This window comes from Clostridium sp. UBA5988 (assembly GCF_002435615.1).
Taxonomy (GTDB): Bacteria; Bacillota; Clostridia; order Clostridiales; family Clostridiaceae; genus Clostridium_J; species Clostridium_J sulfidigenes.
Genome location: NZ_DJBA01000018.1, coordinates 1 through 57,413, shown reverse-complemented (window position 1 = coordinate 57,413; position 57,413 = coordinate 1). Strand labels below are relative to the sequence as shown.

Here is a 57,413-nt window from a genome sequence, read left to right as displayed (position 1 = left end):
AAAATATATTATTTTTAAATTTAAGAAACTTTAAAAAGTATAAACTAAAGATTTGTGGTTAATCTAATATTACAAAGGGGTGATACCGTGACAAATATGAAAAGAACACAAAATAACAAAAAAGAAGATGGACATTTTAAGAAGAAAAATATAAATCATGATCCTCAAGTAGAAAGTGCAAAAACTGTATTTAATGGGCCTAAGGCTGAATACAATGGTCCTAAAGCAAAGGACCATGATCCAAAAGATTTTATAATTTAAAGTAAGAATTAAAAGGTATATCATAGTGATGAAAGTCATTAGGATATATCTTTTAAAAGTTTACAAATTACTCCCAATTTATATGTTATAATGTATAAGTAACAGTTTAAAAGTAAAAATTCCACATAATTTATCAAAAATCAAAAGGATATGAATGATATATGTAGAATAAAATTAATGGTGACTATATTTTAGTGATAAAATGTATAATTATGTATAATAGGGGGAAAGAAGAGTGAAAAGAAGTAAAAGTCGTATTAGAAAGCTACTATGTGCAATAACTGCAATGTTAACAATTACTATGGTATCTCCAGTTAGTAGATTAGCTGTAGCAGAAGATGGTGGCATAAGTAATACAGAAAGTCAATTACAAACAATACTAAGTGAAAATGAAGGGGCTAATGTACTTGTGAAAGATGGATTATCCATTGATATTGGACAAGCAATTGGCCATACTAGCCTTTTAGCAGAAGAAGAAGCTTCAATTCCTTTTAAATTAAGTTCTAGAGATGAAAGTATAGTCAAAGTAGACGAAAATGGAAAATTTGTGGGGGTAGCTACAGGGGAAACCTTTATAACCCTTGAAAGTGAAGGCGGTACTTATGTTTATGAAGTATTAGTAAAAGATCCAACTAAAGAAGTAGCAGCAGCTAGAACTTTAACTGCAACCACTGGAAAAACTATTACAGCTAATAGTAATTATAGAGTATTTATTGATGCAGGACATGGTGGAAAGGATTCTGGAGCTAGTGCGAACGGATTACAAGAAAAAGATTTAAACTTAAAGATAGCTCTTAAGGTACAAAGAATTCTTCAAGCACAAGGGATAGAAGTAGTAATGAGTAGAACTACAGATAAGTTTTTGGAGCTTAGAGAAATTAGTTCCTTTGCTAATAATTCAGGAGCTGATGCCTTTGCTTCAATTCATATAAATTCAGCAACTACAACTGCTGCCTATGGAATTGAAACTTTTTATTATCCTAATAGAATGGATTCAAAGCCCCTTGCAGATTCTGTACAAAAACAATTAATAAGTAGTACAGGAGCTTATGATAGAAAAGTAAAGACTGCTGATTTTCATGTGGTTAGAGAAACTAAAATGCCTTCAGTTTTAGCAGAATGTGGTTTTATAAGTAATAAAAGTGAAGCAATTAAAATGAGCACTAATGCTTATCAAGAATTATTAGCTAGTGGTATAAGTAAAGGTATTACTAATTATTTAGAAGCTAATGTAACCCTTTCTTCAACCCCAGGAGAGAGAATGTATGGAGCTACAAGATTTGAGACCTCTTATCTAGCAGCAAAAAAAGGATGGACAACTTCCGATACAGTAATAATAGCACCGGGAATGAGTTATCCAGATGCATTGTGTGCAGGACCATTGGCAGCAAAAAATAATGCACCGATATTACTAGCAAGAAATGAATCTTTAAGTAGTCAAAGTGAGTTAAAAAACTTACTCTCTAGCCTAAAGGTAAAAAAAGCCATTATAGTTGGGGGACCTACTGTCCTTTCAACATCCTTTGAAAATGGAATTAAAGCTATGTCTATATCTACAGAAAGATTAGGCGGTTTAGATAGATATGAGACCTCTGTAAAAATTGCGCAGGCAGTAGGAACTAACGGTGAAGTGGCCATTGCAACAGGTGCAGGATTTGCAGACAGCCTTTCTATATCAGCTGTGGCAGGGGTAAGAAAAATGCCTATACTTTTAACTGAAAAAAGTGTATTAACAGGTACAGTGAAAAATTATTTAGATAAGCAGTCTATTACTAGAAGTTATATAATAGGGGGAACCACTGTTATATCAGATAGTGTAGCTAAAAGTGTAAAGGGTCCAGAGAGAATCGGAGGAGCTGATAGATACGAAACTAATGAGAAGATTTTTAATAAATTTAAAGGTAGTCTAACTAGTAGTGAAATGTTTATGGCTCTAGGTACAAATTTCCCAGATGCACTTTCTATTTCAGCTTTAGCAGCACAAAAAAAATCTTTTGTACTATTAACAAATACAACTGATGTAGAAGCACCAGTGATGAATGTAGTTACAAAAAATAGAGATAGTATAAGTAAAATGTATATAGTAGGTGGACCACAATTTATAACAAGTACTATATTAAATAAATTAAGAATTAAATTATAAAAAAATTAATTTTTAAAAATGTCTTAACTAAGGGTTAAGGCATTTTTTTTATTAAAAATTAACAGGTGTACACAGGATTTATATGGGCAAACTAATATAAAGTTATTTTATTTAAAATATATTTTATAGAAGGGAGAAATGTTATGAGGAAAGTTATATATTTAATTTTAGTTTTATTATTAACTACTAATTTTCATGGAGCATTTGCTATAGATACACACAGTGATCCAGATTCCGTAGAGATATCTTTACCAAGAATGGTTAATAATATACTGAAAGATGAAGAAGGTGTCACAATAGAAAACCAGGAGAAGGTATATTCTAATAAGTATGTATCTGTAAATATCAATAAACCCATTGTAAATCTTGCTAAAAATAAAGAAGCAGAAGAACTTATAAATAATAAGATATCAAAAAGAATTAATGACTTTGAAGAATATATAACAAAGCTATCTATTAGAGACAATGAATATAATATAAAAGTTGGATTAGAACCAAAACCCTATGTAATTAATGTAAACAATAATGTGACTTATAATAAGAATAATATCCTTTCAATAACACTAAACCTATATAGTTATACAGGTGGAGCTCATGGATCTTCAGTAGATGAGTCCTTTAACTTTGATATAAATACAGGAAATAGAGGAGTCATTGAAGATTTCTTGGGTAATAATAGGAATTATAATAAAATTATTTTAGACAATGTAAAAGCTACTATAAATAAAAATCCTGAATTATATTTCAAAGAAGCTGTAGATAAACTAAATGTAATCCCTTATAATCAAAAGTTTTTTTTAACAGATAAAGACTTAGTTATATATTTTGATGAATATGAAATTGCTCCCTACGTAGCAGGAATTCCTAAATTTTATATACCCCTAAGTAAATTTCCTAAAGGTTTAAATAAAGTAAATATTCAAGTGGAAGCCCCAATAATAAAAACAATAAATTATGAAGAAAGTAGTGAAGATTTTAATCAGTACTTATGTTATCCTAAAATTGAAAATATGATAAACAAGGATATAGAGATGAAAATTAATAACTATATTAAAGATGAAGTTTTTAATTTTATAAAAGATATAAAATCATCAAACTCTCAAAATAAGGATTCTGATAAATATGTAAAGGGAGTTACCACCTACTACAAGAGCTTATTTAAAGATAAAAATAATACGATTTTCTATATAACCTATTCAGGAAATAACAGAAGGGATGAAAATATTTTGTTAATCAATAAAATATATGAGGTAAACTTGCAGAGTGGGGAAATTAAAGTAAAGAATCAGTAGATAATCATGTACTATATATTAATATTTAATGAGAGGATTTCAAAAAAATCATATATATTTAATTTGAAATTTAAATAAAAATGTTGTAACACATTGGATATATGACTAGTAATATAATAAGTGAAGCATTCAATTTCGGAGGAGAGTATGCAAAATAAAACTAGTCGTAACATAATAGGTCCTGATTTAAATGAATATAGGGGCGATGTAAATTATACTCTACTTGCAACACAAACCCCATATGCTTATTTACGTGGTTCTGGTTATGGTACTGGTAGATTTAGAATAGACAGAAAATTTATTGAGTATGTAAACGGATTAAGAAATGTGGGAGTAAAAACAGGTGCATATCACTATGCAGTACCTTCCACAGATTTAACTACCGCAGATGTTCAATGTGATGGATTTATAGACATATTACAACAAGCTTATGGACCAGGAAGATATGGAGATCTATTCCCTGTAATTGACATTGAAGCACCACTAGATAAATCTATATCTACAGATGCCTTACTAGATTGGGTAGATAGATTTAGAAAGAGATTTGAAAGAAAAACTAGAAGAAAAATGATGATATATACTGGAGCATTTTTTATTGATTTATATAACAACTTCTACCATACTAAGAAAGGCTTTATTCTAGCAGATATGCCACTTTGGATTGCTATGTATCCAGAATTACCATCTAATCCTCCATATCCAAGGGATCAAGGTGGATGGACTAGATGGAGAATGTGGCAATTTACTGAAACGGGAACTATGCCTGGAGTAAATCCACCAGTAGACTTAAACTATGGACCAGAAAATTTAGATTTATTAACGCAACCTAGAAATGTAAGAGATTTTAGAGCAGTAGCAACAGGCCAAGAAATAAGAATGAATTGGACTAAAAATACAGATATAGATTTAGGTGGATATAATATATTCATAAACTCCAACTATGTAACTACATTAGGCAGAGATGCTAACTCCTATGTTTTAAAACTAGCTAACAAACCAAGTCTAGGAGAAAAGTATATAATGTCTATTGAAGCCTTTGATACCGATGGAGATTTTTCACAACAGAGAGCTAGTGCTAATGTTACCTTTGGTAGAGAGATAGTATTAAATAATGAAAATTCCCAGGAATGTCAATGTAATAACAGATGGGATGTAGATGATTATACTGATGTAAAATCTGTAGAATTTAAGGATCCTGTAGATGGTTTAGCAAAAAGATTTATTAAACCTATTGAAAGAAAAGAAGATTTTGATATCTATGATGATTTTGTAGAAACTGATGATGAATTTGATGATATTTTATATATGAAGAGATTAGAAGCTGAAAGAGCATATAAAAAATATTATGATAATAGGGACTCTAGGGATAAATTTGGTCTTTCTGAAATTAATAGAGAGTGTAGAAGAGAGAACCCTTATAAAAAGCTAGATAAAAAATGTGAAAATCCTTGTCAAAGATGTAATAAAAACTATGAGGAGCATCACGAGGAATATGATAAGTGGAATGAAGAGCAGTATGATGATATTGAAAAACAAGTCCATGATGACAATGATATAATCGATAGAAATAATTTTAAAGAACACATAGACTATGAAGAAATAGATACAAAAGGTATAGAACAAGAAGAAAATCATATTTTATTAGAGGATGTTGAGAATAGTAAAAGATATGAAAAACCAGTATATGATGACATCCTAAGAGAAGAATATGAAGGAGATCGTCGTAGATTAGAAAATCGTGATCCAATAAGTTATAAGGTATGTGAGGAATGTGTGCAGCCTAAGAGCAACTGCATGAAGTGTGAATATTTACTTCAAAACATGTATCTAAATAATTGTGATTATGGACACAAACATCATAAAAAGAAATGCTATGATTATAAAGAATATGATGAATGTTATCCAAGTAAGAAGAAGAGCAAGAAGAAGAAAAAACATCATAAAAAACATCACAGATAATTAAAAAGTCCACTTTCTTATAAGGAAGGTGGACTTTAATACATATTATACTTCTTTTGGTGTATCCGTAATAGGTTCAGTTTTTATAGCATACTGAAAAGCACTTTCGTCACTATCTTCATATTGTTTTATGTCAGGGAAAGCTTCATAATCAATTTCACCATCTTCACCACAGTGACAAGCATTTAGATTTTCTTCATAGTCATCATCTAAAAAGCTACATTGACATAGGTCTGAATCTTCATCTCTATCTTCCTCTTCATTTAAATCACCCTTCATAAGAGCCTCACTTATAGACTTTATGCTCTTGTTTGAAACGGCATTTACAATTTTATCTACAACCACAACAGCACCTACAATAGCTAAAGTATTTGTTATTAATTTTTTAAAATTCATAATATCATTCCTTTCTTAAGATTCCCATTTAGTTTATGTATAATATGAGAAATTATATCTAAATATTTATTAAAATATTTTTTTAATATTTTTTATTGCATTATATTAGTTTTTTGTGCCTTTATTTTTTTCATAATAGACTCTAGATTAAACATATGACTTTGAAGTATGTTAAGATTCTTACCTAAAGCTATGCTTCTAGTTATTATTCCATCAAATAGCTCCGATTCCTTTTGAGTAAGAGAATCCTTAAACTTCCCTCGTTGTTCAAAGTTAAGTTCTTCAAATTCCACAACAATGTGATAACAATACTCTAATAAATTGCCATTAATATGATTAGCTCTATTTTTATAATTTCTTTTACAAACTAAAAATCCAATAATAATTATAATAATTAAAACAACAAATGAATACATGAGCACAAAGCCTCCTTTTTAGCACACATTAATAAGTATAGGCTAAGGATAAGTTCCTGTAAAGAAAATTATTCCTAATATATAAAATATTTAATATTAGAATAGTTGTAATAACATTTTTATAGCTACCGCAAGGGACATAGTAACAAAAATAGGTTTAATAACCTTTGAACCCTTATTAATAGCTAACTTTGTTCCAAGCTTAGCTCCTAATATCATAAATAAACAAACAGGTAAACCAATTAAGTAATTTATGTTACCACTAAAAGCAAAGGTAACAAGAGCAGCAATATTACTAACAAAATTTAAAACTCTAGCATTGGCTGAAGCTTTAAGAAAATTAAAACCTAAAATATTAATAAGACCAAAGATTAAAAAGGAGCCTGTACCAGGTCCAAAGAATCCGTCATAGAATCCTAGTGAAAAAGCAAAGATTATAGAAATAGTCATATTCCTTTTATTTAATCCCTTAAAATTATCCTTTTCCCCAATGGATTTAGAAAAGAATGTATAAACACCTATGGCAAGAACTAGCACAAGAACTAAAGGTTGAAGAAAACTTTCATCCAATAGAAGTACAGCCTTAACGCCTAAAATAGAGCCTATTAAAGTGAAGGGTGCTACTATTTTAAGAAACTTAAAATTGCAGTTACCTGACTTTATAAAATTAATAGAACTAGTAAGAGATGCCATAGAAGCTGTAAACTTGTTAGTTCCAAGGACCATGTGAGGAGGCAAACCAGCTATCATATAAGCAGGAACGCTTATTATCCCACCACCACCAGCAATGGAATCTACAAAGGCTGCGAGAAAACCTGCTAAGCATAAAAAAATAAAAGTAAGTGTATTCATAATTCCTCCAGAAATTTAATTTTTACAAGCTTCATATTAAAGAATATATTATATATTTATGAAGCATAATCTACTCTTATATTATAAGGGGAAAAGGAAGAAAAAGAAACAGAATTACTTTATTATTCATAAAAGTACCCCATAGGCCAGGAATAAAATTCCTTACCCAATGGGGCACAGTTTATTTGTTTTTACACATTAAATTTTCTTTCCATAATGGTTCAGCACGTTTAGCCCAAGTTTCACCATAGTCTATAGTTTTAGCTACTAAATCATCTACATTTTCAGGATCTACATACTCTGTAGACTTAGCCCCAGAAGCCTTAACCATCTTTGCAATCTTTGGAGCATTATCAAGAATTGGGCAAGGTCTAAATTGATTTTTATTAAAAGGTTGATTCTTTTGGTATTCTATAAACAGTGGCTGTCCTAGAGCCTCAATTAAAGGAACTTCCTTTATATTAGCACTGGAGTAGTGGCAGAATACACAAGGTTCCACATCTCCATTAGCATTAATATGGCAGTATCGTCTTCCACCAGCCACACAACCACCAACATATTCAGCATCATGCCAGAAATCCATATTAAAGATTGGTTTAGTACAGCGCCAACCCCTTATAGTACGATAAAGTTTTTCTCTTTGATCAGGATTAGCCATTAAGGAAGTATCTGTTTTGCAGCCTATAGGCATAAAAGTAAAATACCAAGAGAAATAAGCACCCATATCTATCATCATATCTATAAATTCTTCAGATAAAACGCTGTCACAGTTATTAGTTGTAAAGCAAGTTGAGAATCCAAATGGAACTCTATTTTCTTTCATAAGAGCCATAGCACGAGTAATATCCTTCCAAGAACCATTACCACGTCTTGCATCAGTAGCATCATCAAAACCTTCAACACTAATAGTAGGAACTATATTTCCAACTTCACATAGATCTTCACAGAAACCCTGGTCAATTAAGGTTCCATTAGTAAATATCATAAACACACAATCATTATGTTTCTTAGCTAGTTTTAAAATATCATTCTTTCTAACTAAAGGCTCACCACCAGTCATTATATAAAAGAAGATACCCAAATCCTTACCTTGAATAAGTAAACTATCTAATTCATCATAGCTTAAATTTAAAGCCTTGTTATAATCAGCAGCCCAACAACCAATACATTTCTTATTACAAGCAGTAGTAGGATCTATAAGTAAAGTAAAGGGAATTTCATATCCATATTCCTTAGATTTTTTTCTAGACTCACTCCAACCTCTAATAGAAGAATTAAGAAGAAAGTTACTAAACACAGTCTCTAAAATATGAGGATTCACTTCTTTGGCTAATTTAGTCATAAGCTCTACCCAGTTATTATCCTTCTCCTTTAAAAATCCTTCAACGGCATCATATTGAGGAGTATATAAATTATCTGTATCAAACTTCCTTAACCAATGAACAATTTTCTCAAAGTTTTTTTCAGGATTCTTCTTTAAGTATCCAAGTCCCTGCTTTAAAGCAGCCTTTTCAATTTTATATTTTACATTTAACATAAGCCATCCCCCATTTTAAATAATTTTAAAGTAAGAAAGTATCATTTTTACTCCCATAATAAGCAATATAACGCTACCACAGATATTAACTGCAACTCTGTACTTATCACCCACACGGTAGCCTACCCTAAGTCCAACAATAGATGAAATCCCTGTTATCACAAATATGATAAACATATCTATAATAATTTCAGTGCGCAGTAGAGCAAAGCCAATTCCTAATACTAAAGCATCCAAACTAGTTGCAAAGGCTAAGGAAAAAATATTTCTATAATTAAAACTTTCCCTTTGCTCATTGATGGATTTAATAGTCAGGGCATTTTTTATCATCTTCAGTCCTAAGAAAATGAAAATAATTGCAGAAAACCATTGATTGATGGATTTAAAAGTTTCAGAATAAATTGAGCTTACTGGAAACTTGGTAATCATCATTCCAATAGTAAGCATAATAGCTTGTATTCCTCCAAATGCAAGGCCAACAATAAAATCCATACGCTTTTTAAGATAAGGTTGAGTTGCACCTGTACATACTGTCACTGTAAATGCATCTAAAGACAATCCTATTGATACTATGATTACTTCCAGAACACTCATAAGCATCTTCCTTTCATAATCTGTTTTCTTAAATTATAGTCAATATAGATTTTTATGTAAAAATACACTTTGCCATAAATGTATATCAAAAAAAACAAAAAGCAACTTATGTAGTTGCTTTAAAACAAATCTATTTAATTGTTTTATATAAGATTAGTAAGATATTTTGTTAAAGCCCATAACTTTTTATAATGGCTTGAACACAATATCTTCTAAGGAGTTAGAAAGTAGTAAATAATATTTTTCAGCTAACTCATGAGCAGGAACTTGTACACCTTTTTTAAGCCAAGTAATTAAAAAATAGGTCAAACCTCTAGAGTAATAATTAGCAATTTCAGAAGCGGTGAGAATTCCTTCAAAATTCATATTTTCTATATCTAGCACAGAGAACAATTCTTCAAACATCTTAAGAAGAAATTTATATATTATACTCTCAAAGGAATTTTGTCCTTCTATTTTAATAGCTTTAATATAAAACTCTTTGTTATTTTCTATCCTAGTAAGAACAAAAAGAATTGTCTCATTAAACATTTTATTATCTATAAGAAGGGTTGCACCTTCAAATATATCCTTATAGCAAATCCATTCAAGCAGTTCATACTTATCAGCAAAGTGGTTGTAAAAGGAAGGTCTTATTAACTTTGCTTCATCAGTAATCATTTTTATAGTTATCTTATCAAAGGAATGTTGAGTCATTAACTTTTTAAAGCTATCAACTATCAGTGCTTTAGTATTTTCTTTTTTAGATCTCACAGTATAACCTCACCCCTTTAAAGATATTCTAAAAGTTAACTCAAAGTTTTCCACAGTTTTAACCATTATATCAACTTCCTATATTTTATGTCAATTAAACCACATATATGCCATAATACTAAGAGTTGCCACACTCAGTGCAAGGAGAAGCTTTAAAATTCCTAGGGATATACCATAAAAGCCTAGATAAAATCTGGGGGATAATATATAATAAACTAGGTAATTTCAAATAAACATATACCTATTTACCTAGGAAACAATATATCTAGAAAACTATGAACCTATATAAATATGAAACTATAGAAATATTAAAATAGTTAAATAGGGAACAATAAAACAATATACCTATATAAATTTTTAACTAGGAAACTATATAACTAGTTAACTATTTGTTCTGTTTATGCGGGTTTCAGAGGTTTTGGTGATTTTCAGAGTCATATTTGGAACCCCAAAATAGAGGGTAAAATAACTTTAATAAAACTTTAAAATATACCTAATAGATGAAATTATTTTTAAATAAAAAATTAAAATTAACATAGAATTTTATTAGATAAGGAGATAAACATGAGAAAGAGAAAAGAATATGAATTTATCATAGAGGGTACAGAATTTCCAGGAAAGGGAGTTGCCTTCCATGAAGGAGAAAAAGTAGCTATAAAAAGTGCATTGCCCGGGCAAAAGGTTAGAGCAAGAGTAACTAAAAAAAATTCCAATGGAGTAGAAGCTAAACTTCTTGAAGTTTTAGAAGATGTAGATTACAAGGTAAAGCCAGCCTGCGATATCTTTGGAATTTGTGGAGGATGTAGTCAAGGAGACTTATCACTAGACACTCAACTTAAATTTAAAGAAGAACAAGTAAAGGTACTTTTAGATAACAAGGGTATAACAGATTATGAGTACCTAGGAATAGAAAGCAGCCCACTTCACTATGAATACAGAAATAAAATGGAATTCACCTTTGGAGACTTTGAAAAAGGTGGAGAACTAACCCTAGGAATGCATGCTAAAGGAAAAAGCTTTGCCATAGTATCAGTACATAACTGTCAAATAGTAGACGAAGACTTCAGAGCTATAATAAATGCAACCATAAAGCACTTCAGAGGAGAAAACCTTCCTTATTATAGAATCTTAAAACATGAAGGTTTTTTAAGAAATCTAGTAGTAAGAAAGGCTATAAACACAGGAGAAATATTAGTTAACATAGTTACAACTACCCAAGTAGAATATGACTTCACAGCCTTTGTAGATGCTTTAAAAGGATTAAATCTAAAAGGAGAGCTCACAGGAATAATCCATACCTTAAATGACTCTCTATCAGATGTAGTGCAAGCAGACTCTGTAGAAATACTACATGGAAAAGACTATATAATAGAAGAGCTTTTAGGATTAAAATTTAAAATAAATCCCTTTGCCTTCTTTCAAACTAACACTAAAGGAGCTGAGAAGCTTTACTCTATAGTAAGAGACTTCATAGGAGAATCAGAAGACAAAGTAGTCTTTGACCTATACTGCGGAACAGGAACCATAGGACAAATAGTAGCTCCAAAAGCAAAAAAAGTAGTAGGCATAGAGCTAATAGAAGAAGCCGTAGAAGCTGCAAAAGAAAATGCTAAAATCAACGGCTTAAACAACTGTGAATTCATAGCGGGAGACGTAGCCGTAACCATAAAAAATGTAACAGAAAAACCAGACATAATAATCCTAGACCCACCAAGACCAGGAGTACACCCAGTAGCCCTAGACTACGTAATAAAATTTGATGCCAAAGAAATAATCTACGTATCCTGTAACCCAAAAACACTAGCAGTAGATTTAGAAGTATTAACTGCTAATGGATATAAGGTGGAAAAGGTGAAAGTTATGGATATGTTCCCGCACACGCCGCACGTTGAGTGTGTTGTGAAGCTATTGAAGAAAGCCTAGTAATACCAAAGGTTACAGCGTTTTTAAACAATGAAACAAAGTGTGTTTTATCTCCTTCAGAGAGGTTTCTGAGGGAGATTTTTTAATTTTAAACACAGGGGGGATATTAATACGCAAAAGTATTTAAAAGCCAATAATCCTTAGAAAACAGCCACTTTGGGGTGAAATTTAAAAGTTGTGCTTAAAATAAAATTACAGTTTTAGACTACTTATCATAGAACCAGGAATGGTTTAAATATAAGTAGTCTAAATACAAAATAAGAATGGTTGAACTGATAGGATGTATTTTTATAAATGGGCAGAAAAATAGACTAGACAACATGGCTACTCTACAGCTAATGTTGTTTAGTCTAAAATCTAGGCTTTCAATGACCATTTAAAGTTGTATAATATACCATCAGTTTCTGAAACTGATACAAAAATGATGAGACTATCTTCAGAGCTATGGAGCCCATCTGACTGAAGATGATCCAAGGAAAGATCTATGATGGTAACTAGTGCAGTAAATAACTCACATAAATTTGTTATTTTAAGGGGGACGTTAGTGGTCTTAACGGTATCATACATCAATTCCTGGATACAAAGCATTTCCTCTTGTGTGTCAAAGTCATCAATATGGATACGTACCCGAGGAGCTGCTTTATGGATATAAACTTTTTTACTATACTGGAATAGTTGTTGATAAAATTTTGTAGGAATGTATACCTCACAGCGAATGGATACATGTAATACTGGCATTTTATGCATAATTATACCTCCTTATTGTAGTATCACATGTTAGCTCTATAACCAGTTAATAGCAAGTAGAATTAGGAATAAATACTAAGTGCTGGAGTTGTATAGTAAGATGTAGCAAATTGCAGGCAGTTAAAAATACTAAATGACAAAGATATCAGAGATTGATTAAAGATAGCTATAATTGTTGTGTAAGATATGATTAAACTTGAAAATGTTCCTCCAAAGGAATATACTATCGTTATATAGTGTTATTGTTAAAATGGAGGAAGACTATGGAACTTTTGACTACAACAGAAATGGCTGAAAAATGGAATGTATCCAGACGACGTGTTACCACTCTATGTAGGGATGGGCGGATTGAAGGAGCTATTTTGAGAGGAAATACATGGCTTATTCCAGAAGATACAAGGAAACCGGAAGATCCTAGACGTGTTCGTAAATTGGGGCATACTGAAGATTAAAATAAAGTTAAAACAAAAAAATGGAGGTTTTTCAAAATGGCAACAGGTACAACTAATATAGGTTTTGAGGAGCAGTTATGGTGTGCTGCTGATAAGTTGCGTTCAAATATGGATGCGGCTGAATATAAGCATGTAGTTTTAGGGTTAATTTTCCTTAAGTACGTGTCTGATTCTTTTAAAGAAAAATATGAAGAGCTAAAAGCTGAAGGTTTTGGTGACGAAGAGGATCGTGATGAATACCTTGCAGAAAATATTTTCTGGGTACCAAAGGAAGCACGATGGGAAAATATAAAAGCTCATGCTACAAATACAGATATCGGAGAAACAATCGATAAAGCAATGGAAGCTATAGAGAAAGAGAATGATTCATTGAAAGGCATTCTGACAAAGAATTACTCTCGTCGAGAGTTGGATAAGACTCGACTTGGGGAATTAGTAACTTTGTTTACCAATATCGATGTGGGAACAAGTGCAGCACAGGAAAGAGATGTACTTGGTAGAGTATATGAATATTTCTTAGGTAAGTTTGCATCGGCAGAAGGTAAGTTGGGTGGGGAATTCTATACACCATCATGTATTGTTCGTACGCTAGTAGATATGATAGAACCCTTTGAAGGACAGATCTTTGACCCAGCTTGTGGCTCTGGTGGTATGTTTTGCCAGTCAGCTCGTTTTGTAAAAGAGCATCAGGGGAATATAAGAGATATTTCTATTTTTGGACAAGAGAGCAATCCTACTACATGGAAGTTGGCAAAAATGAATCTTGCTCTTAGAGGACTGGAAGCGAACCTTGGAAAGCATAATGCGGACTCATTCCATGATGATCAACATAAAACTTTAAAAGCAAATTATATATTAGCAAATCCTCCTTTCAATATATCAGATTGGGGCGGAGACAGATTACAGGATGATATTAGATGGTCCTTTGGAATTCCGCCAGTAGGGAATGCAAACTATGCATGGTTACAGCATATGATTCATCACTTGAATCCTGTTGGAGGTGTTGCAGGTACAGTATTAGCAAATGGTTCGTTAAGCTCTAATACATCCAATGAAGGCGAAATTAGAAAGAATATGATAAAAGGCGATGTTGTAGAATGTATTGTTTCTATGCCTGGTCAGCTTTTCTATTCAACAGGAATTCCTGTTTCTCTTTGGATAATGAGAAAGGGAAAGACAAATGAAGCCAAAGGAAAAATACTATTTATAGATGCTCGTAATCTTGGATTTATGGTTGACCGTAAGGTTAGAGAACTATCAGAAGAGGATATTCAAAAGATTGCTTCTACATACCAGAACTGGAGGCATGGAAAAGATTATGAGGATATTCAAGGATTCTGTAAGAGTGCAACATTGGAAGAAGTTGCAGAACAGGAGTATATTCTAACGCCTGGTAGATATGTGGGTATAGCAGAGCAGGAGGATGATGGTGAGCCATTCGAAGAAAAAATGACAAGACTTACTACAGAACTCTATGGTTTATTTGAAGAATCACATAAACTGGAAGATGAGATTTGTAAAAAGCTTGCGGCTATTGGATATAGTAAATAAGATAAATTGTGATTTATCGGACTAGGAGGGAGTCTAAAATGTGGGAAGAAAAGAAAATATGTGATTTTGCAGAGTTAATCACTAAAGGAACCACTCCTACATCTGTAGGGTGTAAATTTGAAGATTCGGGAATTAATTATATTAAATCTGAGAGTATTGGTGCGGGTAGACAACTTGATAAAAGTAAGTATGCTTTTATTTCAGATGAGACACATGAAAAACTAAAAAGGTCACAGATAAGAGAAGGAGATATTCTTTTTTCAATGGCCGGAGCTTATTTAGGAAAAACAGGAATCGTTAGAAAAGATGATGTACCTGCAAATACTAATCAGGCGGTTGCAATTATCCGATTAAATCCTGAAAAGGTTAATTCGGAGTATGTTTATTATGTATTGAATCAACCAAGTATGGTTGCTCTTGTAAATTCAACATCGAGTCAGTCTGCGCAGCCAAATATTAATCTTAAAGATATCGGTAATTTATCGTTTGGATGCCCAGATAGAGAAACACAAGATAAAATCGTATCCTTGCTATCTAACTTGGATACAAAGATTGAAATCAATGAAGCGATAAATAGGAATTTAACGCAGCAACTCAGAGCTATTGTAGATAATTTTGTTGAGCAATTGGATGAGTTTGAATTAAAGAGACTAGATGAGGTAGCAGAGTGTCAAAATGGTCATGCATTCTATAAAGAGGGATATGATGAAGAAGGTGCTTTTGTAATAGATTTAGGTAATGTAAATACTTCTGCCAATTTTGTTTACACCAATGCTGATAAGTATATTTCATTGGAACGTTATGAACAGGAGAAATTAGAAAAGTATCGAGTATATAAAGATGACTTGGTAATGGTTATGACTGATCGCAAAAGTACAATGGAGTTACTTGGTAAGACTGGAAAAGTATATAAAGATGGATATTATATCTTAAATCAAAGAATGTATCGCATTCGTGCTAAAGAAGGTATAAATGTAAATTATCTTTATGCTATTTTGAATTCAACTAAAGTTTGCAATGGCTTAAAAGAAAAAGCTCTAGGTAGTGTTCAAAAATATGTAAATACTAAGGAAATAAATGAAATAGAAGTAATTTTACCATCACCAGTGAAAATGGATGAACTCGCACAGGTGGTAAATCCGATTAGTTCTCAAATGGAAACTAATATCCTTGAAAATGAGAATCTTCAAAAACTGCGGGATGAATTATTACCTAAGCTGATGTCAGGCGAACTAGACGTATCAGATTTGGAATAAAATTAGTACGATAAATTTTAATATAAAGTAGCATAAGAAAGTAGGGGGGATTGTTGTCTATACTAACATATAAACACAAAGCAATTATGGAAAGTTTATTTGAAATGGAAAGTGGTGATGTTTTAGATTTTTCAAATAATACTTTTCGTGTATTTATGGCAGAACTAACAGATATTGATATTTATGAAGAGCCAGGATATATAGAGGAATCTTCAAAGGCGAAGAAACTAAGAAGGTTTTGGAACAGTGAGGAAGATTCTGTTATTGGGAGAGTGATACTTGATCTTTTAGAAATGCGCGAAGCCCTAATTTATAAAAAATATGAATTTGATGATGAGTATGTAGATAACTTAGCAGATAAGGCATTAGAAATAAAATCAGTTGCAGAAGAGATGGTTGGAGAAAATCCTTTGTTTTCATCAAATGAGCAAAGATTAAATGCTGATATTTTAACTGCAAATATTGTACTAATGGACTTAATTAAGATTGGTGAACGTTTATGTTTAAATTATAATTACAATAGTGAAAGCACAGAGAATAGCTTGAATGATTATTTTAGGGATATGATGTCTAGTATGGGATATAACGAGGTTAAAGACCAAACTCGTCATGGAATATCGGCAAGTGGTAGAGATGCTGGAGAAGTAGATATTTTGTTAACCAAAGCTGGTAAAGAAATAGCTATTTTTGAGGGCTTGAAGCTAAGTAGTGTAAACTCAAATTACATTGATCAACACATAAATAAGTCAATTACTAATTATAATGCACTTGGAACAGCAACTTTTGTAGTTGCATATGTTAATACTGCAGATTTTGAAGCTTTTTGGAATAGATATGTTGACCATATAGGAAAGTATTCTTTTACATTAGGTATTAAGAAGGAATTAAGTATAGTAGCTCATCCAAATGCATCAACTCGTGTTGCTACAATGATTCTTACAAGAGATGGATATGATTTTCCAGTATATTATATTGCGCTGAAAATAGATTATAAGGATTAATTTTAATTTTAAGGAGAAGGATAATGGTTGATAATATTATATATAGATTAGATGATAACATATCTTTTCGTAAATGTAGTTTGTTTGATGAGTTTAAAACAAGTTACGGTAATTGTACAAATTACGATACAAGTGAAAAAAATTGGACAACCTATTATAGTTGTAAACAACATGGTATTCACTTACATTGTACAAAAAATCCAGAGATTGAAATGGACGTTGAAGAAGAATTTGGAGAATGGGTTTTAGTTTGTCCTAAATGCAAAAATAGAACAAAAATAAAGACATTAAGGGAAGTATATTCACGATGTCAGAAGTTGCTTAATATTGAAATTTTCAAGGATGCAAAGCTAATTAGGCTGGATGATTGGTATATTCCTGAAATCAAGGAAAAACTTAAACTGGATTCTGATTATTGGATAACTACAAATGTTAAAACTGACAAAGATGGAGATACAATAGTGGTTCTTTATATAGGTCATAAGGGAAGTGGAGATAAGGTTCAGTTCTTTATAAAACCTGAAAAAGGGCAGCTTTCATGCGATCATAAAGATTTAGATCCGGCAAAGATTTTATCTAAAATAGAGGTTCAATTAAAGAATCGTATTTTGACACAAGAATATAAAGATGATTAAGGGTTAACTGATATTACAATTTGATTTAGTTGAATTGTAATATATGAAAGGATGTGAAAACAGTGGTAGTTAATGAGAATACATTAGAGCAAGCTATTATTTCAGAACTTCAGGCAAAAGGTTATGAATATGTGTATGGTCCAGATATCGACCGAGATTATCATGAGGTAATCTTGGAAGATTGTTTTAGAGCTTCAATGTTAAATATAAATCCGGGTATAACTCAAGAGATAATTTCTGAAACTTATAAGGAAATAAAGAACCTAGGACTTTTGAGAGTAGAGGAACTAAATGCATCCTTTCATAAGTATATTGTGGAAGGGGTGCCTGTTTCTTACCAAAAAGATGATGAAAATCGTACATTCACTGTAAAATTAATAGATTTTGATAATCCAGGGGCAAATGATTTTAAAGTTGTAAATCAATATACGATTATTGAGTATAAGAATAAACGTCCAGATATTTTGGTGTTTATTAATGGAATTCCTATGGTAATGTTTGAACTAAAGAATATGGGTAATGACAGTACAACTGTTGAACAGGCTTATACACAGGTTAAGAATTATCAACTGGATATTCCTACTCTGTTTAAGTACAATGCCTTTAATGTTATCAGTGATGGTATTGATACTAGAGTTGGAACTATTACTTCTGATTATACCCGTTACATGGCATGGAAGTCGGAGGACGGTGAAAAGCCTGCAGAAAATATGACTGACTTCTTTACAGTAGCACTTAATGGGATGTTTCCTAAAGAACGTTTGCTAGATATAATTCAGAATTTCATTGTGTTTCAGGATGTTCAAGGAAAAACTGTGAAAATATTAGCCGGATACCATCAGTATTTTGCAGTGCGTAAGGCGGTGGAAAGCACTAGAAAAGCGTTAGAAGAAAAAAGCCGTAAGGTTGGAGTTGTTTGGCATACCCAGGGAAGTGGTAAAAGTCTTTCTATGGTTTTCTATACTGGTATTGTTGTAAGTGAACCAGAGTTTGAGAATCCAACTATTGTTGTGCTTACTGACCGTAACGATTTGGATAATCAGCTCTTTGGAACTTTTAGTGCTAGTTCAAAGTTACATCTACGTCAGACACCGAAGCAGGCTGAGAGCAGAGAACATTTAAAGGAACTGCTTAAGGTTAAAGCGGGAGGAATTATATTCACTACCATTCAGAAGTTTGAAGAAGGCGATGACGTTATTAATGAACGTAGTAATATTATCTTCATGGCGGATGAAGCACATCGTTCTCAATATGGGATGGAAGCTAAACTAGATAGAGCAACTGGTGAATGGAAATATGGAATGGCAAAGCATATGAGAAATGCTCTTCCCAATGCTACATTCATTGGTTTTACTGGAACGCCAATTGACATGAAAGATAAATCCACCATAGAGGTCTTTGGTAAATACATAGATATATATGATATGACGCAGGCGGTGGATGATGGTGCAACGGTACCGATTTATTATGAAAATAGAACACCAAAGCTGAAACTTAATGAAGAGATACTGAAGGAAATTGATAATGAATATGAAAAAATAGCTGAGGAGTCCACGGAATATCAAATTGAAAAGTCAAAAACAGATCTTTCAGGTATTGAAGGAGTTGTTGGATCCAAGGATCGTCTTAATATGTTAGCTGATGATATTATTGTGCATTACGAGGATCGTCAATATGTTTTGACGGGGAAGGCTATGATAGTTTGTATGACTCGTCGAATTGCAATAAATTTGTACAAGACATTATTGGAGAAACGTCCCCAGTGGGATAAAAAAGTTAAGGTTGTTCTTACATCAAGAAATCAAGACCCTGAGGATTGGCATGATATTATAGGAAACAAAGCATACCGTGATGGCTTGATGATTGAATTCAAAGACAATAACAGCGATTTTAAGATTGCTATTGTTGTAGACATGTGGCTAACAGGCTTTGATGTTCCGTCAATGGCAACTATGTATATTGATAAACCCATGAAGGGGCATTCATTAATGCAGGCCATAGCACGTGTGAACAGAGTATATAAAGATAAAGAAGCTGGACTAATAGTAGATTATATTGGCATGGCTGCAGAATTAAAGGCTGCGTTAAAACAGTATACTAAGAGAGATCAGGACAAGGTTCCGGATCTTGATATTGCATATTCTATTGCCATGGCAAAACTTGAAGTTATGCGTGATATGTTCTATGGTTTTAATTATAGTAGTTTCTTTGGAGAGTCGGATATGCAACGATTGAAAGTTATCGCTGATGGTGTAGAATTTGCTCTTGGATTTGATGAAGAGGAATCGAAGGAATATATCAAAGAAGCCACTGCATTGAGTCAAGCCGAGACCCTTTGTCGCAGCCTTATGGATGACCATGATAAGAAAGAAATTGAATTTTTCAAATGTGTAAAGGCTGGACTCTGTAAAGTTGGAGGCAAAGGGAAGATTACATCCAATGAGATTAATGCTCGTATTATAAAGATGCTAGAACAAGCCATTGAGCAGGATGGAGTGGTTAATATCTTTGAACGATCTGGACAAAAAAATCCTGAGATGTCGTTGTTATCAGAGGAGTATATGGCTCAAGTTCGCAGAATGAAGCATAAAAATATTGCAGCAGAAATATTACGTAGCTTGTTGGAAGATAACATTAGAGTGTTTGCACGTACAGGAGTCGTAAAGTCGCAGCTTTTCTCTGAAAAAATGCAAGATGTACTGAAGAGATACAATAATAGAATGATAACAAGTGCAGAGGTCATTGAGGAACTTTTAAATCTTTCAAAGGAAATGACTAAAGCTTATGCTGCAGGTGATGAAAAAGGCTTGTCACCTGAGGAGTTAGCATTTTATGATGCCCTTTCTGCTGACCCAGAAGTGCTTAGAAATATGGAAGACTCCATACTTATTGAGATGGCTCATGAATTGACAGCACTTATTCAAAGAAGCAGAACTGTGGATTGGGATAAAAAACAATCAGCGAGAGCTTATATGCGTACTCAGATTAAGCATCTGCTGCGTAAATATAAGTATCCACCAGAACAAGCAAAAAATGCAATTAACACAGTTATTAAACAGGCTGAACTTATGAGTTTAAATATGGTGGTATAAAATATATTAATTCCGATATATGAGGACAAGGAACAAAAAGCCCCACAAACGAGAATGTTTGTGGTTTTTTTGTTTTGTATGCTGTGTTAGATCACAATAGAAGCAATCAAAAGTGTGCTGAAAGAATATATGAAGGATGTGTTTCAAAAGTAGCATTTCAATTCAAAGAAATTAAATTTCAAAAAAATGAAATAAACCTATTGACTGGAAGAATATTCTGAATTATAATTAATTTCATAGAGATGAAATAGTGTTTCTTGAAAATGAAACAAGGGGTGAGAAGATGTCAGAATATGTACAATATACCGTGCCAAATGCCGAGAAACTTAAAGAACTAATAAATAAAGTAAAAGGCGAGCGTTCCATGACCATGTTTGCTGATGATATAAAGAGGAGTTCACCAAATGTAAAAGTGAGTGCTCCTACAATTTCCAGAGCTTGCAACTGGTCAGGAGGCAAGCCAGTAAGTATTGAACTTTTGGAAGCAATTGCTCTTATAGCAGATAAAGATACGGGGGTTACAATAGAGAATCTTGCAGATGCCAATGGAATGAGAACTAAAGATGAAGATAGCGTACTATCAAAAAGAGATGAATTCGCTAGACGACGTCAAATAGCAATGGAAGTAGATCGTAGCGTGATAATGATAATTCAAAATGAAATTACTTGTAGAGGATATTCAGTAAGAAAACTTAGGGGAATATATAATGGATATATGGAGCAACAGGATACAGTATTTATACGTAATTACAACTTTGGGTTTTCTGTCAGTGGAATGTATCCATGTAGTACTTGGAAGTTCAGGATTAACTCTGTAGAATTAAGTGAAGATTCTAACGAAAATGAAATTGAAGCTCATGTAGGGCATTATATCAATAGAATAGCTTCTGTGTTTGCTAGCGATAGTTTTGAGGGTGAAAGATATGAAAATGAAAAATACTCATTTATATTTATAGACAAGAAAATATATGACGTATTTTTAAAACGCTTTAGTGACCATAGCATAATGGTAAATGGTCTGATGACAGCTATACTTATTGATATGGAAAACTATAGAGTTATAGAAGAAATGCAGCTTAAAAGATATGATGGTGCTGAAGCAAGTTCGTTCTTTAAGGAACCAATTTTTGAAGATAAAGGAAATATGGAATTATTTGATACTTTAGATTTTGAGGATGAGGGGGATCTGTAAATGGTAGAAAAAAATAGGGGTACTAATTCACGAGTATATACAACTCATGGAAAAAAGAAGAATCAAGGGGAACTGGCAATCATAAATGGTCAAGAGGCGCTATGTTATACTGATGGGAATGGTGAAGTGGTAGCATATACTCCACTAATTGAAATAATCAAGAAATGCTGTATGGGGTTGCCAACATATCAATTGGATTTCTAAAATTAAATGCGCATTACCGTCGAAGGTGTACGGTATAGCAATAAAATAAAAAGTTTTACCTGCTAGTGCAGTTCGAATGAGTAACCGGCCGGGGTAGATTGTAGAAGTATCAGTGTATGGTACTATGCTATTAATCTATTCTGGTCTTTTTTAGTTAATAGGGAAAAATGGGGGAGGCAAATTATGTTAGAACCAATTAAGGATTACCAAAATCATATTGTATGTTATGCAGATGCCAAGACAGGACTGTTAGAGTCAAAATATAAAAAGCAGACCACAAAAACTTATCTTGCAATAGGTGGTGAGTTTATCATTACCAAAGATAATATTGAAACAGTTATTAAAAGAATAAGTTGGATTGCTTTCGAGGTACATAGTTACCCAATAGCTGCATAGTATCCACAGAGCTGCTAGACGGCCAGGATAAATACCCAAATTTATGGGTGTTTCCTGGTCATTTTTTTATTTTAAATAGGGAGTAAACCTTCCTATTTAACCTTTAATATTAAGTCATAGAGAAAGTGAAAGAGGTGAGGAAGAGATGATAGCAATTGATGACTAGTAAACAAATCTATTATTAAACTAGTTACTGTCCGGAATGACATAAAACTATAAAAAAATATTATTTAAGCCTATGGCGCGCGACATTTGGCGAGGATATGCATATCGAATTCTATTGTTTAAGTGCAGTAGTATGTTCGATTACAGATCCTGCCTTATTAGTCGCGCTTTTTAGGTTGTGTCTTTTAGGTGTTCTGATGCAGATGTCCTCGCCAGGTTGCAAAACCATAGCGGAAAGCGAGGACAAAAAATGAAAAACAATGAAAATCAGAGAAAAGAGTATTTTATTCCAATGGAGGTTACTAACGAGACAATCCGTGATTTTGGTATTGATCCTCAAAAAGTAGTTTATACTAAAATTGGAAACAGAAGAGTTAGGGCAATTATGATCCCGGTTGCTTCAAAGGTACAGTATGATGAGTATATGAGGTCACTATGGGCTGAAGCCAAAAGAGAAGAGCGTAGTAGACGATGTACTGTTAGCAATGGGAAGGGTAAGCTAAAGAGATGTACTGGAGATTGCGGTAAATGTGAAAGGCTACACGAGGGTTCTGTTCTTTCACTTGATGAATTCCAGAGTGAAGGTATTGAGGTAGCACATACTGAAAAAGACACAGCTGATATAGTTATAGAAATGATTCTCCTTGAGGAATTAACAAAGGCTCTTGAAGAGCTAGATCCAGAGAGTAGAAGAATATGTGAATTAATCAAAGAAGGTTTTTCAGATAGGAAGATGGCAAAAGAGTGTAATTTACCTAAGAGTACTTTTAGTGATAAGAAGAGAAGATTGCTTACAAAATTGCAAAAACGTATAGATGTAATAATATAATTGGAAAGGCTGTAACAACTAATAATGTGTTACGGCCTTTTTCTTAATCTTTTTTATAATAAATTGTCTCATAGCCATCGGCTCTTAACTGAAGACCTTTCATCCACGGAGGTGTTCTTCCCATTGCTTCACTGATGGCATCTAAGGATTCATCCATAGGACATTCAATGATTAATTCATCATGGACATGACCACAGATGAAATAGTAGCTTAGTGTATGCATAGCATAACTGAGGATATCTCTTGAGATGGCTTGCACAATGTTTTCCACAAATTTGGGGCCATATGACTCGATTCTTTCCCATTTTTTTGTTGCTCCTACACCTTCATAGGTTACTGCTTCTCCACCGAATTTATTCATACCAATCTTAGGTTTAATATAAGTTAAGCTTCTACCAGAAGGAAGTTTGATGAAGAGCATACCGCTTTTATAGATAAATTTGAGACCATAGGTTTCAATGGAAGTTCTTTGTTTGATTGTATATTTGACTGCGTTATCAACATCCCACCAAAACTGTACTATGTTAGAATTTGAAGTTCTCCAAGCATCAACAAGAGGTTGTAATTCCTCTTCTGCAAGACCCATATCTAAAGCACCCATGGATTTAAGGGCTCCACAGGAACCGCCGTAACCTAGAGCAAGTTCAGCAATCTTGCCCTTTTGACGAAGATGGCTGTTCTGACCATGTTTTTCAACTGGAACACCAAACATAGCAGAGGCACTAGCACAATAAATATCTCCATTATTAGCAAAGACTTTATTTCTCCATGACTCCTGTGCTAGGTGTGAGAGTACTCTTGCTTCGATTGCACTATAGTCTACTACAACAAATTTATATCCTGGCTTTGGGATGAAAGCGGTGCGGATAAGTTCAGACAATACTTCCGGGATAGAATCATAAAGCATTTCTAATGCATCATAGTTACCGCTTTTTACAAGGTTACGAGCCTGCTCCAAATCTGGCATATGATTCTGTGGTAAATTTTGTAATTGGATTAAACGTCCAGCCCATCGGCCACTACGATTTGCTCCGTAGAACTGGAACATTCCTCTTGCACGACTGTCAGCACATACAGCATTCTGCATGGCCTGATATTTCTTTATGCTTGACTTGGCAAGCTGCTGGCGGAGAGTAAGGATATCGGCAAGTTCCTGTGGAGCATCCTTTAGCATTTCTGCCACAGCCTTTTTACCAAGAGTGTCGGTTTCAACTCCATTGTCAGATAACCATTGTTTCATCTGTACCACAGAATTTGGATTATCTAGATTTGTGAGTTTCTTCATTTCTTCCGAGAGTTCTTCCTTAGAATGCTCATCTATCTTAATTGCCTGTTCAACAACATTCATGTCAATGGCGATTCCGCGGTCATTGATTTTTTGGTCCATGTGATATTCTTCCCATACAAATTCCGGCACAGGAAACTTAGCCAGCTTTTTCTGAATGGACATTTCAACTTCAACATCCCTGCGGTTGTAGGAGCTGAAGGTTGCCCATCTTGTTATATCGTGCATGGGAAGATTACGAGTGCGACCACCATTTGATTTTGTGGGCTTACATGGAACACAGAAGTAACGGATAAGGTCTCTGCCTTCTTTCATTTTCTGCTCTTGTAATCCAAGCACAGCACCTACACCTTCAAGGGACAACGGCAGTCCAATGTAAGCAGACCATATCATGGAGCATTTCCATGAGGAGGGATTTAGATAGTTACCGACAGTGTCATCGCTGTTGCTGTAGCTGCTGAAGTGTTTAGGATAATTTTTTCTAAGCCATGCTGACAGGCATATACGCTCAAATGAAGCATTAAATGCCCATTTGGTCACGGATTCGTCTGAGAGGGCAGAGATTATTTCTATTGGAATTTCCTCGCCGCTCGCCAGGTCTATGACAATAACCTCACCGCCATTGATGGAGTAAGCGAAGAGGAGAATTTCAAAGTTGGGAGATTCCGTATATTTGTATATTCCGCATTTCTTTAAATCTACATCAGAGAAAGTCTCAAGGTCTATCGATAATGATATGATTTTGTCCATGATTGTCACCATCCTTATAATAAAAGGCGGCAGCATAGCCACCGCCTAGTTAGAGATTAATGGATTATATTTTATGAAAGGAAATCATCATCTGAATCTGTTGTGAAATCGTCCTCTGCACGAGATTTGCCACCTAAAGGCTCACCATCAGCAATCTTCTGGAGATTGTTCAAGCCACAAGCGATTCCGCGATTTCCGTTAGAGTTGAAAACATATAGATTGATTGATGCCCTGCCATAAACTCCAGAATATACTTCAGAGCGCTCAAGGATAGGATTACGGTCTGCATCAACTATACCCGGTGCGGTAGCACTATTGGCATTAATAAAATATGCGTTTGCATAAGTAGGGTCATCCGGTCTTTCTGCATCGCCATCACGAAGAGGTGTCTTAAGAGCGGAAAGAGCAGGTACTGATTTACCATTTCCTTTTAGCTTTGATTGACCTTCTTGATAAGCTGCCTCAATGGCTGCATTGGTTTCTTCCACAGTTTTAACATCGGATTTTGGAATGATGAGGCTTACGCTATATTTAGGTGTGCCCCCGTTGATTGACTTTGGATCCCATACATTTGCATAAGACCATCTTGTCTTTGGACCTGTAATAACTTTAGTTGGATTTGCTAATTTTGACATAATATTGTCCTCCTTATTCTTCAATAAAATCATTTTGTGCTGTATTCATTGCCGGACGTTTGTCACTCTCCGGCACGAGTGTTGGTTTACCTGGTGCCTTGTAAACTAGACTGCACAGAATTTCTTCAAATTTCTTTTTACCAAGAGCTGAAGTCATAGCTGTAACTCCTAGGAGCTTCTGTTCGTAAGGATTAAAACCTGCTGAAGTGACAGCAGCTGCAACTTCCAGTTCATTGGCGTACTTTCTTGTGGAGCGTCCTTCTACAATTTTAAATCCATCATATTTTGTACCACTGAGTGCCTGCTGTAAGGCATATTCCTTGATGTCGTTGACCCAAGCTACAAGGTTATCTGCCTTTGAAAGAATAACCTCGATTTCTGTGCTATCAAGGGTAGCTGGCATTTCAAAATCGTACTTTGCAAGCTCAAGGTTGTACTCGGCGCGTTTACGACAGGTAGCTTTTACCTTGCAGAACTGGCAGTGGTCACCAGCTTTAAATTCTCCATCACCTGCAAAAGCAAGTTTAGCAATAGGGGAGAGAACTTCATTTCCCCATTTCTGCAGGACATCCTTTGATAAGGAGTAGGTACTGACATTGTCTCTGCGTGGTTGAAAAACTGTCATTTTTATAATATCCACATCATAGATGCCATCGAAAAGTTCCAAAGCACCAAGTGCATAACACATCATTTGAGGATTATCTTCTGCCGATATTAAAATCCCAAGCCCATGCTTGTAGTCAATTACTTGAAGTACACCATCTGCAACAATAATGCAATCACCTGTGCCAAAACCTTCCTCTACATATTTAGAGAAGTCAAGGTGCTGCTCAATTAAGACCAAAGGGTCGGAACAATGATGCTTTACTTCCTCTATCTGCTCCAAGATAAAGGAGACATATTCATCTGCACAGTTTTCCATTTCTGCATCGTAGTATTCTAGATTCTTTATTGGGTCTTGGGTATTCATGCCGAGTGCCTTTTCTAATTTGTACTGACATAAACTGTGTGCATCTGTACCTTGCTGTGCATAGGCACTGCCTTTGTCATCTTGCTTAGCACATAATTTTGCTGAAGGTGGGCAGTTTAGCCACCTGTGGCTGGATGAAGCGGAGAGTAGTGCATGTTTAGGCATTTCCAATCACCTTAGCCTCTGTAAGTAGTGCCTCGTAATCTGCTGAATTAATATCTGACAATTTGTCCGCACCATATTTTAAAAGAAGCGCTTTGACATCTGACGTGTATCCGTTACGGGATTTGTCTGCTAGGACAGCACGGACATCAGTAAGTGACAGTGCCTTCCTTTCAGGTTTTTGTTTTTTTTCTGCCATAGCCTCTTTCTTCTTAGGTTCTTTGGCTAGCTTTTCTTCCTCTGCCGTAGAAAACAATTCTCTCAAAGTATCTGAAATTCCAATTAGGATTTCTCCACATTTCTTAAGTTCATCGAGTTCTGCGGATAATTTGCTCATCTTAGCCATGTGTATTTTCTCCTTCCATATTTGATTGTTTCTGCTCTAGCTGCTGGTTTAATTTCCTTGCGAGCCTTTTTGATATAACACTTATTGCAATTAGAACATCTGAAAGTTCTTCATCTAAGCTATTATCTTGCTTGCATTTAGTGTTAGTAGCTGCTTCAGCTTGCATAAGTACCACCACCTTTCTGAGAGTTAATAACCTCTCTATTTCTCTAAGGACAAAAGTCAGTGGTTTGGACGGATTTTCTTGAGAAGATTTTTAATTTTTTTCTGACATCTGTCCTTACATCTTCCTTAGGACAAAAGTTAGTAAACTGGACGGATATTTTTGAAAAAAGTTTTCTGTTTGAGAAGATAGGAACACTTTTTTTTGTTTTATTAAGGAAGCAATTTTTATTATTAAAAAAGTCTTAAAAATATCCGTCCAAAAGTAAAAGTTATGTCCTTAGAGAGTTATAGGGGGATTCCCTATAAATTTTTTAAGGAGTGGATGTTATGAAAGAATTAATACCTAAAGACCAATATGGCATATTTGCCGATACAAAGGACACTGCAAGAGTGGATAGCTTGTTTGTAGCTGATTTCTTTGAGAAGGAGCATAAAAATGTTCTACGTGACATTTCAAAAATCACTGACCCCAAATCTGGATTGAGCGAAGAATTTGCTCGGCTCAATTTTGAGCCGACCTCATACACAGATGGTTGTAACAGAAAGCAAAAGGCTTATGCCATGACTAGAGATGGTTTTACTATGTTAGTTATGGGGTACACAGGACAAAAGGCAATGCATTTTAAGGAAATGTATATTAAACGCTTTAATGAAATGGAGCGATTTATAAAAACATTAGTGTCTGCACGTAAGGAGTTCCCATTATTAACGGAAAACATAAAGCTACTGCATGAAAATCCAAAGCCTTACCATTTTTCAAATGAATGCGATATGCTTAACCGCATTGTAACAGGAATGTCTGCTAAGCAGTTTAGATTGGCTAACAACATAGAAAAAGGAAAAAGTATTAGACCATACCTTAGTGATGAGCAAATAAATATGCTGGAAAATCTTCAAAAGGTGGATGTAGGTTTGCTTGTAGCAGTTCCAGATTATGAGCAACGTAAGCGTTACCTTGAATGGTACATGGCAAAATTAAACAAAAAGGCTATATAAAAGGGGGAAAATATAATGTTTTATGTTAAGGAAAAAATAAGCGATTCTATGGAAGTTTCCGTGGAAATAAATGATGAAAATGTATTTTGCATTTGCCCAAGTTGTGGATGTGAAGTAAATGTTGACCTTTCAGAAGTATTTGCTGATGGTGGGGGAGATTTATATAGTACATCTATTTATTGCAGCGAATGCAGTAAAAAAATCAAAGCTAACTGTGGTTGTTAATAGAAGTTTGCTGTGGCCAACAGTTTACGAGGTATTAAAAATGCTATTAATGAGGAGAAGGCAGAGAAGTATGCTGCCTTCAAAACTCTTAAAAAGATAGGATAATTCTAGAGGAGGAGAGCCAATGAAGTTAATATTTTATACAGCAAATTGCTTAGGCAATGCTAAGAACTGCAGCTACCCTAACCGTGTTGAGGTAACTACTGCAGAAGAGCTAAAAGCAGTAGTTAAAACTGATCATGTTTGTGGTGAATACAAGAACAACTATCGTAGTGCAGATAATTTTATTGAATCTGTTGTAGCTGTCATGGATTGCGATAATGACCACTCAGAGAATAAGGGTGAATGGATTACTCCTGAAAAGATAGATGAAATGCTACCAGATGTTTCTTATGCCATTGCACCAAGTCGTAATCATATGAAACAAAAGGATGATAAAACTGCAAGACCAAGGTTTCATGTATATTTTTTAATTAATCCATGCAAAGATGTCATGAAGTATGTGAAGCTAAAAAGAAGGATACAGAAAGCTTTTCCATTCTTTGATGATAATGCCTTAGATGCAGCTCGTTTTATATTTGGTACTGATTGTGATGAAGTTGTATGGCATGACGGATGGGAGACTATAGAGGAAGAGCTACCTGTATCTCAAGAGGATGCTGAAACGATAGGAATGTTTTCTATTCCAGAAGGAAAAAGAAACACTACACTATCCCGTTTTGCAGGAAGAGTGGTTAAACGCTATGGTGCTACGGAAAAAGCACATCAGATTTTCCTTGAAGAGGCAAAGAAGTGTGACCCACCTATGGAGGATGAGGAACTTACTACTATATGGAACAGTGCTGTGAAATTTGCTAAGAAGGTAGAAGTGCAAGAAGGGTATGTTGCTCCAAATGATTATAATGATGACTTTACAGGAGAGTCCCTGAAACCTTCAGATTTCTCAGATATAGGGCAGGCAAAAATTTTGGCTCGAGAATATGGGGATGAACTTTGCTACACAGATGCCACAGACTTCCTTCGATTTAATGGGAAGTATTGGGTGGAATCTAAGCAACAGGCAGTTGGAGCAATGGAAGAGTTTCTAGATTTACAGCTTGCAGATGCTTTGGATGAAGTGCAGAGAGCTATGGATGCTGTTGTGGCATCTGGAGTATCAACTGATGATGTTAGAACAGGGGGTAAAAAGTTAGAGAACTCACTTCAAGATGAGCAGCTACAGGCATATCGTGTTTATTCATCTGCAACAGCATATAGAGCATTTGTTATGAAGCGTCGTGACATGAAATATGTAATAAGTGCATTACAAGCTGCAAAACCAATGCTTTTAATCAGTATAGGTGATTTAGATAAGGATGAATTTCTTCTAAATACACCCAGTGCTACTTACCATTTAAGAGATGGACTTTCAGGGATGCACGAGCCTAATGCTAAGGATTATATTACAAAACAAACCTCAGTTAATCCAGGAGATGCTGGCAAAAAGCTATGGCTTGATGCACTGGATATATTCTTTTGTGGTGATGAGGAACTGATTAATTATGTACAGCAGATTGTAGGACTTGCATCCATAGGTAAGGTATATGTGGAGGCTCTCATCATTTCATATGGTGAGGGACGAAATGGTAAATCTACTTTTTGGAACACAATCTCAAGGGTACTTGGCACATATAGTGGTTCTATGTCAGCTGATGCACTTACCGTTGGTTGCAAGAGAAATGTTAAGCCTGAGATGGCAGAACTTAAAGGTAAGCGTCTTATAATAGCTGCAGAGCTAGAAGAAGGTATGAGGCTTAATACTTCTGTCATTAAACAACTTTGCTCTACAGATGAGGTTATGGCAGAGAAAAAATACAAGGACCCCTTCAAATATGTTCCAAGCCATACACTAGTGTTATACACTAATCATCTGCCTAGAGTAGGTGCAAATGATGAAGGTACATGGCGTAGATTAATTGTTATTCCTTTTAATGCAAAAATAGAGGGTAGTAGTGATATTAAAAACTATACAGATTACCTAGTCCAAAATGCTGGCTCCTATGTATTAGCTTGGATTATAGAAGGTGCAAAGGAGGTTATTGCAAATGACTTTAAGTTAAAGCTTCCATCATGTGTTGAAAATGCGATTAATAGCTATCGTGCTAATAATGATTGGCTTGGAGCATTTCTTGATGAATGCTGTGAAGTTGATTCTAGCTATAAACAAAAGTCAGGAGAGTTTTATCAAGAATATCGTGCTTATTGTTTAAGAACGGGAGAATACACCAGAAGTACCACAGACTTTTATACTGCTCTTGAGATTTCAGGTCTGAATCGTAAAAGATTATCAAATGGATCATTTATTAGTGGGGTGCGCCTTAAAAACACAGATTTTATAGAGTAATTTCAGTGATGTGTAGGTCATTAATGGTCAAAATCTAAACTTTTCTTAAATTAAGAAATTGTAAAAATGTATGTCTACTATAGTCATATATAAAAAGTCCCTATAGCAAAAAATATAAAATATCCTATAAGAAGAGTTTAGGATATGACCATTCTAGACCTGCACAACGTTATTTTTGATGGAGGTTAACATGAGAGAAAAAGTTATAGAAAAGAAGTTAGTGATGGAAGTAAAAAAGCGTGGAGGTATCTGTCCTAAATTTATGTCACCAGGATTTGATGGGATGCCCGACCGTTTGGTCTTACTGCCAGATGGGAAAGCTGGATTTGTAGAGGTAAAGGCTTCAGGGAAAAAGCCAAGACCCCTTCAGCTTGCAAGACACAAATTGATTCGAGGCTTAGGTTTTCAGGTATTTGTAATTGATGAGGAAGAACAGATTGGAGAGATTCTTGATAAGATTGGAGGTAATGCCAAATGAAGTTCATACCACATGATTATCAGAAATATGCTGAAGAATTTATTATAAATAATCCAGCTTGTGCATTAATGCTTGATATGGGGCTTGGGAAAACAGTTATAACATTAACAGTCATATGGATTTTACTATTTGATTATTTTGAGCTTTCTAAAGTGCTTGTAGTTGCTCCACTTAGAGTAGCACAGGATACATGGAGTAAAGAGTGTGAAAAATGGGATCACTTAAAAGGACTTAAAGTTTCCAAAATATTAGGTACTGAAAAAGAAAGAAGAGCTGCTCTAGTTAGAAAAGCAGATATTTATATTATAAATCGAGAGAATGTAGAGTGGCTTTGTAAAAAATATAAATTTGATTTTGATATGGTAGTCATAGATGAACTTTCAAGTTTTAAGTCACCTACTGCTAAAAGATTTAAGGCATTACGTAAAGTTAGACCCAAGGTAAAAAGAATAGTTGGTCTTACTGGAACTCCAGCACCAAATAGTTTAATGGATTTGTGGAGTCAGATAAATTTACTAGATATGGGTGAAAGGTTAGGAAGATTTATTGGAAATTACAGAGAACAGTATTTTGTACCTGATAAAAGAAATCAACAAGTTATATTTAGTTATAAACCTAGAGAAGGAGCAGAAGCGCAAATCTATAATAGAATTTCTGATATCTGCATTAGTATGAAAGCTTGTGATTATCTTAAGATGCCAGAGCGGATAGATAATGTAATTGAGGTTGAGATGTCAGAAGAAGAAAAATCACTTTATAAAAAATTAGAAAATGAAATGTTACTTCCTTTTAGTGATGGAGATATAGATGGAGTAAATGCAGCAGCTCTTTCAAATAAACTTTTACAAATGGCAAATGGTGCTGTCTATGATGAATTTAAAGCAGTAAAAAATATTCACAGTAAAAAACTTGATGCTTTAGAGGATTTAATTGAAGCTGCAAATGGAAAGCCAGTACTTATATTTTATTCCTATAAGCATGACAAAGAAAGAATAAGAGAAAGGTTTGAAGCCACTGATATATCAAGTAGTGATGATATAACTAAATGGAATAAAGGAGAAATAAAAGTTGCTATAGCACATCCTGCTTCAACTGGTCATGGACTTAATTTACAAGCAGGTGGTTCAACAGTTATTTGGTTTGGACTTACTTGGAGTTTGGAACTTTATCAACAAGCAAATGCAAGGCTATGGAGACAAGGACAAAAAGAAACGGTAGTCATTCACCATATAGTTTCAAAGGGAACTATTGATGAGGAAGTGATGAATGCACTTCAGAAAAAGCAGATGGGGCAAGATGCCTTAATAAATGCAGTAAAAGCGAGGGTTGGAGGGGTTAGTAATGAAGATTTATAGAGATAGTATAATAATGGTTGACTTTGGGGAAACACAAGGCTCTGTTCAAAAGGGGATAAGACCAGCAGTAGTTATTCAAAATGACATAGGTAATAAATATTCAACTACAACTATAGTAGTGCCTATAACAGGTAAAATTAAAAAGGTACTCCCAACACACCATGAATTACAAGCTAAAAATTATTGTTGTTTAAAATGTGATAGTACAGTATTAGCAGAGCAAGTATTAACTATATCAAAGAATCAAATTTTAGATGTACTTGGTCATCTAAATGAAGAAGATAGTAAAAAACTTAATAAAATTTTAGCAGTGAGTATAAGTTTAACTAATTCAGCAGGCTAGTATGTGGAGGTGCAATTAATGACTAAACAAGAACTATCCCAGTTATATTATTTAAACAGAGAAATTGAACATTTGAAAGATAGAATAACAGAGTTAGAATGTATTGCAACTTCTTCCACTTCAAGAATAACAGGTATGCCACATGCTACAGATATTTCAGATAAAGTTGGCAAATATGCAGCAGAGATTGCAGATCTCAAAGAATTATTAGATTTAAATTTAAAAAAATGTTTCTATGAACTTAACAGATTAAATAGGTATATAGAAAGTATTGATGATAGTCAAATAAGAATGATTTTAAGCTTAAGATATATTAATGGCTTAAGTTGGGAGCAGGTAGCAGCAAGTATTAGTCCATATGCATCAGGAGAGAGTGTAAGAAAAGCGCATGAAAGATTTTTAAGAAAATCTCAATAAAAAGTGAGTTTATAGTATCATTTTAATAGGTTTGTCATAATATATAGTGAATAATACATTGAAATTATGACAAAACTATAATATAATGAGTTAAGAGGAGGGAGTTATTATGGAAAATGTTAACTTAGCAAGTAGAAGATTTAAAAGTTTACGTGAAAGTAGTAATTTAACCCAAGGGCAAATAGCAAGCTTTTTAAATATTGATCAAAGTTATGTCTCAAAATTTGAAAAAGGGGAACGAAAATTAAGTGTAGATATATTGGAAAAAATGTGTAATTTATTTGGATGTACTCTAAGATATTTTGAGAGTGAAGATGAGAAGTATACACCAATGTCAATTGCATTTCGTTCAAACAGTTTACAAAATGAAGATTTAGAAGCAATAGCAGCAATAAATAAAGTAGCACTTAATATTAGATTTATTAACTTAATGCTGGAGGATGATAATAGTGAAAAGTAGTATTGAGCTAAATTCAAATGCATTAAAAATGAGAAAGATACTAAATGAAGACTCTTCATCACCTATGGATATTTTTTCATTAATTAATAATTTAAAGGGTGTTACTTTAATATTTTATCCAATGTCTGATAGAATAAGTGGAATGTGTATTAGAGAGGAAAACAGTAAAATAATTGCGATAAATTCAAATATGTCTTATGGAAGACAAAGGTTTACAGCGGCACATGAATTATATCACTTATTTTTTGAAAAAGAATTAAGAAGCATAGTTTGTGAAAAGGATATTAATGAATCTAAATCTGATAGTGAAAAAGAGGCAGATATGTTTGCTTCATATCTATTAGCACCTTATGATTCATTAAGATCCTATCTAGAAGAAAATAATATGCTGGATAATGACGTATTAACTATAGAAGATGTTATAAATATGGAACAATTTTATCAATTAAGTCATCAAGCTATGATTTATAGGTTGGTATATGATGAGTATATGGATTGGAATACATTTAATAATCTAAAAATGGCAGTTTCACAAAAAGCTATGAGATTAGGATATGATGACAAATTATATAAAGCATCCCAAGAAGAAAAAAAGTATTTTTCAATTGGTGAATATGTACAAAAGGTAGAAGAGTTAAAGGAAAGAGATTTAATTTCAAATGGGAAGTATGAGGAACTATTGCTTGATGCCTTCAGAGCGGATATAGTTTATAATCTAGGAAGTGAAGGTATAGAATTAAATGACTGATAGTTACTTTTTTGATACTGATTGTTTATCTGCTTTCCTTTGGGTAAGAAATCAAAATCTTTTAATAAAGCTTTATGGGGGCAAAATTGTATTACCTGAGCAGGTTTACTCAGAATTATCACATCCTAGAATACCACATCTAAAGACTATGACCGATAATTTAAAAAACAATGGAGATATATCAATTGCAAAGATAGATATGGATACAGAAGAATATGAAATATATAGTAAATTAACTAGAAGTCCAGATAAGGGTTTCAAAGTTATTGGTAAAGGTGAAGCTGCTGCAATTGCATTAGTAAAAACAAAAGGTGGAATATTAGCTAGTAATAATATGAAAGATATCAAACAGTATGTAGAAGCATATGGATTAGAACATGTTACAACTGGTGATATTTTAGTAGAAGCTTTAAATAAAAAATATATTACAGAGGATGAAGGAAATACTATATGGGCAAATATGATTGCAAAGAACAGGAAGCTACCTAACAGTACTTTTACTGAATTTTTAGAGAGCAAAAAGAAATAAGTTTAAAAACTGAAATCTGTCCATTTTGTCCGTTTAATATCTGTTATAATTTAAAATGTAGAAGAATATATAAACCTCTTAGAGAAATCTGAGAGGTTTTTTAACGTACAAAACCAAATGGTAAAAAGATAGTTTCTGAGGATATTGCCTTGGAAACTTTTTAGTTTGGAGGAATAGATATGGTTATTCATAAATGTAAAAAGTTCATAGGGAGCAATAAAATTAGCAACAGCCTTTTATACTGTTGTATTTTTCCAAGGTGCATTGTGAGAGAAGAAATAGTAGAGAAGGTTACTACTGCAAAGGAGAATGCAGTTGTTCCTAAAGCTAGAACAACTTGTGATGACAAAAGGAAAAGGAGAAAGAGAAATGTGTCCAAGAAAATCAAGAAAGCCTTGTAAGCATCCAGGTTGTCCTAATCTTACGGAAGAGAATTATTGTGAAGAGCATGGAAAACTTTATGTTAATGAAAGAGGTAGTGCTTCAAGTAGAGGTTACAATAGTAGATGGAGAACAGCTAGAAATAGGTTTTTAAAAGCTAATCCTTTGTGTGTTAGATGTAAGGAAAAAAGTAAGCTTACTAAAGCAACTATTGTTGATCATATTAAACCACATAGAGGAGACAAGATATTGTTTTGGGATGAGAGCAATTGGCAGCCACTTTGTAAGAGATGTCATGATAAGAAGACAATGACCGAGGATAGATATGTTGAATATAAATATTAAAAAAGTAGAGTAAAGTTGATAGAAGTAGAGTATATGCTTCTGATATTATTATAATAGAGATAATAAATAGTGAGTTATTACAGAGCGAAGGTTGTAGTGGTTTGTTCTTTTGAGGTGATTTAAATGCCAATGAAATCACTAAAGCCTTGTAAACATCCAGGATGCCCAAAGCTAACTGCAGATTTTTATTGTGATGACCATAAAAAGTTTCATGTAAAAGATAGAGCTAATGCTACGGACCGTGGCTATGATAGTAAGTGGAGAACATCTAGAGCAAGATTTTTAAAAATCAATCCTTTGTGTGTTAGATGTAAAGAGCAAGGGAGTTTAGTTAAAGCTACAGTTGTAGATCATATAAAACCTCATGGAGGAGATAAAATTTTATTTTGGGATGAAAGTAATTGGCAAGCTTTGTGTAAAAGGTGTCATGATAGGAAGACTATGAGAGAAGATAATTATGGAGTATATAAATATTAGACTTTTAGTTGAGATTTCATAGTGGTGATATGAATATATCTGACAATATGTTATAATTTTTTTAAGATAACATAAAGTGGGGTAAGGTAATGTGTAATTTATTTAAAAACATATTTAAAAAAAGAAAATCAACTTATGTAGAAAGTCATGAAAAGAATGAAGTAGCAAAAGAGAATGCTACAGAATTAAAAAAAGAAGATGAAGATTATAACTCTGTTACTGGAAGATGTACAGCAGCATTAGGAATGCTTATAGATGAAAAATACCAAGAGTGTTATGATATTTATGCTAAAAGTAAATATGGGTTAAGACCTAAAGATGAATCAATATTAAGTACGGTATGTTTAAGTTTAGGTAAATATTCAGAGTGTATAGAGTTATGTAATAAATTGATTAGTTATGATTCTGATATTTGGAATACAGATAAGATATTGGAGAATAATTATATTAGCATAGCAAAGAAGTCACTAGCATTTGAAGATAGAATAAGTAATATTATTAATAATGTACCAAACACTAAATATAAAAATATTGAAGATATTGTTGATGAAGAGAGTATAGAAGAAATTTTTAATAATGGATATAATGCTAATATTAGTGATATAAGGCAAATAAAAAAGGTGTGTAGTACTAGTTCTAATAGCGAGGCAGAGAGTAGATACCGTGATTTTGCAGAAAGATTGTTCACAGTTCAAAACTATAATTTAGCAGCTGAAGCATATTTGTATGCATTCGAGAAGAATCCACAAAATGATATATATTTAGGATATTGTGCACAAGCTTTATATAGAAAAGGGGTTGCAGATTTATTATCAGGAGATAAAAATGTTTTTATTATTATTAACTCTATGATTGCGGCTAAATATGCAATACAAATAAACCCTAATGATGTATTATGGAGAATACTTTATATTAATTCATTAATATTAGTATCTAAAGTTTCATCTATTAAATTAATAAGAAAAGCTATCAGTGAATATAATATAGCAAAAAAATTAGATAATCCAATTGTGGATAATGTAGTGGCATTAAATCGAGTTAAAAAGGTACTAGAGATGTTAGCTGAAAGTAATGGGTATTCTATGAATTAATAAGAAAGTTATAGCTAGGGGGAGGTCAAATCTTAAAATAAAGACATGCCAACGACCGCCACCCAGTCACGTGTGAATTTTCGCAGAATTAACTAAGGGGGGTACTAAAAAATCGCAAAATAGGAACTGAAAATTAAGTAACTGCAAAGAGTTGTGGTTGCTTTTTTTATTGCGTAAATATTTATTGAAGGGAGTAGCTTATATGACCAGGGATGAGAAAGAGAAAATAAAAGAATTGAGATTAAAAGGTATGGGGTATAAAGCAATTGCTAATCTTCTAGGGTTAACTAGAGATAGTGTTAGAGGATTTTGTAAGCGTAATAGCCTTTCTGGTGATTCCTGTGTTGTTGCTCTTAATGTTGAAGAAAAAGTAAAAAGAAATGTACTTTGTGCTTATTGTGAAAATCCATTAAAACAAAAATCCACTGGTAGAATGAGAAGATTTTGCTCAGATGAATGCAGGAGAAAATGGTGGAAAGAACATGAGGTTGAGAGAAAGAAAAACAAGGAACATATTTATCATTATGTATGCCCTTATTGTGGAAAAGAATTTAGTGTTTATGGCAATAAGAAGCGTAAGTATTGTAGCCATAACTGTTATATAAAAGATAGATTTTGGAGGGAAGAGGATGGAGTTTAAAAAGTTAAAAATAGATTTACTAATACCTGCTGAATATAATCCAAGGAAAAAATTAAAGCCAGGAGATAGTGAATTTGAGAAAATAAAAAATAGTATTAATGAATTTGGATATGTTGACCCTGTTATTGTAAATAAAGATATGACAGTAATAGGAGGTCACCAAAGAATATCTGTATTAAAGACATTAGGATTTGAAGAAATAGATTGTGTAGTTATTGATGTTGATAAGACTAAAGAAAAGGCTTTAAACATTGCTCTTAATAAAATAAGTGGTGAATGGAATAAGGAACTACTTGCTGACTTAATTATGGATTTACAATCTTTAGATTATGATACTTCTTTTACAGGGTTTGAGCCGCTAGAAATTGATGCTCTGTTTAATGAACTTCATCCAAAGGGTGTTAAAGAAGATAACTTTGATGAAGCTCCACCAGAAGTACCAATTACAAAACAAGGTGATATTTGGATACTAGGAAGGCATCGTTTAATATGTGGTGATAGTACAAAACTTGAGACTTATAAAAAGCTTATGGAAGATAAGAAAGCAAATTTAGTTGTAACTGATCCACCATACAATGTTGCTTATGAAGGAACAGCTGGAACAATTCAAAATGATAATATGGATGATAAGAAGTTTTATGAATTTCTTCTTAATGCATATAAAGGTATGTATGAAAGTCTTGCAGATGGTGGTTCAATTTATGTATTCCATGCTGATAGGGAAACTGTTAACTTTAGGTTAGCTTTTAAAGATGCTGGTTTCTTTTGTCATCAAACTTGTATTTGGATTAAAAACTCTCCGGTTCTTGGTCGCTGTGATTATCAATATAATCATGAACCTGTACTTGTAGGATGGAAACCTACTTCAGGTCATAAGTTTTATGGAGATAGAAAACAAAGAACTACTTGGAATTTTGATAGACCTACAAAATCAAAATATCATCCTACTACAAAACCTATTGCATTAATGGCTTACCCAATAACAAATTCAAGTTTAACTAATTCTATAGTTCTTGATCCATTTGGCGGGAGTGGCTCAACGCTTATAGCCTGTGAACAGACAGATAGGATTTGCTATATCATAGAACTTGATGAAAAATACGCAGATGTTATTGTTAAAAGATATATTGAGCAGGTAGACGCGGATAAAGGTGTTTTTCTTTTAAGAGATGGTGTTAAAACAGAATATAAAGATGTTAAGAAAGAGCAGTAGTCAGATTGATTAGGTGCTCTTTTTTAATTCTCTCATAAAGATGGAAAGGAGAGGTCAGAGATGAAAGAAATAAAGATTACTCAAGGAAAAACAGTATTAGTAAGTGATGAAGATTTTCAAAACATTTCACAGTTTAAATGGGCGTATAGTGCATCAACTGGTTATGCAGTTCGTAAAGGAAGAAAAATCTTGCAAGAGCCACGAACAGTACACATGCACAGATTTATTATGGGAGCATCATCCAAGGTTCAAATTGATCATATAAACGGAAATAAACTTGATAACAGGCGTTTAAACCTAAGAATTGCATCCATTCAAAAAAATGCGTTCAATAGGAAAAAGCCTAAAGTTATATGTACTTCTAAATATAAAGGTGTGCTTAAACGTAAAAATTCAAATAGATGGGAAGCAAGAATTAAATTCAATAATAAATCTATTCACTTAGGTAGATTTATCAATGAGGTTGATGCTGCAAAAGCGTATAACAGGGCAGCATTATATTATTTCGGTGAGTTTGCCAGATGTAATGATATATAGGTGGTGATGGGGTGGAATTTATAGATTTTTGTTCTGGAATAGGTGGATTTAGATTAGGATTAGAACTTGCTGGACATAAATGTATTGGATTTTGTGAAAAAGATAAGTTTGCAGTTAAATCATATAAAGCAATGTTTGATACGGAAGGAGAGTGGTATGCAAATGATGTTACACAGCTTAGAGCAGAAGAAGTCCCAAGAGCAGATATTTGGTGCTTCGGATTCCCTTGCCAAGACATCTCAGTGGCAGGAAAACAAAGAGGAATCAGAGCAGAAAGAAGTGGAATCTATTTCAGCATTATTGACCTCATCAAAGGCAAAGAAGAAAAAGATAAACCCACATTTCTACTTATTGAGAACGTTAAAAACCTGCTGTCAATTAATGATGGATTTGATTTTGCCACCGTTCTCTCTGAACTGGACCAAGCAGGGTATGACACGCTCTGGCAGGTGCTTAACTCTAAAGACTTCGGAGTTCCTCAAAACCGAGAGCGTGTGTTCATTATCGCAAGTCTTAGAAGTAGAGGTAGACGAGAAATATTACCTATCAGCAGAGAAAACTCAGCAGCTCTTAAGCAAATTATAGGTGGAATGCAAGGTTATAGAGTTTATGATTCTGATGGTATTTCTGCAACTCTTGTTGGTAATGCGGGAGGAATAGGTGCTAAAACTGGTCTTTATTTTATAGACCAATCTACAACCAAAACCCAAATAACTGAAAACTCAAGGTGTATTACTTCAAGGTATACTGGTGGAATTGTAAATAGAACAGCAATGAATAGTGCGGTGCTTGAAGCCTACCCAGTTCTTACACCAGACAGAATGGAGAAGAGGCAAAATGGTAGAAGAATTAAAAATGCTGATGAGCCTATGTTTACATTAACTAGCCAAGATAGACATGGTATTGCTATTAAAGAAGCAACTAAAAAAGGATATGCTGAAGCTGAGGTTGGTGACAGTATAAATATAGCTTTTTCTAATAGTGAAACTAGAAGAGGTAGGGTTGGTAAAAAAATTGCTCAGACCTTGGATATTCAATGTATGCAAGGAACTTTAACTCCTAGATTTAGAATAAGAAGGCTTACTCCAAATGAATGCTTCAGACTTCAAGGCTTTCCAGATGAACTCTTTAAAAAAGCCAAAGTAGTGAATTCAGATGCTCAGCTTTATAAGCAGGCAGGTAATGCTGTAACCGTAAATGTTGCTTTTGCAGTAGCAAAAAGTTTATCTGAAAGTGAATAAATGGCTTGCTATATGTGTGCTTTAGAGTGATATATAGTATAACAAAAAACACACATGGAGGTTAAAGTAATGAAAGCATTATTTGGAAGAAAGGTTTTAAACCTTAAGGAACTAAAGGAACTTACGAAGGAAGCAAAGGAAGACGGGATAAAAGGAACAGAATACCAGGTCACAAGAGAAATTAAATTAAGTGATGAGGAGTTTAAAGAATTTGCAAAAGACTTTTTTAAAGAACAACCTTGGATAACAAAAGAAGGTGGTGGTTACAACGAAAAGGGAGAATTAAGGTGCATAAGAGTTAAAAATATAAAAACAAAGAAAAGCATTTTAGTAGATTCGGAGGGTTATAACTACCCAAGATACACAGCAATTGAAAAGTAAAAGTCAAGCCACCAAAAGGTGGTTTTTCTTTCGTCTTAAAGTTGTAAAAATTGTCGTTCGAATTATGAGTTATAGTTGATAGAAATAATCAATTATAACTGGATATATACTTCTTTCAGAGGTAATATGTACACTACCAAAAGGTAATAAACACACTTTGAAAGGAGAGAAAACGTTGAAAAATCAAACAATCGGAGTAGAGATTGAAATGACAGGAATTACAAGAGAAAAAGCTGCAGAGATTACAGCAAAGGTTTTAGAAGGAAATATCGGAAGAGCTTATGATGGTTACGATACATACCTTATAAAAGCATCAGACGGAAGAACATGGAAAGTAATGAGTGATGCAAGTATTCAAACAATGAAAAAAGAAAAAGGTAGATTAATTTCAGCAGACAGAAGTTACAGTGTTGAACTAGTAACACCAATTCTAAGGTATGATGAGGACATCGAAAAACTTCAAGAACTTGTAAGACAACTTAGGCATGCAGGTGCAGTTAGTGAAAGTAGGTTGCAATGTGGAATTCATATACACATAGGAGCAAAAGAACATACACCAAACACTTTAAAAAACCTAGTAAATCTAATGGCTGCCAAGGAGGATTTAATTTACAAGAGTCTTGAGATATACCCAGCAAGGGTTAGATATTGCAGAAAAGTTAATGAAAATTTGATAGAAACAATTAATAAGAAAAAACCTAAAACTTTAAAAGAACTTGCTGATGCTTGGTATAGAGGTTATGGAATTGAAAATAGAGAACGCCATTACCATACAAGCAGATATCATGGACTAAACTTGCATAGCACTTTTACCAAAGGAACAATTGAATTTAGACTTTTCAATGGGACCATGCACGCAGGTAAAATTAGAAGTTACATAGTTTTCTGCCTAGCTATTAGCCATCAAGCCTTAAAGCAAAAGAGTGCTAGTGCAAAACGTACCCATACAGATAATGAAAAATATACCTTTAGGTGTTGGCTTCTTAGACTAGGGATTATAGGAGATGAATTTAAAAATTGTAGACAACATCTCATGAAAGCACTTGATGGAGATTGTGCCTTTAGAAGACCTGAAGGTAAAGCACAGTTACAAAGGGGCAGAAATGCCCCCTGTGGCAAAGAAATTGATAAAAAGGAGAAATGATAAAATGACTGAAAATATAAAATTATATGGAGCTTATGGTTCTAATATGAACCTAGAGCAAATGAGGCATAGATGTCCAAAGGCTAAGATTATAGGTACAGGAACACTTGAAGGGTATAAGTTAACCTTTAGGGGCAGGTATAAAGGGGTTGCAAATATTGAGCCTTGTAAGAGCAAAGAAGTACCTATTGTTTTATGGGAAATAACTGAGGATTGTGAAACAGCGCTTGATATATATGAAGGATATCCTAATCTATATGTAAAAAAAGAAGTTCAGGTTAAGGTGAAAGGTAAGTCTAAAACAGTGATGGTTTATATTATGTCTAAACAATATACCCATATTGTAGCAGCTCCTACAGAATATTATTTCAATGTAATTTCTAGAGGATACTCGGACAATGACATTGATTTAAAACTTCTACAAATTGCCTATTCAGAATGTTTATCTGAACTAATAGAGGGGAGAAGATAATGGATAAATTTTTTACTCAGAAAACTTGTGATAGATGTTGCGGTTCTCTAGAAAAAGGTAAGATAATGTCCATGTTTAATACTGATTGCATCTGCATGGATTGCTTAGAGAAAGAAAAGAAGGATAAGGATTATAAAAAAGCTGTAAAGGCTGACCATGAAGAAATAAAAAAGGGTAATTATAATTACAAAGGCATACGAGGTAAATAAGACCTACTTAAAATATCTATAAATTTAACATATAGAGTAGTATAATATAGTAAATTAGATATAAAGTAGGTGAATGAAATAAAAGAAGTTATAAAAGCTTTAGAGAAGGTGAAGGTAATAATTGTAAATTATGAAATGGATTTAAGTTATTCAACATGTGAAAGTGAAAAACAATTAATTAGTGATTTAGATGTATATATAGCTAAACTTAAAAGTAATGATTTATCATGTAAAAAGGAAATTTCACTTTTGTTTGCACCTACTGGTGATTTACAAGAGATAGCAATTGATAGTGGTTGGAGTGATGAATATATTAAACTAGCCCAAATTATAGATAGGTGTATTAAATAATAAGTATTTTAAAAGAGCGTACTAAATAAGGTATGCTCTTTTCTTGTGATAAATTTTAAAGATGGGAGGTGAAACCTATGGCACAAAGAGGAAGAAAACCAAAACCTACTGCAGTAAAAGAACTTGAAGGTAATCCAGGAAAAAGAGCACTTAATGAATTTGAACCAAAGCCTAAAAAGAAAGCACCAAAATGTCCTACTTGGCTTGATGCTGAAGCTAAAAAGGAGTGGAGAAGAGTTGCTAAGCAGCTTGAGGAACTTGGAGTATTAACAGAAGTTGATATGGCAGCTTTTGCAGGGTATTGTGAAGCTTATGCACGTTGGAAAGAAGCAGAAGAATTTATATCAAAGCATGGAACAATTGTAAAAACACCAAGTGGTTATTGGCAGCAAGTGCCACAGGTATCTATTGCCCAAACTTATCTTAAGATTATGATTAAGTTTTGTGAGCAGTTTGGACTTACACCTTCTTCAAGAAGTAGAATTGTTGCAGATAAAGGTTCTAATGATTGTTTAGATCCTATGGAAATGATGCTAAGGGGTGAGATGAAATAATGTATGATGAAGCAAAAGCACAGAGAGCTGTAAATTTCATTAATTGCTTAAAGCATACAAAAGGTCAGTGGAGAGGTGTTCCTTTCGATTTACTTCCTTGGCAAGATAAAATTATCAAAGATATATTTGGATATGTTAAAGATAATGGGTATCGTCAGTATAATACTGCGTATATTGAAATTCCAAAAAAGAATGGAAAATCAGAACTTGCAGCAGCAGTAGCACTACTTATGACTTGCGGAGATAATGAATGGGGAGCAGAGGTTTATGGTTGTGCTTCTGATAGGCAGCAAGCTTCTATAGTATTTGATGTTGCAGTTGAAATGGTGGAGCAATGCCCAGCACTTAAAAAAAGAATTAAGCCTATAATGTCAATGAAAAGACTGGTATATAAACCTACAAATAGCTTTTACCAGGTTCTTTCAGCTGAGGCCTATACAAAACACGGTCTTAATGTACATTCAGTTATTTTCGATGAACTCCATGCACAACCCAATAGAGAGTTATTTGATGTAATGACTAAAGGTTCAGGAGATGCAAGACTACAGCCATTATTTTTTCTAATTACTACAGCTGGTACAGATAGAAATTCCATATGCTTTGAGCAGCACCAAAAGGCCCAGGACATAATTGAAGGTAGAAAGATAGATAAAACCTTTTATCCAGTTATATATGGTATAGATGATAATGCTGATTGGGGGGATGAAAAGAACTGGTATAAAGCCAATCCATCACTTGGGCATACAATAGATATTGAGAAAGTTAGAAATGCTTATAATAGTGCAAAGGAAAATCCAGCTGAAGAAAATATATTTAGACAGTTAAGATTAAATCAATGGGTAAAACAATCCACTCGTTGGATGCAGATGGATAATTGGGACGAGTGTGATTTTAAAATAGATATGGATTCTTTAAGAGGCAGAGAATGTTATGGAGGACTTGATCTTTCAAGTACCACCGACATTACTGCTTTTGTTTTAGTTTTCCCTCCAAGAACACCAGATGAAAGATATATAGTAATTCCTTACTTTTGGATACCAGAGGATAATCTAAAGCTTAGAGTAAGAAGAGATCATGTACCTTATGATGTATGGGAGAAACAAGGATTTATAAAAACCACAGAAGGTAATGTGGTCCACTATGGATTTATAGAAATGTTTATAGAGGAACTTCATACTAAATATAATATTAAAGAAATAGCTTTTGACCGTTGGGGAGCAGTTCAGATGGTACAGAACCTTGAAGGAATGGGATTTACAGTAGTTCCATTTGGACAAGGGTATAAAGATATGTCACCATCTTCTAAGGAATTAATGAAACTAACCCTTGAGAAGAAAATAGCACATGGAGGAAATCTAGTGCTTAGGTGGATGATGGATAACATATATGTAAAAACTGATCCAGCAGGAAATATTAAGCCTGATAAAGAGAAAAGTACAGAGAAAATTGATGGTGCTGTAGCTTTAATAATGGCATTAGATAGAGCAATTAGGAATCAAGGCAGTTGTGGAAGTGTTTATGATGATAGAGGAATTTTAATTTTATAAGTATATATGGCACTCTAGACTTCATTGAGTATATTTAGTACTAAACATACTCAATGAGTAAATAAATACTAAAAATGCTTGCGATACTAAAAATAAATGATATAATACTTAATATAGGAGGTGTTGAGATGGAAAACTCGAAAGAAAGAAAACCCAATATTGAATTAAGTATTGATTTTGATGTTAAAGAGATGTTCGATATAGCATTAGGAATTAAAAAACAAAGTGCTAAAGAGGTTATACAGAGAATGATGTGTAATTATATTTCTAATGTTTTTGATGAGGTTTCAAAGCGTTGTCAAGGTGAAATTGAACCTAGTAATACAATAAAGCAAGATGAAGTGGACGGTTTAAAAGTAAGAATATTATGCGGTAGTGCAAAGATAGAATTAAGGATTGATGAGTATGTTAAAGAAATGTTTTATACGGCTTTGAAGATTAAGAAAGAGTGGGATATACAAGTTATAGAACGTATGATGGGAAACTATGTTGCTAACACTTTTGATGAGGTTTCAAAACGATATCAAGATGAGGGTGATACTAACGGTATAATAAAAAGAGATGAAGAAAATAAGTATTTTTTAAAAGCAATTAATAAAATACAAAAATGGTCTCTTAACAAAGAACAAGTCCCATATAAAATAATAAGAGCTTTTTTAAAATTACAAAGTGAACAGGATAAGGTATACTATGAAGATTTGGTGAGTTTATGTACAGATAATAATCATGAAGATACTTACGTAGAACAATTTGTTTCTAACTTTAATCAATTAAAATATGATACAGCAAGATCATATGGTAAGGTTTTTGTAGTAGATAAAGAAACAAATATAGTACAAATTTGGGATGAAATTAAGAAATCTATATTAGAGTATCAAGATAGATTTTATGTAAGTCTGAAAGATTAAAAAGGGAGGGGTATATATGTATTATAAACCAGTTACAGTAGAAGAAAATATTGCTAATATAGTATGGATGAAAAATAATATTTATGGATTGGTTAATAGTTATGTTAATCAGTTTAATAGTATGACGTTGATTTATAGTAACTCATATTACTATAATAATGCCATTGCTATGGGAATAATTAATTATAATTCAAATTATGAGCTTGAAGTTACAAAAATAGCATATTCAATTTTTGGTTTTTCAAACGATTTATACCATAGAATTTCATATGCTTTAGATTGCTGGAATCGTATAAGCACTAAAAGCAAGAATGGGGCTAGCTTTAAAAATTATGACCAAGTCGTCAAGATTATAAAAAATAAAAATATAATAGATGGTAGTGAAAAAGAAGCTTTACTTGACTTTAGAAAGAAAAGAAATTTTACAACTCATTATGGGAAAATTATATTTATTAGATACATATTTAATAATTATAACCTTTTATACAATCTTCTTGTTACTATAGAAAATTTATTAATAAAGCAAAGCAACATAGATGATTTTAGTTATTGTAATTATCTAGAACAGCAAAGTGATTTTATAGAAGATTTAAAAGAAACCCTTAATGAATTTTCTTTTGGTAATAATTTAGCATCATGAAACCAAGAAGCACCTAACAAGAGGTGCTTTTTTATGCCTATATTTGAAATGTCCTTGACCAGTATTAAATATAAATTTATAATATATTCCATAAGTGAGAATTGGGGAGGATTATTAGTATGGAGTATAAAAATGAAAAACAATTACTGGATGCACTTGAAATAGATTCATGGAAAAACTTATCTAGAGATAAAATGTTAAAGTTTGTTGCAATGATGCCTAATATTGATAAAGAAGTAATGATGAAAATTATTGATCAATTTCCTCAATTTAAAGAATTCGCAAAAGATGTGCTTGATACACTTGAAGAAACATATAATAATACGATTGATGCAAATAAAGAAAGTCAAAACAATGTTCATAATGCCTTTAAAGATATTCGTAGAATACTTGAAAATCAACTAAATCAAGAAAATCTTAGCTTTGAAGAAAAGCAATATTATATAAATTTAATTATGCAATGTGGGGATAGAGAGTATGAAAAAGATACGGAAAATAAGATATTTCTTGGTGACATGACAAAAAAAACCCTACTAGGAGTTGGTAGCGTATTGCTCGCAGCAGTAGTTTTTGTTGGTGGGAAAGTACTTTTAGGTAGAGATGAAGCCTAAATTTAAATAATAATGAATTATAAGCTCTGATAATAATTTCAGGGTTTTTTTTATATCCGTTTTAGGAGGTGACCATAATGAAAATACCAATAATATCAAGAATTTGGGAGCCTAGAGCAGGTCCTAAGAATAGTTTTTGGGGTAGTACTTATAGTTTCTTCTTTGGTAGTACTACAAGTGGAAAAACTGTAAATGAAAAAACAGCAATGCAAACTACTGCAATTTATGCTTGTGTTAGAATACTTGCTGAAACAATAGCTTCATTGCCACTTCATACTTATAGATACACAGAAACTGGGAAGGCGAAAGCCACAGACCATCAAATATATCATCTCTTAGCAGATGAACCAAACCCTGAGATGACCTCATTTGTGTTTAGAGAAACACTGATGGGTCATCTTTTATTATGGGGAAATGGTTATGCACAAATAGTTCGTGATGGAAGAGGCAATGTGATGGCTTTATATCCGTTAATGCCAGATAAAATGGCTGTGCAAAGAACTGATAACGGTGAAATGTACTACGTTTATTGCAAAGAAGGACAGGATTACACTCTTAGGAGTGATGAAGTTTTGCACATTCCTGGTCTTGGATTTGATGGATTAATTGGTTATTCACCAATAGCTATGGCTAAAAATGCAATAGGTATGGCAATAGCAACTGAAGAATATGGAGCTAGTTTCTTTGCAAATGGAGCAAATCCAGGAGGAGTTCTTGAACATCCAGGAATAGTGAAGGATCCAGCTAGGGTTAGAGAAAGTTGGAATAGTGTATACCAAGGAACTAAAAATGCACATAGAGTTGCAGTTTTAGAAGAGGGAATGAAGTTTCAAAGTATAGGTATTCCACCAGAACAAGCACAGTTTTTACAAACAAGAAAGTTTCAATTAAATGAGATAGCTAGAATATTTAGAATCCCACCACATATGATTGGAGATTTAGATAAATCAAGTTTTTCAAATATTGAACAGCAATCACTTGAGTTTGTTATGTACACACTTGATCCTTGGGTGGTTAGATGGGAGCAAGCTATTAAAAGAGCCTTGTTTACTGAAAGTGAAAAGAAACAGTATTTTGTTAAATTCAATGTAGATGGATTACTTAGAGGAGACTATCAAAGCAGAATGAATGGGTATGCAGTTGGAAGGCAGAATGGTTGGTTATCAAGTAATGATATACGGGAACTTGAAAACCTTAATAGGATACCAGAGGAGCTTGGTGGAGATTTATATTTAATTAATGGAAACATGACAAAGCTTGCTGATGCAGGTGCATTTGCAAATAAAAATAATGGAGGTGATGTCAAACTTGAAAATAGAGGTAAACGATGATTATACGAAATGCACATTAGAAAATGGTCAATCATTTATTATTGATATTGAAGCTGCTCATGCATATAATCGAGTGGCTTCTTTTTATTTTGGAGAGTATGCAAAGTTAAATATTATTGGAGGTGAAGTAGATGAAACGGAAGTTTTGGAATTGGCTTAACAATGATGATAGCAGAACTATTTTTCTTAATGGAGAAATATCGGATGAAACCTGGTATGGAGATGAAGTTACCCCAAAACTATTTAAACAAGAACTGTATTCAGGAGATGGGGACATTATAGTTTGGATCAACTCTCCAGGTGGATGTGTATTTGCAGCAAGTCAAATTTATAATATGCTGATGGACTATAAAGGAAAAGTTACAGTGAAAATTGATGGAATAGCGGCTAGTGCAGCTTCAGTTATTGCTATGGCAGGTGAAGAAGTACTGATATCACCAACTGGACTAATTATGATTCATAATCCAATGACTATTGCTTTTGGTGATGCTGTGGAGATGGGAAAAGCAGTTACAATGCTTAGTGAAGTTAAAGAAAGTATTATAAATGCTTATGAGATAAAAACAGGGCTTTCAAGAGAAAAATTAGCTAATTTTATGGACAATGAAACTTGGTTTAATGCTAAAAAAGCTGTTGAACTTGGCTTTGCTGATAAAATCCTATTTTCTGAAAACCGTACAGATTCTCCGGAAAGTGAGGGAACATCTTTTAGCAATATGTCAATCACTAACTCACTTTTAAATAAATTGCCTAATAAAAAGAAAAACGAACCAAATGGAATTCAAATTGAAAATCTTTATAAGAGATTAAATCTAATAAAATAATGGAGGAATGTATATGAGTAAAATATTAGAGCTTAGAGAAAAAAGAGCAAAACTATGGGATAGCACAAAAGCTTTCTTAGATAGCAAAAGAAATGACAATGGATTATTATCAGCGGAGGATACTGAAAATTATGAGAAGATGGAAGCTGATGTTGTAAATTTAGGAAAGGAAATAGATAGACTTGAAAGGCAAGCAGCTTTAGATTTAGAGCTATCAAAGGCAACTTCTAGTGCAATTAGAAATAATCCTAATGCTAATATTCATGAAGAAAAGACAGGAAGGGCATCAAATGAATATGTGAAAGCTTTTTGGAATGCTATGAGAAACAAGAATGGCTTTGAGATTAATAATGCTTTGCAAATTGGTACAGATAGTGAAGGTGGATTCCTTGCACCAGATGAGTTTGAAAAGATATTAATTGAAAGCTTAGAAGAACAAAATATATTTAGACAACTTGCTAATATAATTACTACATCTTCTGGAGACAAGAAGATACCTGTAGTTGCTGGAAAAGGAACAGCATCTTGGGTTGACGAAGAGGGTATCATAACAGAATCAGATGATTCGTTTGGACAAGTGTCTATAGGAGCATATAAACTTGCCACTATGATTAAGGTTTCTGAGGAACTTCTTAATGATAGTGTTTTTAATTTAGAGAGTTATATAGCAAAAGAATTTGCAAGACGTATTGGTGCAAAGGAAGAAGAGGCTTTCTTCATTGGTGACGGAACAGGAAAACCTACTGGTATTTTTAACGCTACCGGTGGAGCTCAGCTTGGAGTTACTGCTGCAAGTGCAACAGCTATTACACTAGATGAGATTATGGACTTGTTCTATAGCTTAAAATCTCCTTACAGAAAAAATTCTGTGTTTGTAATGAACGATGCAACAGTAAAGGCAATAAGAAAACTTAAAGATGGAAATGGTCAATATATATGGCAACCATCTATCACAGCTGGAACTCCTGATACTATTTTAAATAGACCAGTAAAGACTTCTGCATATGTTCCTACTATTGCATCAGCAGCGAAGAGTATTGCGTTTGGTGATTTCTCATACTATTGGGTTGCAGATCGTCAAGGTAGAGCTTTTAAGAGGTTGAATGAATTATACGCAGCAACAGGTCAAGTTGGATTTATGGCAACTCAAAGAGTTGATGGAAAGCTAATACTTCCTGAAGCAATTAAAGTATTACAACACAAAGTATAGAAAAAAATATAGGAGGTGAGTGTGTGGTTCTAACGCTTGAAGAAGTTAAATTATATTTAAGAGTAGATGGTGATGAGGAAAATACACTCATGACTAAATTTATTTTAACATCACAGGAATTATGTGAAGAAATACTTAGATTTGAGCTTACAGAATATGAAGTTGTACCTGAGTTAGTAAAACAAGCGATATTATATGCAGTAGTAAATATGTACGAACAACGTGAAACCTTTGATGTAAAATCAGTTATAGAAACAATGACAAGACTTTTATTTTCTCATAGAAGAGAAAGTTGGTGATACTATGGAAATAGGAGACTTAAGGCATAGAATTACTTTTCAAAAGTTAATCACAGCAGTTAATGAAAATGGGTTTGAAATTCAAACATGGCAGAATTATAAAACAGTATGGTCAGCAGTTTCTAATTTATCAGGTAGGGAATATTATCAAACTGCAGCAATAAAAGGAGAGAAAACTGTAAAGTTCTTAATAAGGTATGTGGAAGATATAGATGAATCTATGATAATTTTATTTAGGAATAAGCAGTATAACATAACCTTCATAGATAACATGAAATATGTAAATAAGTACATTGAAATAAAAGCTGTGGAGGTGGAGGAGGATGGCTAAACTGGAACTTGAGGGTATGGAAGAACTTATTGATAGAGTTAATAAGTTAGGAGAAAAAGGTGAAGTTATTAAAAAGAAAGCATTAGATAAAGCAGGAGAACTTGTAAAGTCAACCATGGAAACACGAGCACCAAAATCTGAAGAAACTAAAAGGCACATGGCTGAAAATATACAAGTGTCAGAAATACAAAAGGATAATGGTGTGGATTTTATTAAAGTTGGACCTAATAAAGGTGATAACTCAGAGTTCTTTTACAGTAAGTTTACTGAATGGGGTACAAGTAAAATATCAGCACAGCACTGGGCAGAGAAATCAGTCCTCGAAAATAAGAGAGAAATAAATGACACTATTAAGGAAGAATTACAAAGAGGTATTGAGGAATGATAAGTAAAATATTATTAGATGCATTAACGCCACTTAAGATTCCAGTATCCTTTCAAAGGTATAGTGGCAAAGCTAAAACCTATATCACTTTTCATGAATATTTAGTTTCAGGAGAAGAATATGAGGATGATGAGGAAAGCTTAACAGCACACTATATTCAGGTAGATATTTGGTCAAAGGATGATTATACAGCTATAGTTAAAAATGTAAAAGAACTTTTGCTTAAGGTAGGATTTAAAAGATTAAATGAAATAGACCTTTATGAAGAAGAAACAAAAATCTATCATAAAGGTCTTAAATTTTATTATTTAGAAGAAAGGGAGAGTGATATAAATGGCTAGACAAGTAGGACTTAAGGATATTCATGTTGCAATATTAAAAACAGATGATGCCACAGGAACAACTTATGACACACCAATAAAACTTGAAAGGGCAATAAGTGCTAAGCTTTCGCCAAAGTCAAATTCAGATAATATATATTCTGATGATGCAGTAGAAGATATAATAACAGCATTTGAAGGTATAGATGTTGAAATAGAAGTCAATCAATTATCACTTACAAGTAGAGCAACACTTCAGGGGTCAAAGGTTGTAAAAGGCGTGCTTATAGAAAATAAGGATGACATACCGCCAACTATAGCTTTAGGTTTTAAGTCAAAGAAGAATAGTGGTAAGTATAGATTTGTGTGGCTACTTAAAGGAAAGTTTGAACTTGCAACAGATGAGTATGACACTGAAGCAGAAAAGCCAAAGGCTCAGAGTGCAAAGCTTAAGGGGAAATTCTTCTCAAGGGAATCTGATGGTAACTATAGATTTATTTGTGATGAGGATAATCAAGGTGTAGATGAAACAATTATTAGTGGATGGTTTACTGAAGTTCCTGATGAGCCTATAATAACTCCATAAATAATTATATGAAATTAATTTATGCAAAGAAGTATTTGTATTATAATATAGTTAGTACACAGTTGTAGAATGTAGTGAAGTAATGATTATTCATCTAACTATAATATAAATAGTATTTTATCGAGTTGTTTATTATTAATAAAATGTACAAATCTGAAGTTGTAGAGGAGGCTGAATAGATGGAGGAAATAAATCTTGTAGAAAAAATGATACACAAGAAATTTTCTTTAGAACAGTATCATAAGGAATATGCAGATAAATTAGAATGGGGATATACTGATGTCTTATATTCTTTTCTTGGAGTCTATGTTATAGGAGTAAATGTATTTCATAAAGATAAAGTTGAATGTTGTGGATTACAAATAAAACCAAAAATAAGAACCAATAACCGTCAGCTTGCTTACAGTTATAAATTTATTAAAGAGCATTATTGTGATTATGATAAGTTAAATGAACTCGCTGAATTAAATGAGTTTATTGAAGTTTATTTTAAAGTGGGGAATATTATACCTATATGGCCGGGAGGAAATGAACATAGAGGTAAAAGTCAATGTTATGACATTCCAGATATTTACTTTAATAAAGATGAAATTAAAGAATACTCAAATAATTTTTTCAATACATTTCTCAAGTATAAGAATTTCTATTTAAATGATTTTATAAATAACAAGTACAGCAACATCAAAATTGAAGACTTTCTTAAATTTAATGAATTAGAATACACTGACTTTCTAAGGCACATTGTGGAAGTAATCAACAAAAGAAGTGAACTTATTGAAAAATGGGTAAAAGAAAAAGTTGTTTTTTAAATTTGCGAATTCCAACTTATTATTGAGTTAATCCAAAGGCTGGTGAAGATATGGAACTTACTATTCGGATAAATGAGATTTTTAAAAATAAAAGTATTAAAGTAATTGAAGTTCCTAAATGGGGGACCTTTTTACGAAAGCAATGGGAAGACGTTTTTGCAAATCATTTAAGTAATAATGAAAAGAAAGAAATTTTTATGTATGATGACGATGGTTTTTGTGGATATTTATGGCATGTATTCAGCTTCGAAAGAAGAGTTTGTTTGAAAGAGCAAGTAGCGGAAACGGCTTTTAATAATGAACGGAAAAATTCTTGTTATATTTTTTACCAACATACAGATGATGTTTTTATTGTTGAAGAGGCAGCTAACTTGAATGCAAATGATTTGTTGAATGAATTTGATGTTTATGTTGTAGACAAAGAATTTAACTGGACTTATGTAAAAACACACGAAACTGGATGGTGTGGTCCTTATTTTAGTTATAGAGATACAAAAGCTTAGGTAATTATTTTGATACATGTTAAGAACAGTATTTATATTAATGTATCAACATTAAAGTATTTTTAATTAGCAGGGAAATAAGCATCCCTGTTTTTTCTTGGCCAAAGTTTAGATAGGAGTTGATAAATTGAAAGCATCAGAACTTAAAAATAAAGGAATAAAGTTTCAGCTAAGCAATAAAGAGTATGAACTTAAATTTGATATGAACACCTTCTGTGAGCTAGAAGAGGTTTATGGGGATATTAACAAAGCCTTTGAGGATTTAGAAAATAGAAAGATTAAAGCCATAAGAGCACTTATTTATTCAGCAATTAAGGCTGAGGATGAAGGTGTTACTCTTAAAGATGTAGGTAGAATGCTTACTTTAAGTGATATGGAGAGATTAGGTACTGCTATTAATGAAGCATTGGTGATAGCGATGCCAGAAGTAACAGAGAATATGGGGGAATAGAAAGCCACACCAATCAAGAAGGCTGGGATTGGGAGTGGCTTTTCTATTTAGGAACAAACCTATTAAAAATGACAGAAGAGCAGTTTTGGAGAAGTACACCTAAGAAGTTACAAGCTCTTTTCAATGTATATAAAAGGGCAAATGGAATTGAAGAAGAAGAGGAGCTTGATTATATAGATAATATTATTTTCTAGAGGAGGTGAGTGTAATGGCAGCAAATTCAAGTACTGTTATAGCTAGAATAGGTCTTGATGATAGAGGATTTCAAGATGGTGTTGCAAAGATCCAAAGAGGTTTAAAGTTAGTTCAAAGTGAATTTGCTGTGGCTAGTTCTAAGCTTGGTGACTTTGGTAAATCCACTGAAGGATTAAAACTTAAATCAGATACTTTAAATAAACAAATAGAAATTCAAAAGGATAAAGTTTCAGCGTTAAATAAAAGTTACCAGGAAAGTGTAGAGAAAAAAGGTGCTGATACAAAGGCAACTGAAAATCTTAAGATAAAGCTTAATTATGCAGTAGCTGAACTTAATAAAATGGAAAATGAACTGAAAAGTACCACAAAGGAACTTAAAGAAAAAAGTTCTGCTTGGTATAAGCTATCTGAAAGTATGGATAAAGCAGGAGAAAAGATGAAAGCTGTGGGAGACAAAATGTCTTCAGCGGGCAAGAAACTCACTACAGCGGTTACACTTCCTCTTGTAGGAATAGGAACAGCTGCAACTAAAATGGCTATGGATGCAGAAGAGTCAGAGAATCTATTCGAGGTGGCCATGGGTACAATGGCTGGTGATGCTAGAAAGTGGTCAGAAGAAACTTCAAAAGCCTTAAGTCTCAATGCTTTTAATGTAAGAAAGAATGTAGCAACTTATAATTCTATGCTTACATCCATGGGGCTTGCATCAGAAGAATCTTTGAAAATGTCAGAAGGATTAACTCAGCTTTCTTATGATATGGCATCTTTTTATAACCTTAAGCCTGAAGAGGCCTTTGAAAAATTAAAGTCAGGTATTTCTGGTGAAGCAGAGCCACTTAAAGCTTTAGGTATTTTAGTTAATGATAATACCATTAAGACCTATGCCTATTCTAATGGAATTGCAAAGCAGGGGGAACAGCTAACAGAAGCACAGAAGGTTCAAGCAAGGTATGGGGCAATTTTAGATGCTACAAAAAATGCCCAAGGAGACCTAGCAAGAACTATGGATAGTCCTACTAATAAGATAAGAGCTATGAAGGAACAGGCTCAGCAGATAGGAATTCAGTTTGGACAAATACTAATACCTATTCTTGAAAAACTTATAGCTGTAATAAAACCTTTGATGGATAAATTTCAAGGGCTATCAAAAGAGCAACAAGAGCAGATTGTAAAGATTGGTTTAATTGTAGCTGCTGTAGGCCCTATAATTTTAATAATAGGTAAGGTAGTTACAATTATAGGAACTCTATTTTCAATAGTAAGCACTGTGTCAGGAGCAATTGCAGCAGCTGGTGGTGTATCAGCGGCCTTTGGAGCTGTACTTGGTGCATTAACTGGACCCGTTGCTATTGTAATAGCAGTAATAACAGGATTAATTGCAGTGGGAGTGCTTTTATATAAAAACTGGGATGCTATTAAAGAATTCATGGTAAAGATGTGGGAGCAGGTAAAAGTGAGTACGTCTAATGCAGTATTAGCCTTAAAGACTGTTATAAGTTCTACATTTAATGCTATCGGAAGTTGTCAATAATAT

General features: G+C 33.3%; 69 protein-coding genes. 57 read left to right on the top strand and 12 right to left on the bottom strand.

The genetic code is table 11. The features are described 5' to 3' along the window. Positions 1-96: 96 nt before the first annotated feature. The 4 genes from B3J31_RS03490 to B3J31_RS03475 all read left to right on the top strand — a co-directional run bounded on the left by B3J31_RS03490 (position 97) and on the right by B3J31_RS03475 (position 5,655). On the top strand, positions 97-261 hold the full coding sequence (locus B3J31_RS03490) for a CPC_1213 family protein (protein ID WP_346866675.1): 165 nt from the start codon (positions 97-99) through the stop codon (positions 259-261). Positions 262-496: 235 nt separating this feature from the next. Continuing rightward, positions 497-2,404, top strand: coding sequence for a cell wall-binding repeat-containing protein (locus B3J31_RS03485; protein WP_346866606.1), 1,908 nt, complete (start codon positions 497-499; stop codon positions 2,402-2,404). 143 nt (positions 2,405-2,547) lie between these two features. Continuing rightward, entirely contained in the window at positions 2,548-3,696 is a 1,149-nt protein-coding gene (locus B3J31_RS03480) for a DUF3298 and DUF4163 domain-containing protein (protein ID WP_346866607.1), read from the top strand. Positions 3,697-3,843: 147 nt separating this feature from the next. Next, the gene (locus B3J31_RS03475) at positions 3,844-5,655 is read left to right on the top strand and encodes a glycoside hydrolase family 25 protein (protein WP_346866608.1); all 1,812 of its coding nucleotides are present in this window, start codon (positions 3,844-3,846) and stop codon (positions 5,653-5,655) included. A gap of 45 nt (positions 5,656-5,700) precedes the next feature. On the opposite strand, the gene B3J31_RS03470 is transcribed toward B3J31_RS03475, so the two are convergent. From B3J31_RS03470 to B3J31_RS03445, 6 genes are all read right to left on the bottom strand, one after another. Then, positions 5,701-6,051, bottom strand: a complete 351-nt coding sequence (locus B3J31_RS03470; RefSeq protein ID WP_346866609.1) for a hypothetical protein — start codon at positions 6,049-6,051, stop codon at positions 5,701-5,703. 92 nt (positions 6,052-6,143) lie between these two features. After that, a complete protein-coding gene (locus tag B3J31_RS03465) occupies positions 6,144-6,467 on the bottom strand; it encodes a hypothetical protein (RefSeq protein ID WP_150845655.1) in 324 nt (107 codons plus the stop codon). Between the two features lie 96 nt (positions 6,468-6,563). After that, positions 6,564-7,319 carry a TSUP family transporter gene (locus B3J31_RS03460; RefSeq protein ID WP_346866610.1) on the bottom strand — a complete coding sequence of 252 codons (756 nt, stop codon included), beginning with the start codon at positions 7,317-7,319 and terminating at the stop codon, positions 6,564-6,566. A 181-nt stretch (positions 7,320-7,500) separates the two neighbouring features. Further along, complete coding sequence (locus tag B3J31_RS03455) at positions 7,501-8,856, bottom strand: radical SAM protein (protein ID WP_346866611.1); 1,356 nt, start codon at positions 8,854-8,856, stop codon at positions 7,501-7,503. 15 nt (positions 8,857-8,871) lie between these two features. Continuing rightward, positions 8,872-9,450 carry a manganese efflux pump MntP family protein gene (locus B3J31_RS03450; protein ID WP_035134233.1) on the bottom strand — a complete coding sequence of 193 codons (579 nt, stop codon included), beginning with the start codon at positions 9,448-9,450 and terminating at the stop codon, positions 8,872-8,874. Between the two features lie 186 nt (positions 9,451-9,636). Beyond that, positions 9,637-10,203 carry a TetR/AcrR family transcriptional regulator C-terminal domain-containing protein gene (locus tag B3J31_RS03445; RefSeq protein ID WP_346866612.1) on the bottom strand — a complete coding sequence of 189 codons (567 nt, stop codon included), beginning with the start codon at positions 10,201-10,203 and terminating at the stop codon, positions 9,637-9,639. Positions 10,204-10,767: 564 nt separating this feature from the next. On the opposite strand from B3J31_RS03445, the gene rlmD reads away from it, so the two are divergent. After that, positions 10,768-12,126 (top strand): 23S rRNA (uracil(1939)-C(5))-methyltransferase RlmD, encoded by a 1,359-nt coding sequence (gene rlmD / locus B3J31_RS03440; protein WP_346866613.1) that lies wholly within the window; start codon positions 10,768-10,770, stop codon positions 12,124-12,126. A 357-nt stretch (positions 12,127-12,483) separates the two neighbouring features. Here the strand turns inward: rlmD and B3J31_RS03435 are convergent, their stop codons facing one another. Further along, positions 12,484-12,714 carry a hypothetical protein gene (locus B3J31_RS03435; RefSeq protein WP_346873599.1) on the bottom strand — a complete coding sequence of 77 codons (231 nt, stop codon included), beginning with the start codon at positions 12,712-12,714 and terminating at the stop codon, positions 12,484-12,486. Between the two features lie 401 nt (positions 12,715-13,115). Here B3J31_RS03435 and B3J31_RS03430 point away from each other — a divergent pair, with 401 nt between their 5' ends. The 10 genes from B3J31_RS03430 to B3J31_RS03385 all read left to right on the top strand — a co-directional run bounded on the left by B3J31_RS03430 (position 13,116) and on the right by B3J31_RS03385 (position 23,646). Continuing rightward, a complete protein-coding gene (locus B3J31_RS03430) occupies positions 13,116-13,325 on the top strand; it encodes a helix-turn-helix domain-containing protein (RefSeq protein WP_346866615.1) in 210 nt (69 codons plus the stop codon). Between the two features lie 36 nt (positions 13,326-13,361). Further along, on the top strand, positions 13,362-14,876 hold the full coding sequence (locus B3J31_RS03425; RefSeq protein WP_346866616.1) for a class I SAM-dependent DNA methyltransferase: 1,515 nt from the start codon (positions 13,362-13,364) through the stop codon (positions 14,874-14,876). A 38-nt stretch (positions 14,877-14,914) separates the two neighbouring features. After that, entirely contained in the window at positions 14,915-16,132 is a 1,218-nt protein-coding gene (locus tag B3J31_RS03420) for a restriction endonuclease subunit S (RefSeq protein ID WP_346866617.1), read from the top strand. Positions 16,133-16,185: 53 nt separating this feature from the next. Next, positions 16,186-17,133: a hypothetical protein gene (locus tag B3J31_RS03415; protein WP_346866618.1), complete on the top strand. Its 948-nt coding sequence runs from the start codon at positions 16,186-16,188 to the stop codon at positions 17,131-17,133. 23 nt (positions 17,134-17,156) lie between these two features. After that, positions 17,157-17,768 (top strand): hypothetical protein, encoded by a 612-nt coding sequence (locus tag B3J31_RS03410; protein ID WP_346866619.1) that lies wholly within the window; start codon positions 17,157-17,159, stop codon positions 17,766-17,768. 62 nt (positions 17,769-17,830) lie between these two features. Next, positions 17,831-20,860: a type I restriction endonuclease subunit R gene (locus tag B3J31_RS03405; RefSeq protein ID WP_346866620.1), complete on the top strand. Its 3,030-nt coding sequence runs from the start codon at positions 17,831-17,833 to the stop codon at positions 20,858-20,860. 283 nt (positions 20,861-21,143) lie between these two features. Next, the gene (locus tag B3J31_RS03400) at positions 21,144-22,052 is read left to right on the top strand and encodes a hypothetical protein (protein WP_346866621.1); all 909 of its coding nucleotides are present in this window, start codon (positions 21,144-21,146) and stop codon (positions 22,050-22,052) included. Then, the gene (locus B3J31_RS03395; protein ID WP_346866622.1) at positions 22,053-22,256 is read left to right on the top strand and encodes a hypothetical protein; all 204 of its coding nucleotides are present in this window, start codon (positions 22,053-22,055) and stop codon (positions 22,254-22,256) included. Positions 22,257-22,439: 183 nt separating this feature from the next. Beyond that, entirely contained in the window at positions 22,440-22,652 is a 213-nt protein-coding gene (locus B3J31_RS03390; protein WP_346866623.1) for a hypothetical protein, read from the top strand. Positions 22,653-22,995: 343 nt separating this feature from the next. Further along, positions 22,996-23,646, top strand: coding sequence for a hypothetical protein (locus B3J31_RS03385; RefSeq protein WP_346866624.1), 651 nt, complete (start codon positions 22,996-22,998; stop codon positions 23,644-23,646). A gap of 43 nt (positions 23,647-23,689) precedes the next feature. Here the strand turns inward: B3J31_RS03385 and B3J31_RS03380 are convergent, their stop codons facing one another. The 5 genes from B3J31_RS03380 to B3J31_RS03360 form a co-directional block, all read right to left on the bottom strand. Next, on the bottom strand, positions 23,690-25,681 hold the full coding sequence (locus B3J31_RS03380; RefSeq protein WP_414632052.1) for a DNA polymerase: 1,992 nt from the start codon (positions 25,679-25,681) through the stop codon (positions 23,690-23,692). 71 nt (positions 25,682-25,752) lie between these two features. Continuing rightward, complete coding sequence (locus B3J31_RS03375) at positions 25,753-26,316, bottom strand: DUF2815 family protein (protein ID WP_346866625.1); 564 nt, start codon at positions 26,314-26,316, stop codon at positions 25,753-25,755. A gap of 13 nt (positions 26,317-26,329) precedes the next feature. After that, positions 26,330-27,451 (bottom strand): DUF2800 domain-containing protein, encoded by a 1,122-nt coding sequence (locus B3J31_RS03370; protein WP_346866626.1) that lies wholly within the window; start codon positions 27,449-27,451, stop codon positions 26,330-26,332. Then, entirely contained in the window at positions 27,444-27,794 is a 351-nt protein-coding gene (locus B3J31_RS03365) for a DNA ligase (protein WP_346866627.1), read from the bottom strand. The genes B3J31_RS03370 and B3J31_RS03365 overlap by 8 nt, the downstream gene beginning before the upstream one ends. Beyond that, entirely contained in the window at positions 27,787-27,960 is a 174-nt protein-coding gene (locus B3J31_RS03360; RefSeq protein ID WP_346866628.1) for a hypothetical protein, read from the bottom strand. The genes B3J31_RS03365 and B3J31_RS03360 overlap by 8 nt, the downstream gene beginning before the upstream one ends. Positions 27,961-28,286: 326 nt before the next feature. Between B3J31_RS03360 and B3J31_RS03355 the strand changes: the two genes are divergently transcribed. The 42 genes from B3J31_RS03355 to B3J31_RS03150 all read left to right on the top strand — a co-directional run bounded on the left by B3J31_RS03355 (position 28,287) and on the right by B3J31_RS03150 (position 57,410). Beyond that, a complete protein-coding gene (locus B3J31_RS03355; protein ID WP_346866629.1) occupies positions 28,287-28,955 on the top strand; it encodes a Rha family transcriptional regulator in 669 nt (222 codons plus the stop codon). Positions 28,956-28,970: 15 nt separating this feature from the next. Continuing rightward, on the top strand, positions 28,971-29,180 hold the full coding sequence (locus tag B3J31_RS03350) for a hypothetical protein (RefSeq protein WP_346866630.1): 210 nt from the start codon (positions 28,971-28,973) through the stop codon (positions 29,178-29,180). Positions 29,181-29,304: 124 nt separating this feature from the next. Continuing rightward, positions 29,305-31,563, top strand: a complete 2,259-nt coding sequence (locus B3J31_RS03345; protein ID WP_346866631.1) for a phage/plasmid primase, P4 family — start codon at positions 29,305-29,307, stop codon at positions 31,561-31,563. Between the two features lie 190 nt (positions 31,564-31,753). Further along, positions 31,754-32,041, top strand: coding sequence for a VRR-NUC domain-containing protein (locus tag B3J31_RS03340; RefSeq protein WP_346866632.1), 288 nt, complete (start codon positions 31,754-31,756; stop codon positions 32,039-32,041). Beyond that, positions 32,038-33,396, top strand: coding sequence for a DEAD/DEAH box helicase (locus tag B3J31_RS03335; protein WP_346866633.1), 1,359 nt, complete (start codon positions 32,038-32,040; stop codon positions 33,394-33,396). The genes B3J31_RS03340 and B3J31_RS03335 overlap by 4 nt, the downstream gene beginning before the upstream one ends. After that, positions 33,383-33,739: a type II toxin-antitoxin system PemK/MazF family toxin gene (locus B3J31_RS03330; RefSeq protein ID WP_346866634.1), complete on the top strand. Its 357-nt coding sequence runs from the start codon at positions 33,383-33,385 to the stop codon at positions 33,737-33,739. Before B3J31_RS03335 ends, B3J31_RS03330 begins: the two co-directional genes overlap by 14 nt. Positions 33,740-33,757: 18 nt before the next feature. Then, positions 33,758-34,156, top strand: a complete 399-nt coding sequence (locus B3J31_RS03325) for a hypothetical protein (RefSeq protein ID WP_346866635.1) — start codon at positions 33,758-33,760, stop codon at positions 34,154-34,156. 109 nt (positions 34,157-34,265) lie between these two features. Further along, entirely contained in the window at positions 34,266-34,616 is a 351-nt protein-coding gene (locus tag B3J31_RS03320; RefSeq protein ID WP_346866636.1) for a helix-turn-helix transcriptional regulator, read from the top strand. Next, positions 34,606-35,364, top strand: coding sequence for an ImmA/IrrE family metallo-endopeptidase (locus B3J31_RS03315; protein ID WP_346866637.1), 759 nt, complete (start codon positions 34,606-34,608; stop codon positions 35,362-35,364). Before B3J31_RS03320 ends, B3J31_RS03315 begins: the two co-directional genes overlap by 11 nt. Further along, positions 35,357-35,893: a hypothetical protein gene (locus B3J31_RS03310; protein WP_346866638.1), complete on the top strand. Its 537-nt coding sequence runs from the start codon at positions 35,357-35,359 to the stop codon at positions 35,891-35,893. Before B3J31_RS03315 ends, B3J31_RS03310 begins: the two co-directional genes overlap by 8 nt. Positions 35,894-36,072: 179 nt before the next feature. Next, a complete protein-coding gene (locus B3J31_RS03305; protein WP_346866639.1) occupies positions 36,073-36,294 on the top strand; it encodes a hypothetical protein in 222 nt (73 codons plus the stop codon). Further along, complete coding sequence (locus B3J31_RS03300; protein WP_346866640.1) at positions 36,263-36,619, top strand: HNH endonuclease signature motif containing protein; 357 nt, start codon at positions 36,263-36,265, stop codon at positions 36,617-36,619. Before B3J31_RS03305 ends, B3J31_RS03300 begins: the two co-directional genes overlap by 32 nt. A gap of 123 nt (positions 36,620-36,742) precedes the next feature. Then, a complete protein-coding gene (locus B3J31_RS03295) occupies positions 36,743-37,096 on the top strand; it encodes an HNH endonuclease signature motif containing protein (RefSeq protein ID WP_346866641.1) in 354 nt (117 codons plus the stop codon). A gap of 89 nt (positions 37,097-37,185) precedes the next feature. Continuing rightward, positions 37,186-38,187 (top strand): hypothetical protein, encoded by a 1,002-nt coding sequence (locus B3J31_RS03290; RefSeq protein WP_346866642.1) that lies wholly within the window; start codon positions 37,186-37,188, stop codon positions 38,185-38,187. A gap of 202 nt (positions 38,188-38,389) precedes the next feature. Next, positions 38,390-38,827, top strand: a complete 438-nt coding sequence (locus B3J31_RS03285; protein WP_346866643.1) for an RNA polymerase subunit sigma-70 — start codon at positions 38,390-38,392, stop codon at positions 38,825-38,827. Continuing rightward, positions 38,817-40,040: a site-specific DNA-methyltransferase gene (locus B3J31_RS03280; RefSeq protein WP_346866644.1), complete on the top strand. Its 1,224-nt coding sequence runs from the start codon at positions 38,817-38,819 to the stop codon at positions 40,038-40,040. The genes B3J31_RS03285 and B3J31_RS03280 overlap by 11 nt, the downstream gene beginning before the upstream one ends. Positions 40,041-40,100: 60 nt before the next feature. Then, a complete protein-coding gene (locus B3J31_RS03275) occupies positions 40,101-40,577 on the top strand; it encodes an HNH endonuclease (RefSeq protein ID WP_346866645.1) in 477 nt (158 codons plus the stop codon). A gap of 11 nt (positions 40,578-40,588) precedes the next feature. Then, positions 40,589-41,818, top strand: coding sequence for a DNA cytosine methyltransferase (locus B3J31_RS03270; protein ID WP_346866646.1), 1,230 nt, complete (start codon positions 40,589-40,591; stop codon positions 41,816-41,818). Positions 41,819-41,887: 69 nt separating this feature from the next. Then, positions 41,888-42,199: a DUF6329 domain-containing protein gene (locus tag B3J31_RS03265; RefSeq protein ID WP_346866647.1), complete on the top strand. Its 312-nt coding sequence runs from the start codon at positions 41,888-41,890 to the stop codon at positions 42,197-42,199. A gap of 175 nt (positions 42,200-42,374) precedes the next feature. After that, positions 42,375-43,343 (top strand): amidoligase family protein, encoded by a 969-nt coding sequence (locus tag B3J31_RS03260; protein WP_346866648.1) that lies wholly within the window; start codon positions 42,375-42,377, stop codon positions 43,341-43,343. A 4-nt stretch (positions 43,344-43,347) separates the two neighbouring features. Beyond that, complete coding sequence (locus tag B3J31_RS03255; RefSeq protein WP_346866649.1) at positions 43,348-43,815, top strand: gamma-glutamylcyclotransferase family protein; 468 nt, start codon at positions 43,348-43,350, stop codon at positions 43,813-43,815. After that, positions 43,815-44,024 carry a gamma-glutamylcyclotransferase gene (locus B3J31_RS03250; RefSeq protein WP_346866650.1) on the top strand — a complete coding sequence of 70 codons (210 nt, stop codon included), beginning with the start codon at positions 43,815-43,817 and terminating at the stop codon, positions 44,022-44,024. The genes B3J31_RS03255 and B3J31_RS03250 overlap by 1 nt, the downstream gene beginning before the upstream one ends. 69 nt (positions 44,025-44,093) lie before the next feature. Then, positions 44,094-44,375: a hypothetical protein gene (locus B3J31_RS03245; protein WP_346866651.1), complete on the top strand. Its 282-nt coding sequence runs from the start codon at positions 44,094-44,096 to the stop codon at positions 44,373-44,375. Between the two features lie 77 nt (positions 44,376-44,452). Next, the gene (locus tag B3J31_RS03240) at positions 44,453-44,929 is read left to right on the top strand and encodes a phage terminase small subunit P27 family (protein WP_147520369.1); all 477 of its coding nucleotides are present in this window, start codon (positions 44,453-44,455) and stop codon (positions 44,927-44,929) included. Beyond that, the gene (locus tag B3J31_RS03235; protein ID WP_346866652.1) at positions 44,929-46,476 is read left to right on the top strand and encodes a terminase large subunit; all 1,548 of its coding nucleotides are present in this window, start codon (positions 44,929-44,931) and stop codon (positions 46,474-46,476) included. The genes B3J31_RS03240 and B3J31_RS03235 overlap by 1 nt, the downstream gene beginning before the upstream one ends. Before the next feature lie 128 nt (positions 46,477-46,604). Further along, a complete protein-coding gene (locus B3J31_RS03230; RefSeq protein ID WP_346866653.1) occupies positions 46,605-47,384 on the top strand; it encodes a hypothetical protein in 780 nt (259 codons plus the stop codon). Between the two features lie 16 nt (positions 47,385-47,400). Then, positions 47,401-48,024 (top strand): hypothetical protein, encoded by a 624-nt coding sequence (locus B3J31_RS03225; RefSeq protein ID WP_346866654.1) that lies wholly within the window; start codon positions 47,401-47,403, stop codon positions 48,022-48,024. 119 nt (positions 48,025-48,143) lie between these two features. Then, entirely contained in the window at positions 48,144-48,635 is a 492-nt protein-coding gene (locus B3J31_RS03220) for a hypothetical protein (protein WP_346866655.1), read from the top strand. Between the two features lie 77 nt (positions 48,636-48,712). Continuing rightward, the gene (locus B3J31_RS03215; protein WP_414632053.1) at positions 48,713-49,966 is read left to right on the top strand and encodes a phage portal protein; all 1,254 of its coding nucleotides are present in this window, start codon (positions 48,713-48,715) and stop codon (positions 49,964-49,966) included. Continuing rightward, a complete protein-coding gene (locus B3J31_RS03210; protein ID WP_346873598.1) occupies positions 49,935-50,126 on the top strand; it encodes a hypothetical protein in 192 nt (63 codons plus the stop codon). The genes B3J31_RS03215 and B3J31_RS03210 overlap by 32 nt, the downstream gene beginning before the upstream one ends. Then, complete coding sequence (locus tag B3J31_RS03205; protein WP_346866657.1) at positions 50,098-50,790, top strand: head maturation protease, ClpP-related; 693 nt, start codon at positions 50,098-50,100, stop codon at positions 50,788-50,790. Before B3J31_RS03210 ends, B3J31_RS03205 begins: the two co-directional genes overlap by 29 nt. A 13-nt stretch (positions 50,791-50,803) precedes the next feature. Continuing rightward, positions 50,804-52,000, top strand: a complete 1,197-nt coding sequence (locus B3J31_RS03200; RefSeq protein ID WP_346866658.1) for a phage major capsid protein — start codon at positions 50,804-50,806, stop codon at positions 51,998-52,000. Positions 52,001-52,023: 23 nt separating this feature from the next. Further along, positions 52,024-52,299 (top strand): head-tail connector protein, encoded by a 276-nt coding sequence (locus tag B3J31_RS03195; RefSeq protein ID WP_346866659.1) that lies wholly within the window; start codon positions 52,024-52,026, stop codon positions 52,297-52,299. 4 nt (positions 52,300-52,303) lie between these two features. After that, the gene (locus B3J31_RS03190) at positions 52,304-52,630 is read left to right on the top strand and encodes a phage head closure protein (protein ID WP_346866660.1); all 327 of its coding nucleotides are present in this window, start codon (positions 52,304-52,306) and stop codon (positions 52,628-52,630) included. After that, positions 52,623-53,015 carry an HK97-gp10 family putative phage morphogenesis protein gene (locus tag B3J31_RS03185; RefSeq protein ID WP_346866661.1) on the top strand — a complete coding sequence of 131 codons (393 nt, stop codon included), beginning with the start codon at positions 52,623-52,625 and terminating at the stop codon, positions 53,013-53,015. The genes B3J31_RS03190 and B3J31_RS03185 overlap by 8 nt, the downstream gene beginning before the upstream one ends. Next, a complete protein-coding gene (locus tag B3J31_RS03180) occupies positions 53,012-53,356 on the top strand; it encodes a hypothetical protein (protein ID WP_346866662.1) in 345 nt (114 codons plus the stop codon). Before B3J31_RS03185 ends, B3J31_RS03180 begins: the two co-directional genes overlap by 4 nt. Further along, the gene (locus B3J31_RS03175) at positions 53,349-53,921 is read left to right on the top strand and encodes a major tail protein (protein WP_346866663.1); all 573 of its coding nucleotides are present in this window, start codon (positions 53,349-53,351) and stop codon (positions 53,919-53,921) included. Before B3J31_RS03180 ends, B3J31_RS03175 begins: the two co-directional genes overlap by 8 nt. A gap of 179 nt (positions 53,922-54,100) precedes the next feature. Next, a complete protein-coding gene (locus B3J31_RS03170) occupies positions 54,101-54,730 on the top strand; it encodes a hypothetical protein (protein ID WP_346866664.1) in 630 nt (209 codons plus the stop codon). A 50-nt stretch (positions 54,731-54,780) separates the two neighbouring features. Next, positions 54,781-55,233, top strand: a complete 453-nt coding sequence (locus tag B3J31_RS03165) for a DUF4275 family protein (protein ID WP_346866665.1) — start codon at positions 54,781-54,783, stop codon at positions 55,231-55,233. A 127-nt stretch (positions 55,234-55,360) separates the two neighbouring features. Further along, positions 55,361-55,684, top strand: coding sequence for a hypothetical protein (locus tag B3J31_RS03160; RefSeq protein ID WP_346866666.1), 324 nt, complete (start codon positions 55,361-55,363; stop codon positions 55,682-55,684). Positions 55,685-55,752: 68 nt separating this feature from the next. Further along, positions 55,753-55,878, top strand: a complete 126-nt coding sequence (locus B3J31_RS03155) for a hypothetical protein (protein WP_346866667.1) — start codon at positions 55,753-55,755, stop codon at positions 55,876-55,878. A 14-nt stretch (positions 55,879-55,892) separates the two neighbouring features. After that, positions 55,893-57,410 carry a phage tail tape measure protein gene (locus tag B3J31_RS03150; RefSeq protein WP_346873597.1) on the top strand — a complete coding sequence of 506 codons (1,518 nt, stop codon included), beginning with the start codon at positions 55,893-55,895 and terminating at the stop codon, positions 57,408-57,410. Positions 57,411-57,413: the final 3 nt, after the last annotated feature.

Excerpts from the sequence above, each read along its gene's own strand:
- B3J31_RS03490 (WP_346866675.1), top strand. The coding sequence starts at position 97 with ATGAAAAGAACACAAAATAACAAAAAAGAAGATGGACATTTTAAGAAG.
- B3J31_RS03480 (WP_346866607.1), top strand. The coding sequence starts at position 2,548 with ATGAGGAAAGTTATATATTTAATTTTAGTTTTATTATTAACTACTAAT.
- B3J31_RS03475 (WP_346866608.1), top strand. The coding sequence starts at position 3,844 with ATGCAAAATAAAACTAGTCGTAACATAATAGGTCCTGATTTAAATGAA.
- B3J31_RS03470 (WP_346866609.1), bottom strand. The coding sequence starts at position 6,051 with ATGAATTTTAAAAAATTAATAACAAATACTTTAGCTATTGTAGGTGCT.
- B3J31_RS03465 (WP_150845655.1), bottom strand. The coding sequence starts at position 6,467 with ATGTATTCATTTGTTGTTTTAATTATTATAATTATTATTGGATTTTTA.
- B3J31_RS03460 (WP_346866610.1), bottom strand. The coding sequence starts at position 7,319 with ATGAATACACTTACTTTTATTTTTTTATGCTTAGCAGGTTTTCTCGCA.
- B3J31_RS03455 (WP_346866611.1), bottom strand. The coding sequence starts at position 8,856 with ATGTTAAATGTAAAATATAAAATTGAAAAGGCTGCTTTAAAGCAGGGA.
- B3J31_RS03450 (WP_035134233.1), bottom strand. The coding sequence starts at position 9,450 with ATGAGTGTTCTGGAAGTAATCATAGTATCAATAGGATTGTCTTTAGAT.
- rlmD (WP_346866613.1), top strand. The coding sequence starts at position 10,768 with ATGAGAAAGAGAAAAGAATATGAATTTATCATAGAGGGTACAGAATTT.
- B3J31_RS03435 (WP_346873599.1), bottom strand. The coding sequence starts at position 12,714 with ATGCTTTGTATCCAGGAATTGATGTATGATACCGTTAAGACCACTAAC.
- B3J31_RS03425 (WP_346866616.1), top strand. The coding sequence starts at position 13,362 with ATGGCAACAGGTACAACTAATATAGGTTTTGAGGAGCAGTTATGGTGT.
- B3J31_RS03420 (WP_346866617.1), top strand. The coding sequence starts at position 14,915 with ATGTGGGAAGAAAAGAAAATATGTGATTTTGCAGAGTTAATCACTAAA.
- B3J31_RS03410 (WP_346866619.1), top strand. The coding sequence starts at position 17,157 with ATGGTTGATAATATTATATATAGATTAGATGATAACATATCTTTTCGT.
- B3J31_RS03400 (WP_346866621.1), top strand. The coding sequence starts at position 21,144 with ATGTCAGAATATGTACAATATACCGTGCCAAATGCCGAGAAACTTAAA.
- B3J31_RS03395 (WP_346866622.1), top strand. The coding sequence starts at position 22,053 with ATGGTAGAAAAAAATAGGGGTACTAATTCACGAGTATATACAACTCAT.
- B3J31_RS03390 (WP_346866623.1), top strand. The coding sequence starts at position 22,440 with ATGTTAGAACCAATTAAGGATTACCAAAATCATATTGTATGTTATGCA.
- B3J31_RS03380 (WP_414632052.1), bottom strand. The coding sequence starts at position 25,681 with ATGGACAAAATCATATCATTATCGATAGACCTTGAGACTTTCTCTGAT.
- B3J31_RS03375 (WP_346866625.1), bottom strand. The coding sequence starts at position 26,316 with ATGTCAAAATTAGCAAATCCAACTAAAGTTATTACAGGTCCAAAGACA.
- B3J31_RS03370 (WP_346866626.1), bottom strand. The coding sequence starts at position 27,451 with ATGCCTAAACATGCACTACTCTCCGCTTCATCCAGCCACAGGTGGCTA.
- B3J31_RS03365 (WP_346866627.1), bottom strand. The coding sequence starts at position 27,794 with ATGGCTAAGATGAGCAAATTATCCGCAGAACTCGATGAACTTAAGAAA.
- B3J31_RS03360 (WP_346866628.1), bottom strand. The coding sequence starts at position 27,960 with ATGCAAGCTGAAGCAGCTACTAACACTAAATGCAAGCAAGATAATAGC.
- B3J31_RS03355 (WP_346866629.1), top strand. The coding sequence starts at position 28,287 with ATGAAAGAATTAATACCTAAAGACCAATATGGCATATTTGCCGATACA.
- B3J31_RS03350 (WP_346866630.1), top strand. The coding sequence starts at position 28,971 with ATGTTTTATGTTAAGGAAAAAATAAGCGATTCTATGGAAGTTTCCGTG.
- B3J31_RS03345 (WP_346866631.1), top strand. The coding sequence starts at position 29,305 with ATGAAGTTAATATTTTATACAGCAAATTGCTTAGGCAATGCTAAGAAC.
- B3J31_RS03340 (WP_346866632.1), top strand. The coding sequence starts at position 31,754 with ATGAGAGAAAAAGTTATAGAAAAGAAGTTAGTGATGGAAGTAAAAAAG.
- B3J31_RS03335 (WP_346866633.1), top strand. The coding sequence starts at position 32,038 with ATGAAGTTCATACCACATGATTATCAGAAATATGCTGAAGAATTTATT.
- B3J31_RS03330 (WP_346866634.1), top strand. The coding sequence starts at position 33,383 with ATGAAGATTTATAGAGATAGTATAATAATGGTTGACTTTGGGGAAACA.
- B3J31_RS03325 (WP_346866635.1), top strand. The coding sequence starts at position 33,758 with ATGACTAAACAAGAACTATCCCAGTTATATTATTTAAACAGAGAAATT.
- B3J31_RS03320 (WP_346866636.1), top strand. The coding sequence starts at position 34,266 with ATGGAAAATGTTAACTTAGCAAGTAGAAGATTTAAAAGTTTACGTGAA.
- B3J31_RS03310 (WP_346866638.1), top strand. The coding sequence starts at position 35,357 with ATGACTGATAGTTACTTTTTTGATACTGATTGTTTATCTGCTTTCCTT.
- B3J31_RS03305 (WP_346866639.1), top strand. The coding sequence starts at position 36,073 with ATGGTTATTCATAAATGTAAAAAGTTCATAGGGAGCAATAAAATTAGC.
- B3J31_RS03300 (WP_346866640.1), top strand. The coding sequence starts at position 36,263 with ATGTGTCCAAGAAAATCAAGAAAGCCTTGTAAGCATCCAGGTTGTCCT.
- B3J31_RS03295 (WP_346866641.1), top strand. The coding sequence starts at position 36,743 with ATGCCAATGAAATCACTAAAGCCTTGTAAACATCCAGGATGCCCAAAG.
- B3J31_RS03290 (WP_346866642.1), top strand. The coding sequence starts at position 37,186 with ATGTGTAATTTATTTAAAAACATATTTAAAAAAAGAAAATCAACTTAT.
- B3J31_RS03285 (WP_346866643.1), top strand. The coding sequence starts at position 38,390 with ATGACCAGGGATGAGAAAGAGAAAATAAAAGAATTGAGATTAAAAGGT.
- B3J31_RS03280 (WP_346866644.1), top strand. The coding sequence starts at position 38,817 with ATGGAGTTTAAAAAGTTAAAAATAGATTTACTAATACCTGCTGAATAT.
- B3J31_RS03275 (WP_346866645.1), top strand. The coding sequence starts at position 40,101 with ATGAAAGAAATAAAGATTACTCAAGGAAAAACAGTATTAGTAAGTGAT.
- B3J31_RS03265 (WP_346866647.1), top strand. The coding sequence starts at position 41,888 with ATGAAAGCATTATTTGGAAGAAAGGTTTTAAACCTTAAGGAACTAAAG.
- B3J31_RS03255 (WP_346866649.1), top strand. The coding sequence starts at position 43,348 with ATGACTGAAAATATAAAATTATATGGAGCTTATGGTTCTAATATGAAC.
- B3J31_RS03250 (WP_346866650.1), top strand. The coding sequence starts at position 43,815 with ATGGATAAATTTTTTACTCAGAAAACTTGTGATAGATGTTGCGGTTCT.
- B3J31_RS03240 (WP_147520369.1), top strand. The coding sequence starts at position 44,453 with ATGGCACAAAGAGGAAGAAAACCAAAACCTACTGCAGTAAAAGAACTT.
- B3J31_RS03235 (WP_346866652.1), top strand. The coding sequence starts at position 44,929 with ATGTATGATGAAGCAAAAGCACAGAGAGCTGTAAATTTCATTAATTGC.
- B3J31_RS03230 (WP_346866653.1), top strand. The coding sequence starts at position 46,605 with ATGGAAAACTCGAAAGAAAGAAAACCCAATATTGAATTAAGTATTGAT.
- B3J31_RS03225 (WP_346866654.1), top strand. The coding sequence starts at position 47,401 with ATGTATTATAAACCAGTTACAGTAGAAGAAAATATTGCTAATATAGTA.
- B3J31_RS03220 (WP_346866655.1), top strand. The coding sequence starts at position 48,144 with ATGGAGTATAAAAATGAAAAACAATTACTGGATGCACTTGAAATAGAT.
- B3J31_RS03215 (WP_414632053.1), top strand. The coding sequence starts at position 48,713 with ATGAAAATACCAATAATATCAAGAATTTGGGAGCCTAGAGCAGGTCCT.
- B3J31_RS03210 (WP_346873598.1), top strand. The coding sequence starts at position 49,935 with ATGTCAAACTTGAAAATAGAGGTAAACGATGATTATACGAAATGCACA.
- B3J31_RS03205 (WP_346866657.1), top strand. The coding sequence starts at position 50,098 with ATGAAACGGAAGTTTTGGAATTGGCTTAACAATGATGATAGCAGAACT.
- B3J31_RS03200 (WP_346866658.1), top strand. The coding sequence starts at position 50,804 with ATGAGTAAAATATTAGAGCTTAGAGAAAAAAGAGCAAAACTATGGGAT.
- B3J31_RS03190 (WP_346866660.1), top strand. The coding sequence starts at position 52,304 with ATGGAAATAGGAGACTTAAGGCATAGAATTACTTTTCAAAAGTTAATC.
- B3J31_RS03185 (WP_346866661.1), top strand. The coding sequence starts at position 52,623 with ATGGCTAAACTGGAACTTGAGGGTATGGAAGAACTTATTGATAGAGTT.
- B3J31_RS03180 (WP_346866662.1), top strand. The coding sequence starts at position 53,012 with ATGATAAGTAAAATATTATTAGATGCATTAACGCCACTTAAGATTCCA.
- B3J31_RS03175 (WP_346866663.1), top strand. The coding sequence starts at position 53,349 with ATGGCTAGACAAGTAGGACTTAAGGATATTCATGTTGCAATATTAAAA.
- B3J31_RS03170 (WP_346866664.1), top strand. The coding sequence starts at position 54,101 with ATGGAGGAAATAAATCTTGTAGAAAAAATGATACACAAGAAATTTTCT.
- B3J31_RS03165 (WP_346866665.1), top strand. The coding sequence starts at position 54,781 with ATGGAACTTACTATTCGGATAAATGAGATTTTTAAAAATAAAAGTATT.
- B3J31_RS03155 (WP_346866667.1), top strand. The coding sequence starts at position 55,753 with ATGACAGAAGAGCAGTTTTGGAGAAGTACACCTAAGAAGTTACAAGCT.
- B3J31_RS03150 (WP_346873597.1), top strand. The coding sequence starts at position 55,893 with ATGGCAGCAAATTCAAGTACTGTTATAGCTAGAATAGGTCTTGATGAT.